Raw genomic sequence first — 57,671 nt, forward strand, 5'->3', positions numbered from 1 at the left:
GAGATCCTAAGATAGACATCAGAAAGCGACAGGGAAGGAATCCGACAGTGACGTACGTGCTTGTCGATGGCTGGCACGGGCAACCGTGTTACCTGGCCGGACAGCGCCCCATGTCCCTGGAGGCCCCTGGGTAGAGACGATGAGTCCTACTCCCAGAGGCCGCCGAGGAACATCCCCAGCGGCCTTTTCTTATGGGTGAGCCAGCGGATAGGCAGCCGGTCTCCAAAACCGGCAGGATGCGGGTTCGACTCCTGCCGCCCATGCCAGACCCCTTCTTATTGGCGGGGGCACGGAATCACTTGATAACTCCACAGCGGAAGACACCAAATAAGCAGGCGCAGTCCATGGCCGTCCACGGGAAGCCTTCGGCTTCGGCTGAGAGCAACCCCAGCGACGCCAAGGGCCGCACCTGCACACGTCACCGGCGAGCCGTCGCACCGCGACGGCTCGCCGACTGCGCCGACGGGAGTAACGACCCTCGGGCGGTCATCGTCAGTCCCGGCCGGACGGACACCACCGGCCGCCGGGAGAAGCCCACGATCAGCGGCCCGTACCGGGCCGCAACGGGATGTAGGTCAGTAGGGAGACTGCCGCTGGGGAGCGGTAGCGCGGCTCGTGCCGTGCTTGGGGTTCGAGTCCCTCGATTTCCGCACCTGGAAGGTTGGCAGAGTCCGGTATTGCGCCCGCCTCGAAAGCGGTGGCCAGGGTCATACCTGCGGGGGTTCGAATCCCTCACCTTCCGCCAGATCGGCATCGGCCGCCTCGCCGCAGCGCTCCGGCGGTGTCGCACTCACGTGGCACGACGCCGCGTGGCTATCACCCCTGCTTGTGTAGCTCAGCGGCCAGAGCATCTCGTTGTCAGCGAGGGAGACGCCGGTTCGAGTCCGGTCACAAGCGCCATGCCCGGTTGGTTCAGCAGCGGTGCAGGACCTGCACCGGGTACCACGCCCTCATAGCTCAGTGGACAGAGCGCCGGCTTGCGGAGCCGGGAGCGCAGGTTCGACTCCTGCTGGGGGTACCCTGCGGAAGTTCAGGAATTCTGGGGCCTGACGGCTGTGAACTTCCGCCCTCGTTGCAGCCAGAACGCCAGACCAGTTGGCGGTTCGACTGCAACCTAGGCCCTCCCCTCGGGTCCGTGTCACCAGCCGTAAAGTAGCTGAGAGTAGTTCCTTGGGCTGTGACAGCGACGTTAGGTAGTCGCGGTTCGGTGGAGGCCAGGGTGTCCCGTGTCCGCGGATGTCCTTTTCAGGTGGTGAGGATCAGGCCTCGATCGCTCGCAGCCACCGGATCTGAGTCCTCTCGTCCAGCGCGCGGGGTGCGGTACGGGGCAGGTCGTCTCGGCCGATGTTGGCCTTGCCGAGGCCGAGGCGGGTGTGGAAGTCGTCCAGCGCGGCGAGGGCGTTGTTGCTGTAGCGCACCGACTTCTTGGGTACGGCGTCGCGGAGCAGGTAGAGGCGGTAGTCGCGCACAGCCCAGTCGCGGGCGCGCGCATTGGTGAGCGGGTCGCCCTTGGAGCGCCGGTTGGCGTCGGGGTCGGCCAGCCATGCCAGATACATGCGCACCCGCGACAGGTACGTCCGTTTGGTGTCGGCGGCCAATGGGACCTGTTCCAGCGCGGCGGCGTAGGCGTCGAGGAATTCGGCGTACGCCGTGGGCAGCGCGGTCGGCCGGGCCCTTCGCCGCCGCGGTAATGCCTCGTCGCGGAGGTCGCTCGTGTTCTCGGAAGTCGTGGCGGGGGTTTGTGATCTGCCTGGGACCGTGGTCTCGGAAGCGTGGTCATCCCCGGAGCACGGCGCTTGCCCTGCTGGCTGCTCGCCGGGACATCGTGGTTGTCGCCGTGCCCAATCCTGCCAGCGCCGCGGCCACGATCATGGCTCCGCGATAGCCGGAGGCGACCGCGGAGGCAGTGGGGTACCCGCCGGTCGCGGTGAACGCTGCCGAGGCCACTGCGACGCCGAACGCCGCGCCCACCTGTCGGACGGTGCTGAACAGACCCGACGCGGTGCCGATGTCGGCGGGCTTGACCGAGCCGACGACCGACTTGGTCAGTGCGGGCACGGCGAACGTGAAGCCGACGGCTACGACCGCCATGGCCACCGCCAGTACCGGGTACCACAGCCCGGGACGCGAGAACACCGCCGGGATGGTCGTGCCTGCCGTCTGCAGCGTCATGCCGATCACGATCATCGGCCGGGTGCCCACACGGTCGGTGGATGTGCCGGACCAGGACCCGAGGGCAAGGGGTACCAGTCCGAGCGGCAGCAGGCGGAGCCCGGCTACCAGCGGACTGTCGCCCTGAGCGTTCTGGAAGAACTGCGCGGTGAAGAACACCAGGGCTGTCAACGACGCCGACTGGAGGAAGATGCCAGCGATGCCGGACGCGAAGGCGGTGTCGGTGAACAACCGCAGCGGAATGAGAGGCTGGCTCGCTCGACGCTGCCAAGCGAGCAGGGCGACCAGGGCCACGCCGCCGAGTACGAGTGAGCCGATCACCGCCCGGTCGCCCCAGCCGTCTGTGGCAGCGCGAACCACACCCCATACCAACGCCAGCACGAACGCACCGCCGAGGACCAGTCCGAGCAGGTCCAGCGAACGCTGCCTGCCCGGCCCACCGCCCTGAACGTCACGGATGCGCAGCAGGACGGCTACCGCGGCCGCTACACCGATGGGTACGTTGACCCAGAAGATGTACGACCAGGAGAGCATCTGGGTGATGACCCCGCCGAAGACGGGTCCGAGCACGGTGGCGAGGCCGGTGACCGCGCCGAACACCCCCTGCGCCCATCCTCGTCGTTCGGTTGGGAAGGCGGCGTTGATCAGGGCGAGCGCCGTGGGCATCGTCACGGCGGCGCCGAACCCCTGCACCGCTCTGGCTCCGATGAGCACTGCGCCGTTCGGCGCGAGCGCGCAGGCCACCGACGCTACGGCGAACAGCAGCAGACCGCTCGCGTACACCCGTCGCCGGCCCCAGCGGTCTCCGAGTGCCGCCGCGGTCATCAGCAGTACGGCGAAGGTGAGTGTGTAGGCGTTGATCGTCCAGTCCAGTGTGGCGATGGAGGCATGCAGCGCGACCCGTAGTGTCGGCAGGGCCGTCGTCACCGCGAACAGGTCCAGGATCACCAGGAATGAACCGACACTCGCCAGCGCGAGCGTCCACCGCTGATCGGCGGTCAGTTGATTCGAGGGCGGTGCGGTGAGTGTCGATCGGGATGACATCGGTCTCCTCGGGTTGGCCGGCAGTGACACTGCTGGGTAGACCCGCTGGACGCCGAAAACCGGGCGCGCCCGGTTTTCGGCGCGGCCGGTGTCATCACAACTGGACGATTATGCGAGTTCGGACGCAGCGAGGACGGGGTCATGGACGAGGTGTTGCTGTCGGGAGCACGCGAGGGCGACGCGGAAGCGTTCGGCAAGCTCACCGAGCCGTACCGGAGGGAGCTTCAGGTGCACTGCTATCGGCTGGTGGGTTCGGTTGCCGAAGCCGAGGATCTGGTCCAGGAGACGCTGCTGGCGGCCTGGCGCGGAATCGGCGGTTTCGCGGGGCGTTCCTCGATACGCACCTGGTTGTACCGGATCGCGACCAACCGCTGCCTGAACGCGTTGCGTGATCGCAGCCACCGGCCGTCTCCGGTCGCCGCCCCGCCTCCGGTTCCGCTGCCTGAGCCGAACCGGCTCAGCGAGGTTCCGTGGCTCGAGCCCTACCCCGACACGCTGACCGGGTTCGGCGAGCCGGTCCCCGGCCCAGAAGCACGTGTGGAGAGCCGCGAGGCCGTATCACTCGCGTTCGTCGCCGCCGTACAGACCATGCCGCCCCGCCAGCGGGCCATCCTCGTGCTACGCGACGTGCTCGGATTCCGAGGCGCCGAAGTCGCGGAGATGCTCGACACAACCGTGGACGCCGTCGCGAGCGGCCTCAAGAGGGCACGCAGCGCACTGGCGAATCGCGAGCAGTCAGCAGACTCGCCGCTGCCGAACTCCCCGACCGAACGTCGCGTCATGGACGCGTTCGTCGCCGCCTTTGAGCAGTGCGACGTGCCCGCGCTGGTCGAGCTGCTCACCGACGACGCTTGGTTCACCATGCCACCACTGCCGCAGGAATACCAAGGCCACGACGCCATCGCTGACTTCTTCGCCGAAATCGGCTTTGTGCGCGGCACTCGGCGGTTCCGCCTCATTCCGACCAGAGCCAACGGCCAGCCCGCATTCGGCCGCTATCTGCGCGACCCCTACGCCGGCATCGCCCGCGCGCACGGACTGACCGTGCTCACTCTCGACGGCGACCACATAAGCCAAATCACAGCCTTCCTCGACACCGGCACGCTCCCGCGATTCGGCCTGCCCCGCATCCTGGCCGACAACGGTTGAGGTAGCCGATCGCGACTCCACCGATCACGGGGCAGACCAGAGCCTCCACCGAACCCGGGGCGGTTCAGTCACGAACCCGGTTGGCTCAATGGGAGAGCGACGCACGCTTCGTAAGGGACTAACCGACCAGCAACGGCGGGAGATCGCACGCCGCCTCGACGCAGGCGAACGTGCTGCCGACCTTGCCCAGGAGTTCATCATCGCCCGGGAGTATGTCTACCGGGCAGCACGACGTGGCCGTTCGACGTAGTCCGGTCGGTCACCCCGCGCGAGCTGGGCATGTGGTGAGCCCACCCCGCTGTAAACGGGACGTTTCGGCTGTGGCGGTTCGACTCCGTCCTCGCGCACAATGCCGGTGGGCCGGCCGCTCTCGAAGCCGGCCGGGGCCGGCCGAGGTGTCTTCCGCTGTGGAGGCCTGCGGTCCGCGCGCGAGGCGTGCCGGGATGCGGCGGCGTGCGAATACCACGAGGCGTTGGCCGCTGACCTCTGCAAAGCCAACCGTTCAAGTCGTCAGAGCACGGCAAAATCGATCGGCCCTTCTGGCTGATCAGCCTTCTTGAATCAGGTCGGACAGAGACATCTTCGACGCCCTGGACGCGGGTGTGCAGACACGGCACCGGGCACTGGTCCGGCTGGAGGACGTCAACCCCACCATCGATCCCGCCGACATTCGCGCGATCACGGACTACCTGTCCGGTCAGCACGTGCCGTTCGCCCCGGCGTCTTCCCGGTCTTCCGCGACCCCAATGGCGCGAGCGACGACGACGCGGGTGGTGTGACCGACGTTACGGATCGTGTGGTGACGACGAGCCTCTAGGATCAACTACGAGAGGTAGTACTACGAGTCGTAGTACTTCGTAGTAGTTGACGGGAGGCGCGGGGATGAACCCGCTCGACATCGCCCGGTGGCAGTTCGGGATCACCACGATCTACCACTTCTTCTTCGTTCCCCTGACGATCGGGCTTTCCGCGCTCGTCGCGGGCTTGCAGACGGCATGGGTACGGACGGGCGCCACGCGGTACCTGCGCGCGACGAAGTTCTGGGGGAAGCTCCTCCTGATCAACTTCGCGATGGGGATCGTCACCGGGATCGTGCAGGAGTTCCAGTTCGGGATGAACTGGAGCGCCTACTCCCGGTTCGTCGGTGACGTCTTCGGCGCTCCGCTGGCGATGGAGGGCCTGCTCGCGTTCTTCCTCGAGTCGACCTTCCTGGGACTGTGGATCTTCGGCTGGGACAAGCTGCCGAAGAAGCTCCACCTGGCCTGCATCTGGATCGTCGCCGTCGGGACGCTGCTGTCGGCGTACTTCATCCTCGCCGCCAACTCCTGGATGCAGCACCCGGTCGGCTACCACATCGATCCGGCCACCGGGCGAGCCCGGCTCACCGACTTCTGGGCCGTGCTCACCAACTCCACGATGCTCGTCGCCTTCCCGCACACGATCACCGCGGCGTTCGTCACGGGGGGACTGTTCATGGTCGGCGTCAGCGCGTGGCACCTGGCCCGGCGGCGGCACGTCGAGGTCTTCCGGCCGTCGCTGAAAATCGCCCTGGTCGTCACGCTGATCGCCTCGCTCGGCGTGGCCGTCACGGGCGACCTGCAGGGCAAGGTCATGACCAGGCAGCAGCCGATGAAGATGGCCGCGGCCGAGGCCCTGTACAAGACGGAGCAGCCCGCGGCGTTCTCGCTGTTCACCGTGGGCACCCTCGACGGCCGCAAGGAGGTCTTCAGCGTCAAGGTCCCACGGCTCCTGTCGTTCCTGGCCACCGGGAGCTTCAGCGGCAGGGTCGACGGCATCAATGACGTGCAGGCAGCCGAACGGGCCAAGTACGGCCCGGGGAACTACCGCCCGGTCGTCCCGGTGACCTACTGGAACTTCCGGATCATGGCCGGCATCGGATTCCTCACCGCGCTCATCGCCCTGCTCGGCCTGTGGCTCATGCGGCGCGGACGCCTTCCCAAGAACCGCTGGATCTGGCGGGCGGCGTGCTGTCGCTCATCCTGCCGTTCGTCGCGAACTCCGCTGGCTGGATCTTCACCGAGATGGGCCGCCAGCCCTGGTCGGTGTACGGGGTCCTCAAGACCTCGGCGAGCGTCTCGCCGGGTGTCTCGGCCACGTCGATGCTCATCTCCGTCCTCGCGCTGACCACGCTCTACGGCGTCCTCATCGTCATCGAGACCGGGCTGATGGCCCGGTACGTCAAGGCCGGCCCGCCCTCGGAGGAGGACGTCGCGCCGCCTCCGCCCGGCGACGAGTCCGCCGAACAACCGCTCACCTTCGCCTACTGACAAGGGGTCTGCGCCATGGAGACCACCACCGTCTGGTTCGTCATCATCGCCTTCATGTGGACCGGCTACTTCTTCCTGGAGGGCTTCGACTTCGGCGTCGGCGCTCTGCTGCCGGTGCTCGGCCGGGACGACACCGAGCGCCGCGTCCTGCTGAACGCCATCGGGCCGGTCTGGGACGGCAACGAGGTCTGGTTCATCGTCGCGGGCGCCGGGACGTTCGCCGCCTTCCCGGAGTGGTACGCCAGCCTGTTCAGTGGGTTCTACCTGCCCCTCCTGATGGTGCTGCTCGCGCTGATCGTGCGCGGCGTGGCGTTCGAGTACCGCGGCAAGCGCGAGGAGCCGCACTGGCGGCGCCGCTGGGATCGCGCGATCTTCTGGGGCAGCGTCGTCCCCGCGTTCATGTGGGGCGTGATCTTCGCGAACCTCACCCGGGGCGTGCGGCTGGACGCCCGGCACGAGTACGTCGGCACGCTGACCGACCTGCTGAACCCCTACGCCCTGCTCGGCGGGCTCACCACGCTCACGCTGTTCGTCCTGCACGGCGCGGTCTTCCTGACGCTCAAGACGGCGGGGGACGTCCGTGCGCGGGCCGCCCGGGTCGCGAAGGTCGCCGTGGCGGCCGCGATCGCGGTGGGCGGGCTGTTCCTGCTGATCACGCAGCTTCAGCACGGCAAGCCGGTGACCTGGGTCACCGTGGCGGCGGCCGCCGCGGGCCTGGTCGGCGCGGCCGTCGCGATCGTCCGTGGACGCGACGGCTGGGCGTTCGTCGGCACCGGCCTGGCCATCGTGTGCGCGGTCGTGACGCTATTCACGGCGCTGTTCCCGGACGTCATGCCCTCGACGATCGCCGCCGCCAACAGTCTCACCACGACCAACGCCGCGTCCTCCCCGTACACGCTGAAGATCATGACGATCGCCGCGGTCGCGTTCACCCCGCTGGTCGTGCTCTACCAGGGCTGGACGTACTGGGTGTTCCGCCGGCGCATCGACGCCGCGCACATCCGCCCGGCGCGACGCGTCCCGGAGCCGACGAGATGAGACCCTTCGACCCGCGGCTCCTGAGGTACGCCCGGACGACGCGGGCGTACCTCGCCGGGTCGGTGATCCTCGGCACCGCCACGGCCGGGCTGGTCATCGCGCAGGCGACCCTGCTCGCGGCCCTGATCAGCGATGCCTTCCTCGGCGGCGCCTCGCTCGCCGCGTCCCGTACGCCGCTGCTGCTCCTCCTGGCCGTCGTCGCGGGCCGGGCGCTGGTCGCCTGGCTGCAGGAGGTCGCCGCGCACCGCTCGTCCGCGGCGGTGAAGTCGCAGTTGCGCGGGCTCCTGCTCGAACGGGCGATGGCGCTCGGCCCGCGGTGGCTGTCCGGCGAGCGCAGTGGCGAGCTCGCCACCCTCGCCACGCGCGGAATCGACGCGCTGGACGGCTACTTCTCGCGGTACCTCCCGCAACTCGTGCTGGCCGGGCTCGTGCCGGCGGCGGTGGGCGCGCGGATCCTGTTCGGCGACTGGTCGTCGGCGCTGATCATCGCGCTGACGCTGCCGCTGATCCCGGTCTTCGCGATCCTGGTCGGGCTGGCCGCGCAGCGGAAGATGGACCGGCAGTGGCGCACGCTCTCCCTGCTGTCCGGGCACTTCCTCGACGTCGTCGAGGGCCTGCCGACCCTGAAGGTCTTCGGCCGGGCGAAGGCACAGGCGCGCGCCGTCCGGGAGGTCACCGAGCGGTACCGCGCCGAGACCATGGCGAGCCTGCGGGTGGCGTTCCTGTCCGCGCTGGCGCTGGAGCTGCTCTCGACGATCTCCGTGGCCCTCGTCGCGGTGTCGATCGGACTGCGGCTCGTCGACGGAGAGGTCGGCCTGCGGACGGCGCTGCTCGTCCTGATCCTCGCGCCGGAGGCGTATCTTCCGCTGCGCCAGGTCGGCGCGCAGTACCACGCGAGCGTCGAGGGGATCACCGCCGCCCAGCGGATCTTCGAGGTGATCGAGACGCCGCTCCCGCGCCACGGCACGCGGACCGACGTGCCCGACCCGGCGCTCGCGACGATCAGGCTGGAGGACGTGACGGTGGCGTACGAGGAGCGGGAGGCCCCGGCACTCGACGGGTTCTCACTCGTCGTACGCCCGGGGGAGACCGTCGCGCTCACCGGGCCGAGCGGGTCCGGCAAGTCGACGCTGCTCGCCGTGCTCCTCGGGTTCGTCCGCCCGGACGCGGGGCGTGTCCTCGTGGACGGAGTCGACCTCGGAGCGTTCGACCCGGACGCCTGGCGGGCGCGGGTCGCCTGGGTTCCCCAGCGGCCGTACCTGTTCGCCGGCACCGTCGCCGACAACATCCGCCTGGGCCGCCCGGACGCCTCCGACGAGGACGTACGGCGAGCCGCACGCGACGCCTTCGCCGAGGAGTTCGTCGACGCGCTGCCGCAGGGCTTCGCCACCCCGCTCGGCGAGCGCGGCACCGGCCTGTCCGCCGGGCAGCGCCGGCGGATCGCGCTCGCCCGCGCGTTCCTGCGTGACGCCCCGCTGCTGCTGCTCGACGAGCCGACGGCAAGCCTCGACACCGAGAGCGAGGCCGCGGTGATCGAGGCCGTACGGCGCCTGGCGGCCGGGCGCACGGTCGTCCTCGTCGCGCACCGGCCGGCCCTGGCCGCGTTCGCCGACCGGGTCGTACACGTCGGAGCGATGGAGGCGGTGGCATGAGAGCGAGAATCGCCACGTCGGCCGGGCGAACCGGCGGGCCGGTCCTCCGGCTGATCGCGGCGGCCCGGCCGGCGGGCGGCCGGATGGCGCTCGCCGCGCTGTGCGGCACGCTGGCGCTCGGCAGTGGCGTCGGGTTGATGGCGACGTCCGCCTGGCTCATCTCCCGGGCCGCGCAGCACCCGCCGGTGCTCATGCTCATGGTCGCGATCGTGGCGGTGCGGGCGTTCGGGATCGGCCGGGGCGTGTTCCGCTACGCCGAACGACTGATCGGCCACGACGCGACGTTCCGTGTCCTCGCCGACCTGCGGGCACGGGTGTACGAGCGGCTGGAACGGCTCGTCCCGGCCGGGCTCCCCAGAGCGCGCGGCGGCGACCTGCTCGGCCGGCTCGTCGCCGACGTCGACGCCGTCCAGGACCTCTACCTCCGCGTGTTGCTGCCCTCCGTGGCCGCCGTCCTCGTCGGCGGCGCGTCGGTGGGCCTGGCGTGGGCCCTGCTGCCGTCCGCGGGTGTGCTCCTGCTGGCCGGCCTGCTCGTCGCGGGCGTCTGTGCCCCGTGGCTGTCGGCCACCGTGGCCCGGCGCGCGGAACACCGGACGGCCGATCTGCGCGGCGAACTGACCGCACAGGTCGTCGACTCGCTGCGCGGGGCTCCCGAGCTGGTGGCCTACGGCGCCGCCGCCGACCGGCTCGCCACGGCCGAACACCTGGATCGCGAACTCACTCGGGCGTCGGCCCGCTCGGCCGGCACCGCGGGGGCCGGTGCGGCCATCACGGCGCTGGCCGGCGGCCTCGCGGTCTGGGGCGCCCTCGTGGCCGGCGTGCCGGCCGTGCGGTCCGGGCGGCTCGACGGCACGCTGCTCGCCGTGGTCGCGCTGCTCCCGCTGGCGGCGTTCGAGGTGGTGGCCGGGCTGCCACTCGCGGCGCAGCACCTGCAGCGGGTACGCCGCTCGGCCGCCCGCGTCTTCGCCGTGCTGGACCGGGACGAGCCGGTGCGCGACCCGGAGGCCCCGGCGGCGCTGCCGCCGGCCCCGTACACCCTGCGGGTCGAGGACCTGCGGGCCCGGTGGACGCCCGACGGGCCGTACGTCCTCGACGGCGTCTCCCTCGACCTCACGCCGGGCCGCAGGTGCGCCGTCGTCGGGCCGAGCGGGTCGGGCAAGACGACGCTGACCGCCGTCCTGCTGCGCTTCCTCCCGTCCGCGTCGGGACTCGTGTCGCTGAACGGCGTCGAGCTGCGGGAGCTCGCCGGCGACGACGTGCGCCGCGTGGTCGGGCTGTGCGCGCAGGACGCCCACCTGTTCGACACGACGATCGGGGAGAACATCCGGCTCGCCCGGCGGTCCGCCACCGAGGAGGAGATCCGCGACGCCCTGAGCCGGGCCCGGCTGCTGGACTGGGTCGACGGGCTCCCGCGGGGACTGGACACCCGGGTCGGCGAAGAGGGCGCCCAGGTCTCCGGCGGCCAGCGCCAGCGCATCGCGCTGGCCCGCGCCCTACTGGCCGACTTCCCGGTGCTGTTGCTCGACGAGCCCGCCGAACACCTCGACACCGCGACCGCCGACGAACTCACCGCCGACCTGCTCGCGGCCACCGAGGGGCGGACCACTCTGCTCGTCACCCACCGCCTGGCCGCGCTGGGCGCCGTCGACGAGATCATCGTGCTCGACGCCGGCCGCGTGGTGCAGCGCGGCCGCCACGGGGACCTGCTGGCCCGACCCGGGCCGTACCGGACGATGTGGCGACGCGAGCGCGAGGGCGACCGGCGATCGAGGGCGGCGTAGCGGTCCAGGGCGCTTCCGCTACGTGGAGGGGGTAACCCGTCAGGCTCTTGTAGCATTAATGGTCTGGTTTCCGAGGACGATGCCCAGTTGAGGAGTGTTCCGTCGGCCATGTCGCGTGACGAGAGCACGACCACGCCGTCCTATACCCGTCGCCGGCAGAGCGGTTCGGGCAGCGCCCGGTCGTTGCTGCTGACCGTGTTCGGCGAGTACGTGCTGCCGCAGGGCCGGCCGGTGTGGACGTCGACGCTGCTGCAGGTGCTGGGCGGCCTGGAGATCGAGGAGAAGTCGGCCCGGCAGGCGCTGAACCGGATGGCGGCCGACGGCTGGATCATGGCGGACCGTGCGGGGCGGCGAGTCCGCTGGGAGTTGACCGAGCATGGCCGCGCGCTGCTGAGCGAGGGCGCGGAGCGGATCTACTCGTTCGGCCGCGAGCGTGACTCATGGGACGGGCGCTGGCTCCTGCTGCTGGTCAGCGTGCCGGAGTCGAGACGCGATCTGCGCCATCAGCTGCGGACGAGGCTGACGTGGGCGGGCCTGGGCAGTCCGATGCCGGGGGTGTGGATCAGCCCGCACGGCTCGCGGGAGGCCGAGGCCAAGCAGGTGATGGACGGCCTCGGCCTGGACGTCACGGTCTTCTCCGTCTGCGGCCCGTTCTCGGGCATCGGCTCGGAGCGCACCATGGTGGAGCAGGCCTGGCATCTGGGCGACCTGGCCGCCGCCTATGAGGGTTTCGTCCGGGAGTTCGCCGGGCTGCGGCCCGCGCCCGACGACGAGGTGCTGCTCGCCCAGATCCGCCTGGTGGACGCGTGGCGGCGGTTCCCCGGGCTGGACCCGCAGCTGCCGCTGGAGCTGCTGCCGCCGCACTGGATCGGGGTGCGTGCCGCGAACATCTTCACGGACCTGCATCAGGCGTGGCATGAGGCCGCCCAGCGGCGCTGGGCGGCGCTGTCCGCCGAGGACTGAGTCAGACCGGTCCGGCCACGCGGGTCACCGCTTTCGCCGCTCCAGGAACGCCGTCATCCGGGCGTGCTTGTCGTCGCTCTCGAACAGCAGGGCCTGCGCGGCCAGGTCAAAGCCGGTGGTCGTGGGCTGCCTGCTGCGCAGGGCGAGTTTGGTCAGCTCCAGCGCACGCCAGGACCGCTCGGCGATGGTGTTCGCCAGCACCCGGCCGCGCTCGGGCAGTTCGGCGCCGTCGTCGGTCACCTCGTCGACCAGACCGGCGGTGAGCGCCTGGTGTGCGTCGAGCCGCGCTCCGGCGTACAGCATGCGGCGGGCGATGGGCAGGCCGACCAACTGCGGCAGCCGCCAGTTCGCGCCGGCGCCCGCGATGATGCCCAGCGACAGCTCCGGCTGGGCGAACCGGGCGTTGCCCGAGGCGATCCGGAAGTCGCAGGCCAGCGCCAGCTCACAGCCGCCGCCGAGGGCAGGGCCGTCGATGAGCGCGATGGTCGGCCAGCGGTGGGCCTCCAGCCGCTCGAACAGTCCGGCGTTGATGGCGAGCAGCGCCGCGTCGGCGTCGCGGTCGCGCAACTCGGCGATGTCGGCGCCGGCGGCGAACATGCCGGGCGTGGTGGAGTGCACGATCAGGACGCACGGGCTGCGGCGGGCCTCGTCCAGCACCGTCTCCAGCTCGGCGACCATCGCCTGGTCCAGCGCGTTGTGCTTGGCCGGCCGGTCGAGGCCGACCCACCACAGATGGTCCTCGCGGCGGACCTGGACCAGTGTCATGAGGTTCGCTCTAGCAGGTCGTCGATGACGAACGGGCAGGTCATGTCAGAGCCGTTCCGGACAGGGCGCGGCGGCGCAGCAGCGGACTCGGGCGGTAGCGGGGGTCGCCGTAGGCGTCCTGGAGGGCGGTCAGGACGGTGTGCACCGTCGCGGCGCCCCACCGGTCGCCCCAGGCGATCGGGCCGAGCGGGTGGCCGGCGCCCAGCCGCATGGCCGTGTCGAGGTCGGCGGCGTCGGCGACGCCCTGCTGCAGGGCGTCGACGGCGAGGTTGACCAGCATCGCGACCGTACGGGTGACGATGAGGCCGGGCGTGTCGTCGATGACGTGCACGGCCAGGCCGCCGGCCTGCAGCAGGCCGGTCGCCTCGGCCAGCACGTCGGCGGGGCAGGACTCGCAGGGCGCGATGGCGATCGCCGTGGCGGTGGCGTCGTCCAGCGTCCGGTCGACGACGATCACCGGAGCGCCGTGCCGGGCGGCGAGTTCGGTGGCCGTGGTGCCGGTGCTGCGGAGCAGGAGCCCGCCGCTGGGCAGCGCGAGGGTGCCGTCGTCCCGCTCGCCGCCGAGGACGGCGACGCCGGAGCGGGTCAGCGGGCCGCGCAGGGCGTCCGCGCCGTGGTCGACGACCTCCAGCGGTGCCGGATGCGGCGGGGCGGCGGCCGCGACGGGCGTCCCGGAGCCGGGGCCGTGGCGGTAGACGCCCTGCCCGGTCTTGCGGCCGAGCCGGCCTCCACCAGCGCCCGCTGCGCGAGGGACGGCGCGAAGCGCGGGTCATGGGCGAACGCCGTCCACACCGAGCGGGTGACGGCCTCGTTGACATCGTGGCCGATCAGGTCCATCAGCGCGAACGGTCCCATCGGGAAGCCGCCGGCGCCGGTCAGGACGGCGTCGATGATCTCCGGCGCGGCGGCGCGCTCCTCATACAGGCGCCACGCTTCGGCGTAGTAGGGGCGGGCGATCCGGTTGACGATGAACCCGGGCGTCGCGGCGGCCCGTACGACCGTCTTGCTCCATCCCGTGACCAGCCCGGCCGTACGGTCGGCGACCTCGGCCGAGGTGTCGGCGCCGCTGATCAGCTCGACCAGGCGCATGCGGGGCACGGGATTGAAGAAGTGAAGTCCGAGGACCCGCTTGGGGTGCGTCAGGCCCGCGCCGATCGCGGTGGGGGACAGGGCGGAGGTGTTGCTGGCGAGCACGCAGTCCGGCGCCACCGCCTGCTCCAGGTCGGCGAACAGCCGCCGCTTGACTCCCAGGTCTTCCACGATCGCCTCGATGACCAGCCGGGCGGGCGCGAGCGCGCCGACCGCGTCGACGGCGGTCAGATCCAGGGCGTCGGGATCGGCGTCGATCTTGCCACGGGCCACCAGGGTCTTGACCCGCTCACGGATCCCGGAGACCGCGCGGTCGGCGGCTCCGGGCGCGGTGTCCAACAGCAGGACCGGGTGCCCGGCGAGGGCGGCGACCTGGGCGATGCCGGTGCCCATGGTGCCCGCCCCGACCACAGCGATGATGTCGTGCATGGTGTCCCTTTTTACGGCATCAGGCACTGGTTCGCAGCCCCACCCGACCGGCCCCGGATGAGCAGTTCGATGACGCTCATGACAGGGCGGCCTCCTGCTGCGGGCCGGACAGCACCCCGGCGGCGTGGGCGCGCAGTTCGACGCGCCGTACCTTGCCGGTGGGAGTGGTCGGCAGCGCCTCGGCGAACACCACCCGGCGCGGGCGTTTGAACGAGGGCAGCCCGGCCCGGCAGAACTCGATGAGCTCCGCCTCGGTGACCTCGGCCCCGGTGTCGGTCACGACATAGGCGACCGGCTTCTCCAGGCCTTCGGCGTCGGTGGCGGACACCACCACGGCCTGGACGACCGCCGGATGCGCCAGCAGCCGGGTCTCCACCTCGGCCGGCGACACCCAGATGCCCCCGGCCTTCAGCAGGTCGCCGGTACGGCCCTGGCAGCTGTAGTAGCCGTCGTCGTCCCGCACGTAGGTGTCGCCGGTGCACAGCCACTCGCCCTGGAACACCCGGCGGGACGCCGCATACCGGGACCAGTACCCGATCGCGGTGGACTCGCCCCGCACGTACAGGGTTCCGGGAGTACCGGGGGAGACCTCGCGGCCTTCTCCATCCAGGATGCGCAGCTCGTAGCCGGGCACCGGGAATCCGGTGGTGCCGGGCCGTACGGCGCCCTCCTTGTTGGACAGGAAGATGTGCAGCATCTCGGTCATGCCGATGCCGTCGAGGATCTCGATCCCGAAATGGCCGGTCCACCGGTGATAGAGGGCGGCCGGCAGCGGTTCGCCGGCCGACGCCGTCAGCCGTACTCCTTCAAGGGCCCGGCGGGGCAGCTCGGCGCGGAGCATGCCGGCGAAGAACGTCGGCCCGGCGAAGAACAGCGTCGCGCCGAACGTCCGGGCGCGTTCGGTCATCAGCTCCGGCCGGGACGGCGCGGGTTCCAGGATCGTCGCCGCACCGGCCCACAACGGGAACAGCACCGAGTTGCCGAGGCCGTAGGCGAAGAACGCCTTGGACGCCGACAGGCACCGGTCGCCGGGCCGGATGCCCAGAACCCGGTCGCCGTAGGTCTCGCACACCACGCGGACCGCGCCGTGGCGGTGCATCGCGGCCTTGGGCGTTCCGGTGGTGCCCGAGGTGTAGAGCCAGAAGGCCGGAGAGTCGGCCGTGGTGGCGTACGGCGCGCCGTCCGGTTCCGCCGCGGCCAGGTCGACCAGCGCGTGCACCGGCACGGGAGCCGTGAGCGTGGCGCCCGCACCGACCAGGACGCCGGCCAGCTCGGGTGCCGCGGCGGCGGCCTCGGCCGCGGTCGCGGCGAAGTCCGGGGTCACCGCCAGCAGCCTCGCCCGTGAGTCGCGCAGCAGTTCGGCCAGGCCGTCCGCCTGCAGCATCGTGGACACCGGGACCGGGATGGCGCCGATCCGCAGCGCGGCGAGGAACACCGTGACGAAGTCCGGTGAGTCGGCCATGAACATCATCAGCCGCTGCTCGGGCAGCAGGCCGATCGCGCGCAGTCCGGCGGCGGTACGCCGGACGCGCTCGTGCAACTCCGTGTAGGTGACGTCCCCGTCGGCGCCGGTCAGTGCCAGGCGGTCGCCGTCGCCCCGCTCGAGGTGGCGGTCGAGCAGGTAGAGGCAGGCGTTGAAGGGTTCGCTCATGTGCCGCCGTCCGATGTCAGGCGAGGTGGACGTAGTCATAGTCGACGGGCTTGCCGTTGATGCCCTGGCGGGGCGGGGCGATCCAGGAGGCGATCTTGCCGCGCTCGTACACCGGTCGCATGAGGGACCGGATGTAGGTCTTGTCCACCTCGGTGGGCAGCCACTCGCCCACGCGCCGCCGCCACTCGTCCGGCGAGACGACCTCGCCGGCCGGGGTGGCCTCGATGCCGGCGAACGCGCCGACCTGCCGGTTGAAGGCGACGCTCGGCAGGCGCAGCCGCTGCGGCAGGCCGGCCTCCTCCAGGATGCGGTTCCACCGGTTCACGCCGTTCTGGCAGTCGCCGATGTACTCGCGGCGCAGGTCGGTGTTGAGGCCCACCAGCGCGGCGACCTCGGTCTGTCCGATCCGGCCGTCGACGATCGCGTCGACCATGATCGAGTCGTCGGTGAGGCAGTGGTCGTCCTTGCGGCGCTCTTCCGACCAGCGGCCCTTGAGCCCGGCGGTGAAGTAGTTGGCGACGTTGGTGGAGGTCTCCGAGCCGAACAGGTCCAGCGACACCGAGTAGTGGAAGTTCAGGTACTTCTGGAGGACCGTCAGCGGGATGCCGCCGTGGCCCACGACGTCATCGGTGTCGTGCTCCCGCATCAGCTCCACGGTCCGCTGCACCACCCGGTCGATGCCGGTGGTGCCCACGAACATGTGGTGGGCCTCTTCCTTCAGCATGAACTCACACGTGCGCGAGAGCGGGTCGAAGCCGCTCTCCTTCAGCGTGCCGAGCTGGTACTTGCCGTCCCGGTCGGTGAAGTAGGTGAACATGAAGAAGGACAGCCAGTCCGGGGTCTCCTCGTTGAAGGCGCCCAGGATGCGCGGGGAGTCCTCGCTGCCGGAGTTGCGGCGCAGCAGTTCCTCGGCTTCGGCCCGGCCTTCCCGGCCGAAGTGGGCGTGCAGGAGGTAGACCATGGCCCACAGGTGGCGGCCTTCCTCCACGTTCACCTGGAAGAGGTTGCGCAGGTCGTACAGGCTGGGGGCGGTCGCACCGAGATTGCGCTGCTGCTCGACGGACGCCGGCTCGGTGTCGCCCTGGATGACGATGAGCCGCTGCAGCTCGGCGCGGTACTCCCCGGGGACCTTCTGCCAGGCCGGCTCGCCCTTGTGCTCGCCGAACGCGATCCGTCGGTCGTGGCGCGGCTCGGCCAGGAAGATGCCCCACCGGTAGTCGCGCATCGCGACATGACCGAAGTGGGCCCAGCCCTCCCGGCCGACGTTGATCGCCGTGCGCAGGTAGACGTCCTCGGTGGGCAACGTCGGCCCCATCGACTCCCACCAGGTGAGGAAGTTCGGCTGCCATGACTCCAGGGCCCGCTGCAGGCGCCGGTCGTCGCGCAGATCGACGTTGTTGGGAATCTTCTCGCCGTAGTCGGCGATCGTCATGGTCAGACTCGCTTCCGGTCGAAGTCGGCGCGCTGCCCGGTGCCGAACTTGCGCAGCGCGCCGTCGGGGCCGGAGGCGTTGGGGCGATAGAAGATCCAGTTCTGCCAGGCGGACAGCCGGCCGAAGATCTTGGTCTCGATCGTCTCGGGGCCCGCGAACCGGTAGTTGGCCTCCAGGCCGGTCAGCGCGTCGGGGCTGAGCGACGCCCGCTCCTCGACGGCGATGCGCACCTCCTCCTCCCAGTCGAGGTCGTCGGGGATGAAGGTGACCAGGCCGAGCCGCTCGGCGTCCTCGGCCCGCAGCGCCGTGCCCTCGGCCGCCTCGGCGGCGGCCGACCCTTCGGGGTCGCCGTGGAAACGGGTGGCCAGGCGGCTCAGCCCGTTGCCCATCGGCAACGGGTCCAGATTCATCGGGCCGACCGTGATCGCGGCCGGCTCGGCGTCGGGGTCGACGTCCTCGAACACGCCCGCCAGCTGGAAGGACCGGTCGGCGGCCAGCGCGAGCTCCAGCAGCGAGCCGGCGAAGCAGCTGCCGGGCTCGATCAGGGCGATGAGGCTGCGGCTGGTGACGTCCAGGCGCTTCAGCGTCCGCTTGAGATACAGGACGATCTCGCGGGCCGGCCAGTCGCCGGAGTGCTCCAGGAGCAGCGCGTCGTGGGACAGCACCCGGGCCGTGTCGCCCTTCGTGCGGAAGACCCAGGTGCCCAGCTCGGTCTCGTTGGTGCGCAGGTCCAGGATCAGGTCGTCCAGCTCGCGGGCGAACGCCAGGGGCCAGAAGTCGGCGCCCTGGTCGTGGATGCCGGCGACGTCGGCCGGAGCGTCGGTCTCCGGGCCGAGGACGGTGATCTCCACGACGCCCCGGTCGTGGTCCAGGGCCGCGCTGACGTACCGGTACGCGACGTGATCGTCGGTACGCGTCTTGGCCAGCGGGGTCAGCTCGATCCCGCGGGCGCCGGCGGGCCGGTCCGAGCGCTCGGCGAACGCGGCGGCGCGCTCGGCGACGGTCCGGTCCCAGGAGGTACGGGCCACGGCCTCATCGACCAGCCGCCACCGCACGGCCTTCTTCCCGCCGACGCCCTCGGACCTGGTGGAGAAGTAGTCCGCCAGATCGCGCCGCACGTGCCGCTTGTCGACCACCCGGGTGAGCCCTCCGGTGCCGGGCAGCACGCCGAGCAGTGGCAGCTCGGGCAGCGACACCGCCGAGGAGCGGTCGTCGATGAGCATGATGTGCTCGCAGGCCAGGGCCAGCTCGTAACCGCCGCCCGACGCCGTGCCGTTCAGCGCGGCCACGTACGTCTGGCCGGAGTGCGCGCTGGCGTCCTCGATGCCGTTGCGGGTCTCGTTGGTGAACTTGCAGAAGTTCACCTTCCACGAGTGCGTGGAGGCGGCCAGCATCCGGATGTTCGCCCCCGCGCAGAAGACCTTCTCCTTGCCGCCGGTGAGGACCACGGTGCGCACCTCGGGATGCTCGAACCGCAGCCGCTGCACCGCGTCGTACAGCTCGATGTCCACGCCCAGGTCGTAGGAGTTCAGCTTCAGCTCGTACCCCGGAACGAGACCGCCCTGTTCGTCGACATCCATGGTCAGAGTCGCGATGGATCCGTCGAGTGTCAGGCGCCAATGACGGTACCGCGACGGGGCGGTCCGGAACTCGACCCGCTCACGCCGGGCGGGCACGTCATCGCCCTCGGCGCTCGGACAGACGGCGGGTTCGCTCGCCACGCTGGTCATCGGCCATCCTCCTGTCGTACGAGGTAGGCCGATACTCTACAAAGACGCGATGTAGCGTCAAGAGTAAGTAGTATTTTACTCCGATCGGTTTCCCGAAGCGGGCGGGCCGATCTTCTGTGCCTGGCGGGCTGGATCAGCCGTTGTACGGAGCGGTGACGTCCAGGACCCAGGTCACGCCGAAGCGGTCGATGAGCATGCCGTACAGCGGCGCCCACTGCGCCGCCTCCAGGGGCCGCACCACCGTCGAGCCCTCCGCCAGCTTCTGCCACAAGGCGCTGATCTCGTCGGCGTCATCGCCGCGCACGGAGACGAAGAACGGGTTCTCACCCTGGTTCCAGGGCAGCTGGGAGGGCACGTCGTAGGCCATGACGTGGAAGCCGTTGTCGGCGACCACCTCGCCCCACATCACCCAGTCCGCCTCGTTCTCGTTCTGCACATCGCCGGCGTCCTTGTACGTGACGGCGACGACGCGTCCGCCGAAGACGGACTGGTAGAAGTCCAGCGCGTCACGCGCGGTGCCCCGGAAGTTCAGGTGAGTGGTGGTAGTGACGGACATGGCCTGCTCCTTGCCTTCGGTTCAACGGAGGTGCGCCGCTGCAACGACCGAGCCCACGGGCGCGGCGACCCGTGGCCAGGGGCGATGTCTCTTCGGCGACTCTGGTGTCCACCGTTCCACCGGTAGCGGACAGGTTGTGTCCTGTATCGCGCGCAGAATGGTGAGCGTGCAAAAAACGTCCTCGCGGCTGCTCGCGCTGCTCTCACTGCTTCAGACGCGCCGTGACTGGTCCGGTGAGGGCCTCGCCGAGCGCCTCGACGTCACCCCGCGCACGGTGCGCCGTGACATGGATCGCCTTCGGAACTCGGATACCCGATCACGGCTTTCAAGGGGCCCGCCGGCGGTTATCGCCTGGATGCCGGCTCGCAGCTGCCCCCGCTGCTGTTCGACGACGACCAAGCCGTCGCCTTGGCCGTCGCCCTCCAGACCGCGGCCACCAACACCACGATCGGTGAAGACGCCGAACGGGCCCTGTCCACCATCCGCCAGGTCATGCCGGCACGTCTGCGCCACCGCATCGACATGCTCCGGATCACTGCCGTCCGGCCACTCGAGGATGACAACGCCTCACCGGGCGATACGCAGCTCCTCATGGACCTGAGCAACGCCGTCCACGCCCACGCGGAGCTTCGCTTCGACTACGACCAAGACCACACCGTCCTCGCTGAGCGACCCCGCAGAACGCAGCCCCACCATCTGGTCACCTGGCAAGGCCGCTGGTACCTCCTTGCCTGGGACCTCGACCGCGACGACTGGCGTACCTTCCGCGTCGACCGCATACACCCCCGCACACTCAGCGGCCCGCGCTTCAGTCCGCGCGAGCTCCCCGGAGGCGACGTATCCGCCTTCATCATCGGCCGATTCCGAGGCACCGACGGCACCACCACCGACTGGCCCTGCCGCGGCGAAGTCGTCCTCAATCTCCCCACCACTGCCGTCGCCCCCTTCGCCCAGGACGGAATCGTCGAAGAACTCGGCCCCGACCGCTGTCGGCTCACCCTCGGCTCCTGGTCATGGACCGGCCTGGCTGCCGCGATCGGCCGCTTCGACACCGACATCGAAGTCATCGGCCCTCCGGAACTGACCACCGCGTTCGCACGCCTCGCCGCCCGCTACGCCAACGCCGCACGCATCACCCACCCGACTGACACGATGAGATAGATGTGGTTTCTCCAGCCAGCCGCGGTTTCCGCGCTCCCGCGGCTAAGTTGCGGACCCTTCGGCCGGCTCGGTGCGGTAGATGTCGGCCGCGTCGGGCACCGTGGACACGCCCAGCTCCTTCGCCACGCTCGACACCGCCTGGGCCGCGACGGACGGATCGTGGCGGCCGTCGGCGGTGAAGTACGGTGCGACGTAGCGTTCGTAGTGCCGGCGGGCCTCCGCCTCGGTGATGCTCGGGATGAGGGCGTTGACGTACCGGACGGCGAGGTCCGGCTCGTCGCGGATCGTGCGCAGGGCTCGGCGGACGGCCCGTACGAGGGCCAGGACCGCCGGATCGTCCGGCGCGATGTGGGTGGGGTCCACAGCGACGCCCACCGTGGGGATCCTGAAGTGGTCCCCGACGAAGGCCAGCAGCCGCAGGCCGTGCTCCTCGGCCGTGACCTCGGGCGCCAGGGTGCTGCCGACGAACGCCGCGTCCAGGGAGCCCTCGGCGAGCCGGCGAAGGTGACGGCCGTAGTCGCCCGGCGTCATGACGACCGACCGGACGTCATGGTCCGGATCGAGTCCGTGCCTCCGGAGTACGATGCGGGAGAAGCATCCGGGCGCGGTCCTGGGCGCGTGGATGCCGATCCTGCGGCCCTTCAGCTCCGCGACCGACGCGTAAGCGTCGCGGGCGAGCAGCCAGAACAGTGGCCGATCGGTGTTGACGCACAGAACGGTCCACGGGACGCCGTCGGTCACGCACGACAGCACCGCCCGGCCCAGCCCGATCGTGGCGGTCCGCCGGACCCGTTCGCCGTCCCAGGCGCATCCGTCGCGCAGCGCGACGTGGACTCCCTCCTGCTCGTAGTAGTCCTGCTGGTCGGCGACGTAGGCGACGAGTTCCTCGTGGATTCCGCGCCCGACGTAGGTCAGGTCGATGGTGTGCACTGCGAGGACTCCCTTCCGGGACGCGTCAGCCCATGGCCAGTCCGCCGTCGACCGGCGCGGTGGTGCCCGTGATGAATCCGCTGTCGTCACCCGCGTAGAAGGCGACGGCCCGGGCCACGTCGTCGGGGGAGGCCAGGCGGCCCAGCGCCGTCTGGGCCGCCTGGCGCTGCTTCTGCTCCTGATCGAGGACACCGGAGATGACGGTCTCGGCCACCGGCCCCGGGGACACCACGTTGACGGTGATCCCGCGAGGCCCCAGCTCCTGCGCGACGTAGCGGGCGAACTGGCTCAGGGCCGCCTTCGAGGTGCCGAGCGCGATCATGCCCTCACGCGGCCGCCGGCTCAGCACGGTGCCGAGGTAGACGATCCGGCCGTACCCGCGCGCGGTCATGCCGGGGACGACGGCCTTCGTCAGCAGGAAGGCCGCCCGCATCTCCTGCTCCAGTTTGCCGCCCAGTTCGTCCCACGAGATCTCGTCGAACGACTTGATGGCGTACGGGATCAGGGCGTTGTGGACCAGGACCTCTACTTCGCCCATGGCGGCCCGGACCTGCTCGACCATGCCGAGCACGGCGGACGCGTCGCGTACGTCGGCCCGCACGGCCATCGCCTGGCCGCCGGCGGACTCGATCGACGCGACCACGTCGTCCGCCTCGCCGCGGCTGCTGCGGAAGTTGACGACGACCCGCATGCCCCGGGATGCCAGCAACCGGGCCACGGCCGCGCCGATCCCCCTGCTCGCGCCCGTGATCAGGGCGACCCTGCCGCCCTGCTGAACGTTCGTCATGTCGGCCTCCAGGACCTGCCCGGCGCAGACGCTGATATCGACCTTACGCGCCTGGACGCGGCTGTCGCCGTTCAAGGCGGCCGGCTGCGGGCACCCCCGTGCTCGGGGCCCTCGGCGCACTTCTGACGGGTTCGGCAGCGGTATCCGGAATCATGCCTCGGCGGATCGCTCTAGAGTCGCATAGCGAAGCGGGCGAGAGTGAAGGGTGTGACATGGGGGGACTGCAGTCCGGCGGTGGAACGAGCGCCGTCGTCGCGTCGGCGCACGCGGGGTGCCAGCGGTTCCGGATGACCGATCCGTTCATCACCAGCAGAACGCGCAGGGCTCTGGCCACCCACATCGGCCACCCTGACGCCGGCGCCGGGATCCCCGAGGCTCGGTGGACGCGGGCGATGACCTTCGAGAGCCTCGTGCACTCCGAGGACTTCGTCTCCGAACTGCTCACCAAGACGGTCGGGCAACTCGGCCTCGCTCGCCCGAAGGCCGTCCGGCGGCGCGACTGCCACGGCATCGTCGCCGACACCGTCACCGAACTCGCCCTGGCCCACGTCGACGCGGAGTCCTCCGGCGAGGCGACCATGGTGACCGCGCTCGCCGTCCCGTACCTGAACCTCGAGAACGTCCCCGACACGACCCCCGTTCAGCCCGACTTCGCGATCGTCTGTCCCCGGGAGGAGGACGGCCGGACCGTCGGCTCCTGGCTGATCATGGGCGATGCCAAGGACTACGAACGCGTCCGCTCCCGCATCGACGACGGCCGGATGCTCAAGGGCTTCCTGCAGGTCGCGCTGGGCGCCGAGTCCGCGGCGGCCTGGAGCAGGCTGCCGGCCGGCATGCGCGTTCATCGCCAGGGAGCGCTGGCCGTACCGCGCAACGCGTTCCTGCAGCCCGAGGCCGTCGTGGAGTTGCTGGACGACCACCGGATCGAGGTCCGTACGAGGGCCGATGAGCGTTTGACGGCCAAGGCCGGACTCGACGACGGCTTCCCGGCGGATAAGGAACTCGTCCCGTACGTCGCCCATCTGACCGCGAACTTCGACCCGCGCAGCTGCGTGACCTGCAACCTCTTCTCGTACTGCCGGGCCGAACTGCGGAACGGTGACGACCCGCTCGCCGTCCTCACCGAGATCGGGATCGACCGTCTCAGGCGTCCTGCCGTGGCGGGGCTCGTGTCCGGTGAGAGCACCGACGGGCCCGCGCCGCGAAGCATCGTGAACCAGGTGCGCGCCACCGTCACCGGCCTCCCTTCCTGGACCGGGCGTCTGCGCACCGACCCGTGCGGGTCGCCGGGCACCGTCGACCTCGTCCTCGTGAAGTCGGACGCGTCGGCTCTCGGCATGCACGGCGTGGCCGTACGGAAGGCGGGGGCGGACGCATGGGTTCGGCGGGTGTTCGCCGATCCGCAGTCCCCGTTCACCCGCCGTGCGGTGCTGCGGATCCTCGGCGCGGCCATCCGCGAGATCCGGGAGGCGGACCTCGGACCGGTTCACCTGGTCGTTCCGGACCGGCCGACCGCCGACCTGCTGGCCACCGCCGCGGACTCCCTGGCCGGGGTCGAACTCAGCCGTCTGCGCTGGCAGCATGACCTGGACAGCGGCCGCCCGGCCCTGACCTTCGACGGGGAGCCGGCCACGCTGCCGGAGCCGCTGCACGACGACGAGCGGCTCGCGGTCAGCTTCCTCCTGGAGGAGGACAGGGCCCGGGCCATGAGCCTGCGCACGCCCATCGTCGACGTACGAGCCGTGCTCTCCACCCATGTGACGCCCGGCGGCCCGGCCGTCGACGCCGGCCGCCTGGACTACCTCCTCGCCTGGGCCGAGGCCACCGGCCCGCTGGACCATCGCGAGGTCTCCGACGCCATCGCACGGCAACCGGAGACCCCCGGCGCCCGGCTGTCCAACGTCGTCTCCGACGCGATCGACACGGCGCGCCGCGAGGAGGACACGGCCGCGTACCGGGCGCTCGTCGACGCGGCACTGGACTACCGCGTCGAGGTGCTCGAGAGGGCGCAGCGGGTCCTCGACGGGCTGGGGATCTCCCGGCTGCGTGACGTCCACCGCGTCCTGGAAGCCGACGCGCAGGAGATCTGGGGCCGCCGCGTCGCGCTGCAGGCCTCCGACCTCGTCCGCTTCTCCCGGATGCACTCGCGCTGGCGCAACGCCCACGTCGACCTGCTGGACGCCGACCGCAAGTGCTTCGACCAGCTCACCTGCCTGGCCGACACCTCGGCCGCACGGGACAAGGCGACCGACGCCGGGACCCGCGAACTGGCCCTCGCGACCGTGATCGGCCTTGACCCCGTCCGGCTCGACGTGAGGTCACGGCGTCTGGGCGACGGGTCGGAGGTCGTCGCGCTGCACGTGGGCGACCGCGCTCTCGTCGAGCACCCGGACACCGCCTTCAAGATCCAGAGAGGCTCTTTCAAGCTCGGGCAGCTGCCGATCGGGACTCTCAGGGGTCAGGACGGCGTCGAGGGACTCCTCTGGGACCCCCTGGTCGTTCCCGAGCTGAAGGTCGGCGACACCCTGATCCTGGCCGACGCCGGCTGGTTCACCCGGTTCAAGTCGGGTCATGAGATCGCGGTGAAGCGCCCGTCCCTGGACGACCGGTCCGCCCCGAGGGCCACCTGCACCCCGGACACCTACGCCGAGGACCCGGAAGAACACCAATGGTGCTGCCGGCCGCACACGGTCACCGAGGCCGAGTGGGCGGACACGCTCGCGGAGCGCCGGTCCCGCGGTGAGCTCAACCCGGAGATCTGGCCGCCGCTGGTCGACGAAGAGCGGTTCGACATCAGAACGCATGAGGTGGAAACGCTGATCGCGCCCACGCCCACCCCGGACGACCTGACCATCGACGACCTGGACTGAACCGCGATGACGATCACCTTCTCGGCCCCTGCCGCGCCGCCTGAGGACGCGCTCCATCACGAGTCCGCGGCCGAGGGGAACATCGAGGCCGCGCAGCGAGCCATCGCCGCACTCCTGTCGGCCCTCGAAGGCCTCGCCGACTACGAACGGATCCTGCTGCGCGCCGCCGCCGGCGCCGGAAAGTCCTACGCGCTCGTCCGCATGGTCAAGGAAGCCCTGGCCCATGAGAACTGCGCCCGGGTGGGCGTCACCGCCTTCGCGAACAAGCAGGTCTTCCCGCTCGCCGGCGAGCTGGGCAGAGAGCTGGGCGCCGCCCAGGTCTGCCTGTTCGTGGCCAAGGACAGGCTGCCCGACGTGCCGCAGGACGTGCTCGACCACGTCTCCATCGCGACCTCCGCCGGCGGAATCCCCGACACGTGTGTCGTGATCCTCGGGACCTCGCACAAGATTGGCGCGTGGGGGGAGCCACAGCGGTTGCTCGACCGCCTCGGCCCTGCCGTCAACGCCACGCTGCCGTTCGACGTGCTGTTCGTCGACGAGGCGTGGCAGCTTCCCCTCCACCGCTATGCGACGGTCGAGGGGCTGGCGCCGCTGTCCGTCGGCGTCGGCGACGTCGGCCAGCTGCCGCCGATCGACCCCGGCCAGAACCCCTGGCGCGGCGACCCCGGCTACAACCCCTACCGCGCCTGGCCGACCGCCTACGAGGACGACGAGAAGACCTTCGCCGTCGATCTCCCCGCGGTATGGCGCCCGACGGCCGCGCAGCTTCCCCTCTGGCGGGCCTTCTACGGCGACTGGGACCGGCTGGACTGCGTGGCGGCCGCGGGCGACCGGGCGATCGAGCTGCCGGCCATGACCGGGCCCGTCGCCGAGGTCTGGACGTCCGTCGCCACCGGTGCTCCCACCCTTCTCGAGGTCGACGGCCTCCCCGAACCCGAGGCGCCGGACATCGACCCGGACCTGCTCGGCGTGGTCGAGGACCTGCTCATGCCCCTTCTCGAGGGCGGGTTCGCGATCACCCGGCGACGGTACGACGGCGTCGGCAGGCCGCTGAACGAGGAACGGATCGCCTCCGACGTGCCGTCCGGGGACCCCCTGATCGTCGTCCTCGCCACGCGCAACCAGGCCGTGGACGACGCGACCGCGATGGTCGACCGCCTCACGGACAAGTACGGCCTGCCGGCGGGCGTGCTCCTCGCGTCGACCGTCGACTCCTGGCAGGGCCAGACCAACGCCATCACCGTCGCCGTCCACCCGCTCTCCGGAGCCGACCGGCTCGACGAGTTCAATTCGGCCTTCGGCCGGCTCGCCGTGACCTGTACTCGCGCCACGCATGGACTGCTGATGGTGGCCCGCGCCGGCCTCGACGACCTGCTGGGCGAAGCTCCGGCACGACCCGGCACGCCGCTCGGCGAGCCCGGCAGCCGATCCCTTCCCCGCCAGACCCACCAGCGGATCCTCACGACGTTCAGCCGTGCGACGTTGACACTCGGCCCCGATGGCGGTCGAAACACCCTCTAGCGGTTAGTGGCTGTGCGATTACTCAGTGTGATATTCGTTGGGACCGCACAGTTCCCAGACACCCGAAAGGGGATCCCGTGATCACGCGCGTTTCGCTGTCCGGCCTGACCCTGGCCGCCGCCATGGTGGGTGCCGGCGTCAGCCCGGCCTTCGCCGCCGCGGCTCAGTCTCCCGTCCCCGGCTACCACTGCCACATGCTGCACTCCCACGAAAACGGCGCCTGGATGGGCCAGGGCAACTGTTACCCGTTCCACGGCGCCGTGCACCGCGGTCCCATCCACGGTGTCTTCACCATCAGCGGCCGTACTCACGAGGGGGCCGAGAAGACCGTGACCTGCAGGGCACTGCAGGGGCAGCACTCCGGCTTCGCCGAGCTCCCGGTCTGGGTCCGCGGCTTCCACTGCGGCTAGTCCACGGCTGACCGGGCCCGGCTCCCCACTTCTACGGGTACGCCGACACAGGACCGGATCGCGAAGGTAGTCGGCCCGGCCGGGAGAAGCCCCGGCCGGGCCTTTATTCGTTCATCTCGTCTGGTCCGCGTTTGAACGCAGTGAGAGCCAGAGATCCTGCGCGCGGTGGTCCGACATCCCCTCCGGGCTGCGAAAGCCGTACCGGTACACGTGAAGGCCCGTCGTGAACGCCCAGTCGAGCCGCCACAGCGTGGGCCCGACCGAGGGCCAGGACGCCGGATAGAGCGAGCCGTCCGCGCGTACCGCGTCGCTCAGGTGGGACCGGAACCAGCCGACCTCTCCCATGGACGCGGTGGTGTTGAAGTCGCCGGCGATCAGCTTCGGGTTGTGGTTGGCCGCCACGTCGCGGCGCAGTGCGCTGTACTCGGCGGTGCGGTGCCGCACTCGGGTGTGCACGTCGCGGTAGAAGGAGGCGTGCAAGAGCCGCCGTTGGCCGAGCTGGACGGGGATGTGCACGTTGTAGACGGACAGCGTGCGGCCGCCGACGTCGAGGTCGGTGCGCAGCACCTTCCGCTTCTGGAACTGGGAGTACCAGGACGGGTCCTCGGGCCACGCCGTCGCTATGGGGGGAGTTGCGACGATCGGGTACCGGGAGAGCGTCACGAGCTCACCGCTGATCGCCATCTGGTAGCCGGGAAACGCCTGCCGAAGGCCGGCCACGTCGTCGACCGGCGCCGGCCCGTTGTTCACCCAGTGCAGGTACTCCTGCAGCACATAGACGTCGGCGTGCTGGGCGGTGAGGTAGCGGTAGAAGTGGGCGGGGTCATCGGTCTGGTCCCAGTACTCGGTGTTCCAGGACACGATGTGCAGCGCTCCGGCCGGCACCCGACCGGAGACCGTCAGTGCCCGTGGGTTCAGCCCGGCCTGGCCGAAACCGAGGATCAATGCCACCGCGGCGGCGCCGCCGGCGGCCATCGCCCACCGGCGCGGCCCGCGGAAGAGGCCCACCGCGGCCGCCGCGAGCAACGCGAGCGGCACCACCAGGTAGACCGGCGGAGGCACCAGGTCGGGCAGGACCCACAGCCAGAACCGTCCGCTGAACAGCCGGTGCAAGACGGCGATGGCAAGCCAGGCCACCGACATGGCGACCGCCAACCGTGCCGCCCAGCGCGGGAACAGTCCTGCGCGCTCCATCTGCACATTACCTCCACGAGCAAGTCGGCGTCCGGACTTGGCTTATTTATCACACATCAGTCAAAGAAAAGGTAAAACAAGGGTGGTAGGCATGCGTGCTCGGCGGTTCGCCATTCAATTCATGCATTTGCGGATGAGGCGGGTTCGTGCGGCTATTCTGGTACCTCGCCGGAAAGGTGCTCTCGGGTGCGCCCGGCGGAGGTTCGCAGCGGAACCTCCTTCAATACCCAGCCGATCACGAACACCAGTGCGGTGAACGGCAGGCCCCACCAGAAGATGTCTCGGATGGCGTCGGCGATGGCGGCGAGGACCGGGCCCTTTACCTGGGGCGCGACCTTCGCGAGCGCGTCCGGGTCGAGCTTCGCGCCGCCGCCCCGCAGCGCGCCGGCGTCCGGCATCCCGGACAGCGCGGCGGCCAGCCGGTTGTTGAAGATCGCGCCGAAGAGCGACACTCCGAACGCGCCGCCGATCAAGCGGAAGAAGTTCGACGTGCTGCTCGCCACGCCCATGTCGCGCTGCTCCGCGCTGTTCTGCGCGATCAGCATGGTCAGCTGCATCGACATCGCCATGCCGATGCCGAACACCACCATGTACGCCCCGGATGTGAGCTTCGTGGTGTGCACGTCGAGCCGGGTGAGCAGGTACATGCCGACGGTCAGCGCCGCCCCGCCCAGGATCTGGAAGATCTTGTACCGCCCGGTTCGGCTGATGATCTGGCCGACGAGCGGGCCGATGACGAACATCGGGAACATCATCGGAAGCAAGAGGATGCCGCTGTTCGTGGCGGACGCACCCTGGACGGTCTGCTGGTAGAGCGGCAGGAACGCCACGGTGCCGAACATCGCGAACCCGATGAGGAAGCCGTGCCACACGGCCACGCTGAAGTTCCGGTTCCGGAACAGCCGGAACGGCAGCATGGGCTCCGACGCGCGACGCTCGACGAGCACGAACAGCAGCGCCGCTACGACGCCGGTGACGGCAAGACCGATGATCTGCCAGGAGCCCCAGCCGTAGTGCGAACCGCCCCAGCTCCGCACCAGCATCAAGGCGGAGGCGGCGACGATCAGCAGGACCGCCCCCAGCCAGTCGATCTCGTGCTTGATCTTGTGGTGTGGCAGGTGCAGCGTGGTGGCGATCAGCGCGAGCGCGATGATCCCGGGCGGCAGGTTGATGTAGAAGATCCAGCGCCAGGAAAGGTGGTCGGTGAGGAACCCGCCGAGCAGTGGGCCGCCGATCGTGGCGACGCCGATGACCGGCGCGGCGAAGCCCATGAGCCTGCCGCGTTCACGCGGTGGAACCAGGTCACCGATGAGCGCCAGCACGCCGACGACGATGCCGCCGGCGCCGAGGCCCTGCAGGGCTCGGAACCCGATCAACTCAGCCATGTTCTGCGACAGACCGAGCAGCACGGACGCCACCAGGAAGATGACGATCGCCGACATGAAGATCTTCTTGCGTCCGTAGAGGTCCCCGAACTTGCCGTAGAACGGGCCGGACACGGTCATGGTCAGGAGGTACGCCGTGACGACCCACGAAAGGTGCTTGACGCCGTCGAGCTCGCCGACGATCCGGGGCATCGCGGTGCCGACGATCAGGTTGTCGAGCGATGCGAGCAGCATGGCGAGCAACAGCCCGGCCAGCACGAAATAGACGCGCCGGTCGGGCTTCGTGGACGCCGGGCCGACCGCCGCCTCCGTGGTGACCATCGTCGATCACCGCGTCCGGCGCAGGAGCAGCGGCACCGCTGTTCCGAGGCCGCTCTTGGCGTACTCCGCTCGGTCGTTCATTCGGGGGAACGGCTCCGCCGGCACCGGGACGTCGAGGAATTTGCAGAGCGGCTCCCATCCCGACTTGACGTCGAAGATCAGTAGCCGGCTGGCGGGAATGGTCTCGACGACGTCATTCGTGTGCGCCTTGAACAGCTCGATGGCGCGTTCCGGTGTCCGCTCGGCCGGTGATTTGAAGGTCTGCGATTCGATCGTCGTCTGAATGAGCTTGGCCATCGGAGCGTAATCCGTACCAAGCATCGACGACAGCAGGACGGCGGCCCGGCCCGGCAGCGAATTCATGCGCTGTCGCCGCGCGAACAGCGTCTCTTGGATGCTGCCCAGCCAGCGCTCCGGGTCGCGTATCGTGTGGATGACCTTCGCGTCTGGATAATACTCGGCGAGCTCCCGCCAGCGGGTGGAGACCGGACCGCCGACAAATGATTCATATCCGGCGAGCACCTCGTCCCAGTTCGCCGAGCCGGTTTCAACGGCTCCGAGCAACGGCCGGATCAGTTCGGGGTGCGCAAAAAGATCCACCGCGTGCAGGCACGGCCCGAAGCCGAGCCGCTCCAGCGCGGCCTTGATGGAGTTGGTCCCCGTTCGGCCGAGACCGGTACATACGACACGCACTATGGTCTACTCCTTGCTGGTGAATGGTCGCTCGGGTCATGGAAGCCGTACGGGCAAGGCCAGGGCGAGAGCGGCGAGTGCCATGGCCACGATGAGCAGGCGCGGCCGTATCGGTATGGGTGCTCGTATGGCACGTACAAGAGGTATGGCCACGAGCAGCATCACCGGTACGGCCACGTAGGCGAGAGGTGGCAGGAAGTCCAATGGCGTCGACGGCCACCAACGCCCGCTGAGGACGACGAGCAGCCAGACCGTCGCCGTACCGACGAGCACCCACGTCGCCCGGCACCATCGGCCGCGCGATGGCAGTGCGGTCCTCTGATCGGCCGCCGAGACATCGGCCTCGTCGATCTGACGTTCGATCTCCGATGACCGAGAATCGGCGGGCCGCGTCATGCCCCGGCCTCTTCCAGCGCGCCGCCGGGGGCGGGGTCGTAGAGCCGCCGGAAGGTGCCGGAGGTGAGCCACTGCAGTACGCCGGTCGCCGCCGCGGTCGCGATCGTCACGTTCACCAGAAAGTGGATCGCGACGAAGTATCCGAAGAAGGCGATCGACCGGCGGCGCGCCACGAAGGCGTACAGGCCCGCGTCGCACAGCACCGACGCGGCGAACAGCAGCGCCGGAACCGCCCACCAGACCGCGCCGAACACCACCGGGACCACCACCGACGCCAACGCGGCCAGCGCCGCCACGCTCCCGTACGCGCGCCACCGGGTCTCGAAGCCCTGCGCGAAGGCCTGCGCCCGCGCGTACAGCGGAATGCGCATCCGGCCTCGGTGGAAGAGCTTGCGCAGCAGTACGCGGAGGCTGTCGTCGTGATCGTGCCGGCCGCTGATGGCGGAGGTGAGCCGCAGGTCGTAGCGGCGGGACACGCGGTAGCCGTAGTCGACCTCCTCGGTGTGCCGCAGCCGGGTGTTGAACGGGCCGATCTCGTCGAAGACCTCCCTGCGCATCGCGCACATCGCGGGGAAGAGGAACGTGACGTTGCCTTCGCCGCTGATCGACCAGTAGTGGTACTGCAGCGCCCGGTACTCCTCGAGCAGGCTGTCGCGGATCAGCGGCTCCGGATCCTCGATCCCGCAGGTAACGCCGATCCGGGGATCGGAGCGCAGCTGCGCGACGGCGACCTCCACCGCGTCGGGCGCGATGGCCACGTCGGAGTCGATGAAGAACAACACCTCGCCGGCGGCGCGCGCCACGCCGAAATTACGTGCCGCCGCGCAACCCCCGTTGGCCGGCGTCGAGATCACAGAGACGCCGAGTCCCCGCGCGATCGCCACCGAGTCGTCCGTGCTGCCGTCGTCGACGACGAGGATCTCCAGCGGCTCGTACGTCTGGTTCTTCGCCGCGCGCAGGCACATGCCGAGCGTGCGGGCGTAGTTGTAGTTCGGAATGATGATCGACACCAGCGGCCGGTCGTCCGTGGTCATGCGCTTACACCACCTTGTCGAGGATCGTCTGCACGGTCGCCGGGCAGTGGATGCTCACCACAGCGACGTCACCTTCTCCTTGACGAACCGGGTGAGGAGCCGGGAGAGCCCGGTCTCGAGCACCTGGGCGAAGGCCTCCAGGAACTGCTCCACTTCGGCGGTCCCGCAGACCAGGGGCGGGGCCGCGACCAGCGGACTGCGGCCGTTGAGCGTGTAGTAGGTGTAGATGTCGTGGTCGCGGTAGAGCGCGTTGATGACCGCGCACGTGATCAACTTGGTGCGGAACAGCGGGTCACGGGCGATGCCCCCCGGCGCGAGCTTCGCCACCAGGTCGAGGACCTTCGGACCGCCGTCGAGGTGGATCCCGTACAGGGCGCCTGCTCCCTGCACGTCGGAGATGACGTCCGGGTGTTCCTTCCGGATGCGCTCCAGGCCGGGGGCGAGCACCTTCTCGATCGCCCGCGCGCGCTTCGGATAGTCGTCGTCGACCACGATGTTGATCGCCTCGATGGCGGTCGCGGTCTCTTCGCCGAAGCCGTAGTACGTGGTGCTGGTGCTCTGCAGCAGGGCGTCGGTGAGGCTGTCGTAGGCCTTGCGGAAGATCGGATCTCGGGCGATGAAGGCGGAGATCGACGATTTTCCGCCGCCGAAGCTCTTGGACGTCGTCACGATGTCGGGCAGCAGGCCCTCATACCGCATGAAGTAGAAGAGGCTGCCGGTCTTCCCCCACCCGGTGTAGATCTCATCGAAGATCAACACGATGTCCTCGGCCGTGCACAGCTCGCGCAGCCCCCGCAGGAACTCCTCGGAGCACCAGCGCATGGTGGAGGCGCTGAACGGTTCGATGAGAATCGCGTACACGTCGCAGCCGCCGCGTTCGGTCCGGGCCTCGGCGACGAGCCGCCGCACGGCGTCGAGATCGCCGTACGGGTAGGCGCGGACGCCGGGGATTCCGGGGAAGGCGAAATGGTTCTGCGCGCCGCCGGTGAGGCTGCCGCTGCCGAGCAGCTTTCCGTGGAAGCTGATGTCGGCGTGCAGGATCGTGTTCCGCTTGCCGTTGTGGTACTTGTAGGCCAGCTTGACCGCGCCCTCGACCGCCTCGGCCCCGGAGTTCGGGAAGAAGGACATGTCGAGGTCACCGGGCAACAGCTGCGCGAGATTGTGACTCAGCGCGGCGACATAGGGGGAGAAGTAGGTCTTGTGCACCTCCATTCGGTGACGTTCGGCGAACTTCTTCCTGGCGGCCAGGATGCGCGGGTGGTTGTGGCCGTGGTTGAGGACGCCGACCCCACCGGTGAAGTCCAGGATTCGGCGGCCGTCCCGGGTATATATCCACGGGCCTTCCGCACGCTCGACGAGTTCCTTGCCGAAGCCGAACGACGTCATGAGCGAGACCTGGCTTCGATTCACGAATTTCCGGTACAGCTTGTGCACCTCGGCGACGCTGAGTTGTTCGGTATCGTCGAGGGTGAGCAGCTCGCCCATTCGTTCTCCATCCCTGCATAGGCGTGTTCAGCTCTCGGAAAAACGGACCTCGTTAAAAAATGGCGTGGGCGAGGCCGGGATAATGGGTGTCGATCGTCGCCGTGCCGAGGAGGAGGGTCCAGAGCGCGAAGTCGGCGACGAGGACTCCGTCCCGCATCAGGGTCTCCACCGGTTCGCCGCCGCCCTGCCGCACGAGGATCAGTTGCAGGTAGCGCGAAACGGCGAAGAGCCCGACCGGGATCGACAGAAACGCGATGGCCTGCGCCTGCGTGCCGAATCGTGCGCCGGAGACGAGATAGAGGACGTACGCCATGAGCGTGAGCGCGGCGTTGAGGAGGATCAGCTGATCGACGAGTGCCACCGAGTAGCCCTGCAGCGATGGGCGGTGGCCGGCGCCGACGGTGACGAGTTCGTGTCTCCGCTTGCCGAGGCTCAACATCAGGCACAGGCAGAGGACACAGAGCAACAGCCAGCCGGAGACCGGTTCCCCGATGGCCAGGTATCCCTGGATCAGCCGCAGGAGGAACCCAACGGCGATCAAGAACACGTCCACCAGTGGCACGTGCTTGAGGCCGCGGCTGTAGACGGCGTTCATGCCGAGGTAGGCGAGGACCGGCCACCAGCCGATCTGCCGCCAGCCGATGAGTATCACGAAGAGCAGGCCCGCCAGCGCCGCGGCGTACAGCCAGGCTCCGTACACCGGAAACCGGCCGGCGGCGATGGGGCGCAGCCGTTTGACGGGATGCTGCCTGTCACGTTCCCGATCGGCGATGTCGTTCACGACATAGGTCACGCAGGACACGAGTGTGAAGACCGCGATCGCCAGGCAGACCCTTCGAACCTCCGAGGCCGACCAGCTTCGCGCCCAGAGCAGAGGAAGGGGAACGACCAACAGTGTCTTCGCCCACTGCCGCGGACGTGATACTGCGATCAGGTCTCGGACGAGTGAACGGGGGATGGGGTCCGGCGCGGGTGAGGCCCGACGTCCTTCGCGGACGGTCGGACCCGATTCGGCCGGGTCAACGGTATGCATCGCGGTCTCCGTGTGGTGGCAGGGCTGGAGGGCGTTGCTGAGAAGTCGCCGGGGAGAGGGCTCCGGGCCGGCAGGTCAGAAAAAGGCCTTGGTGAGCGCGAGCGCGCCTTGCCGCCATGCGTCCTTTGAGGTGGCGCCGGAGCTACGAGCCTGGTTCGCTTCACGCTCTTCTCTCCACCAGGCGAAGGTGCGCAGGATCGCGTCTTGGTTCGACCGCCGCGGCCGAAAGCCGAGTTGCTCCCGCGCGAGGTCGACGCTGACGTAGGAATCGGCGAGCAGCTTGTGAAGCAGCCGTCCGTACACCGGGGAAAGCCGTGCTCGCTCGAGCATGCGAAGTGCCGTCAGCGCCGGCTTGGCCGGGAGCGACACCACCCGTTTTCCGTGACCCGCGGCGTCGAGCACGGCTTGGAAGTCCTCGCGAAGTGTGCCGAATCGTTCGGCACCGATGTTGAACGTCCCCGCGACGCGGTGTTCGGGACCGCGCAGGGCGAGCACGACCGCGTCCACCAGATCCTCGATGTCCAGCATCTGGATGCGCACGTCACCGCGGCCGAGAACGGGGAAGTTGCGTCCTTCGTCGGCCCACTCGAACAGCATCGCGAACAATCCCATCCGGCCAGGGCCGAGAAAGGTCTTCGGACGCAGGATGGACAGGCATTGACCGCGGTCGCGGAACTGCTCAGCCACCTCCTCCGCGGAGGCCTTCGCGGTGCTGTAGACGTCCACTGGGCGGCGCGGATGGCTCTCCGGGGTCGGGACGAGTTTCGGTAGCCCGTAGACGGCAGTGGAGGAAATGTGGACCACTCGCGGAACGCCCGCCCGGTACGCCGCTTCCAGCATGTTTCGGGTGCCACCGACGATGACGCTTCTGATCTGCTCATCCGGATAGCTCGGCAGCGCCGCCGCAGTGTGCACCACGGCATCCGCACCCGCAACCGCCTTGGTCATCAGTGAGTCGTCGCGGACATCACCCGTAAAACATTCTCCCATTTCATGTGAACCGGGCGTCGCTTGCAAGTCCAGGCCGCGGACCTCATGGCCGTCGGCGGCCAATCGCCGCACGAGAGCGCCGCCGAGCATTCCGTTACTGCCCGTGACCAGGATTCGGTCCGTCATATCACACCACCTTCCTTTGTCGGTTCATGGCTCCGCTGGACGCCTTTGATGAGTTCACCCCGTGCTGCCTTATCGCCATCCGGAGCCGGTGTGCGATGCGCGCGCCCCCGGGCCGGCCGTGGCGGATTTCGGCTGACCCGCCGAGGCCTTGTTTCGGCTCACTCATAGCTGATGCCGTCGCTTGGCCAAATGCAATACCACTTTGGTGTAGTGTTCGTTCCTCTCTCTCATTTGCTGCGTCGTGTCAAGGGATACCTGGCTGTCTGACGGGTCACGACCCTTTCCTATCTCAGGGATTGTCCCGTATGAAGTGATGTGGACAATTGTGGTGACCGTTTTGTCCAGTTACAGTCAGTGGGGGAGTGACATGGGACGACGGATGCGATCGGTGGATCCAGAGTTGGGCCCGGTGGAGCGGTTCGCATGCGAGTTGCGAGCGTTGCGGGCTGAGGCGGGTGACCTGCCGTTCTGGAAGATGGCGCTCTCTTGCGAGGTGTCCAAGAGCGCACTCGCCGCCGCGACGGCCGGCTACCAGTTGCCGACCGAAAGGGTGGTGCGCGAGTTCGTACGGGTCTGTGGCGGCGACTGGACAAAATGGCGGGAACGGTGGCTGCAGACGGCCGCCGAGCTGGACGCGATCGCCGGCGATGGCGCTCCTGATCCCGTCGCGCCCGTCCAGTCGTCGCCGGAGACGGGCGGTGTCCCCGCACCTGCCACGGAGGGGGACCGGCCCGCCGGCCGGAGCCCACGGCGAGAGCCTCCGTGGCGGCGCGTCTGGCCCATCGGCGTGGCGGCGCTCGCCTTCGCGGGCGGATGGCTGCTGCGCACCCGGCTACGCAACCCGCCGGCGACCTTAAGGAGTGTCAACGCCCGGCGGTGAGGTCATGGCCGGCCATGACGGCGGCCCGGCCGGGAGACGTTCCCGGCCGGGCCGTATTCGTCGTCGGTGGTCAGCGCGCCGTCGCGCAGCCGTAGTGGAACAGCTGCGGTGCCGTCGAGGAACCGGCGGCGTTCGGCACCTCCATGCGCCCGGCCGCCCACACGTTCGTGGCGGAACCGGCGGAGACCGACGACAGGGTCGCGGAGTCGGCCGGGGAGCCGCCGGGTGCGGGCACCGCCGTCCACTTCTGCCCGTCCCAGTGCTCGATGAGGTTGGTGCCCCCGTTGCCCGGCGGTGTGGGCCCCTGCTTGTAGGAGCCGACCGCCCAGGCGTCCGAGGCGGAGATCGCGGCCACCGAGGAGAGCGTGCCGACCGGCGAGTCGCCCGGGACGGGCGCCGGAAGGACCGTCCACTTGGCGCCGTCCCAGTGCTCGGTCAGCGGCGCTATGCCGTTCGGGCCCTTCCAGGCACCGACCGCCCACAGGTCGTGGGCGGACGTCGCCGACAAGCTGGAGACGGTCCAGTTGCCGGCGCCGGTGGGCAGGGGCATCGGCACGACGGACCACTTGGCGCCGTCCCAGTGCATCGCGTCCTCGCCGCCCTGGACGCCGGCCGCGAGCCAGATGTCGTTCTTGGCCCGGCCGTACAGCGCGGTCACGACGGGGACGGCCGACGTCTGTGCGAGCGGATAGTCGACATACGTCCAGGACCTACCGTCCCAGTGCTCCACCAGGCTCGGGTGCAGGCCGTTGCCGCCGGTGGGCCGGGCGACACTGATCCAGGCGTCCGTGGCCGAGAACGCGGCGAGGCCGGTCACGGTCCCGCCCGGATCCTGCTGGGCCGGATAGCTCAGCGCCGGGCTGATCGTCCACCGGGTGCCGTCCCAGTGTTCGACCAGCGGGCTGAAGGACGCGCCCAGGTAGTACCCCGCGGCCCACCCGTCATCGGGCGAATCGAACTTCAGGCTGGTCAGCGTCGCCAGACCGGAGCCCGCGTCGATCGGGACGCTGGGGCTGTGGCTGCGCACCCATCTGGTGCCGTCATAGCGCTCAATGTCGGAGATGTTGTTGCCGGACGGATAGGGAGCCTGCGTCCAGGACCGGTCGGTGGCCGCGATCCAGACGCTGCGGCCGGAAAGGACGTCCACCGCGCCGATCGGGGCGCTGGTGTACGACTGACCGGAGTTCGACGAACTCAGGCTGAGCGCCTCGGCGTTGTTCGGCGCCTCGACGGCCGACCAGGTCGCATGGCACGAGCTCGCGGCACTCGCCGTTCGCGACGCGGTGGGCGTGTCCGCCGACACCGCGCCGGCCGGGACGGCGATCAGAGCGACGCCCAGCGACATCGCGGTGATGGCCGACCGCGCCGAGGCCCCGGGTTTCCGCCACGGAAGAATCCTCATGTTGAACATCTTTCGTTCGAGGCCTAGAAGGCGTCTGTGCCGTTGGGGGTGCCGAGTCCGGTCGGGCCGTCGTAGCCGCGTCCGGCCGTGCAGAGGTACGCCGGATAGCAGCCGGCGTTGGTGCCGCTCGTGACGTCGAAGAGCCGCGCGCGGTGGGCGTAGGGGTAGGCCGCGGCGTTCACCGTCGCGGCGTTTCCGGCGAGGGCGTAGACGGCGGCGATGATCGGTGACGACGCGCTCGTTCCGCCCACGGTGACCCACCCGCCGACGCCGTACGTGTCATGGACCGCGACGCCGGTGTAGGGGTCGGCCACGGCGGCCACGTCCGCCACCGTACGGTGCGTGCAGACCTTGTCGGTCTGCCAGGCGGGCTTGGCGATCTGGGTGGAACATCCGCTGCCGGCCCCCGCCCAAGCGGTCTCCTGCCAGCCCCGCGCGTTGTCCGCGGGCCACAGCGTCGTCCCGCCGACCGCGATCACGTGCGCGGACGCGGCCGGATAGCCCACGCCGAGCCCGGAGTCGCCCGATGACGCGGTGATGGCGACGCCCGGGTGGTCGAAGTGGCCCTCCATGTGGGCCACCCCCACGTACTCGGGTTCGCCGTAACTGTTGGAGATGGCGTTCGCGTGCAGCCTGGCGGCGGTGTCCACCGAGGCCCCCAGGCTCTCGTCCTGGTTGTCGTCCGCCTCGACCAGCAGGATGTGGCAGTTCGGGCAGACGGCCGAGGCCATCTGGACGTCCAGCGACTCCTCCAGGGCCCACCCGCTGTCGGGCGAGGGGAGCGGTGTGGCGGCGCCTCGCTGGTTGACCTTGTGGAAGCAGCCGTTGGCCTCCGTACACGGCGGGAGCCCGTACTGTCGGCGGTAGACCGCCAGGTCGGCCTCGGCGTTCGGGTCGTCGAACGCGTCGACGATCGCGATCGTCTGTCCGGCGCCGCCCTTCGCCGCCGACGTGAGACGGTACGCGGCCTGCAGATCAGCGGGCCCGTACCCGGCCGGGCTCGTCGCGGCCAGCGCCGGTCCGGCCGGTCCCGCGGTGCGCACCACCGCCATGCAGCTCGGGTGCCCGGGCGAGGGCGTGCCGCACGCGTTGCGTACGGACGGGGCCGCGGCGCTCGTGTCCGCGGGCCGGGGACCGGTGTCGGCGCGCGTGCTGCCGCCGGCGAGCAGGGCGGCCGCGCAGACGGCCGCGCCCAGCAGGACGCCGCGGCGTGGAGAATGACGTCGGTTCATCGGGGATCTCCTCACCGGCCGTGGGACCGGGCGGTGCCGGCGGACGTGGGCGGCAGCGCGTAGGCGCGGATGATCGTCTGGGACAGCGCACTTCCGGACGCGTCCGTCAACAGGGTGCGGAGTGAGACGTAGCCGGTGGAGGTCCCGCCCGCGGGTGGACCGGCGGGCATCGTCACCGCGAAGCCGCCGTGGTCTGCCCGTACGTCGCTGACCGCGGTCCAGGTCGCTCCGTCGTCGAAGGAGACCTCGACCGCCGCCTTCGTGACCGGCGAGGCGTTCGTCTCGTGCGCCTGGTGGTAGCCGGTGAGCCGGAACGTCTCCGGCCGGTCCGCCGGCGCCCGGCCCGACTGGTCGACGTCGAGGTCGTAGCCCGCGAAGACGAGCGGGAGCAGCGAACACCCGCGGGTGACGTCCGGACCGCAGTAGTCGAACGACGGGAGCCTGTCCGGCCGGTGAGCGCGCCGCGACGCGAACGTCCACACCGACTCCACCGTGGAATCCAGCGGCGACCCGGCCGGGGCGGGATGGGTGACCCAGTCGACCTTGTACGAGGCGCTGCCGGGGAGCATCGGGAAGATGCCGCCGGTGCGCGGCTGTTCCTGCGTCAGCACGCCGTCGCGGTAGAACTTCAGGTCCTCGCCCGCTCTCGGGAGATACGCCCAGTGGCCCGCCGCGTCGCCGTAGTCGGTGACGTCGAAGACCATGTTGTCGTCCTGCCGGCACACCGGGCACAGGAAGCCGTGCCCATCGGCGGCGGCGCTGGGAGCCACCAGCCCGGACTCGGCCGTGGGAGTGGGCACCAGCGGGCCGCGCAGCCAGCTCTCGCTCGTCTGGCGGCCGGGCTCGTACGCGCGGGCGGTGCCGACCACCGACGCCGCGGAGTCGTTGACGTCGTCGAAGACGGCGGGTTGCCAGACCGGAGAACCCGAGCCGCCGAAGTAGTTGGTGCGCGTCCCCGGAAGGGCGAAGTTGTACACGCTGAGGTAGGAGTCGTACGGGCTCCAGGCGTGGTGGGGCGCGAAGAACTCGGCCCCCTGGCCCGGCCGGTCGGCCGTGTAGTTCTCCTGGACCGTGGCGAGATCGCGGGCGCCGAGGTCGTGATCGAGCCGTTTCGGCACGCCGCCGTCGCTCGAGTAGTCCAGGTAGTAGGCGTAGGCGGGATTCGCGCCGAAGCCGCGACTGGGCGGCTCGAGCAGCCACGAATCCGCGAAGTGAAGAGTCCCGACGCCGTGCGCGCCGGTCGGTGTCGCGAAGGTGCGCAGATCCGGGTACTCCTGCCCGGGCCCGAACACCTGCAGCAGCTCGGACCGGCCGAACCCGAGGACGGTGCCCGCGAACTCCCGGCCGTCGGCCCCCTCGCGCGTGTAGCTGAGGCCGACCATCCCCGTCTCGGACGGCCGGGGCGTCTTGATCGTCATCGGTTCGGCGGTGCGCGCGTCGGCGGTCACCGACCGGTCCTTGCGGACATCGACGTCGGGCAGCGCCACGAACGTCGAGGTCTGGTACAGCGACGAGGCGACCGGCGTCCCGACGAACGCCTCGATGCTGTACCGGCCGGCCGGCACGCTCAAGGCGACCGGCTGGTCCGGGCCTGCCCAGCTGACGCTCCAGTAGTGCCGCAGGTCGTCCAGGTTCTGGACGTCGATCCGCGCGTATCCCGGCTGACCGTCCCGCTCGATGGCGTCGATCGTCAGCGTGTACAGCCGGACCCCGCTCGTCGCGGTCTCACCGCCGTCCGGCGTGCCGCCCACCGTCGCCCGTGGTGCGGCCTGGCCGCCCGCCGGCCGCGCGGCGTCACCGGATGCCGGGAGGAACGGTTCCGGCCCGGTCGGCACGGCGAGCGAGACGGCGTTCACGTCGTCCAGGCCACCGGCCTTCCCGGTGACTCTGGCCGGTACGCGTCCTGCGGGGACATGCCGGTCGGCGGCGAACCTGGATGCCAGCGCGGCGCCGAACGCCGTGGCCCGCGACTTGTCGACGCTGCCCGAGGTCGTCCTCCCCTTGATAGGGGTGGCGACTCCCGGCGCGGCGACCGGGTGCCGATCCGCCTTCCAGCCGACCGTGACCGGAATGGCCTTCTGGCGGGCGTCGTCGAAGCCGAGGCGGGTCAGCAGGCTGACGTCGAACAACCGCCGATCGAGCAGCGTTCCCAGGTACGGGCCCGCGTCACGCGGCACCACGTACAGGTCGCCGCTCACGGTGAACGTGTCGACCAGGGGCACGTCGCCCGACGCGCTCGGGCTGACGGAGACCTGCTGCCGACCGGCGGAGCCGCTGACGTGAACGCGTTCACCGGTGATCAGTGTCACGGTCGTTCCGCCGTGCGCGCCCGGGGCTGCGGCGACCTGGGCCGCGGACGCCGGCGGCAGCGCGCTCAGCGGGCCGGCCGGGTCGGCGGGCGCGGTCTTCTTGCCGGAGAGGGCCGCCGCGGAACCACCCCCACATGCCAGGAGCGCCGCCGCGAGCGTGGCGGAGAGCAACCAGCCCCTCTTCCGGCGTCTCGTCGGCCTCGGCGCCGTGCGCCCAGGAGGTTCTGACCAGTGCATGAACGGTGACTCCTTACCGCGCCCGATCGGTGCCCCCGCCCGTCCGGTGGAAAATGATCATCCGCAGCATGTACCGGAGATCCGGCAATTGGAAGATCTTGGTGTGGCGTGGATCTGCCGACGTCGTCTTTCCGCCAAGCGAACAGCGACGTCGCCCCGAGCAGGGCCGACCACCCGCCGGCGAGGCGCGCGCCGGCCCGTGGCCCGGGTCGCAGCCGGGGCACGGGCCGGTGGAGAACGGAGATCAGCAGGTGATGGAGGCGTTGCCCCAGTCGGCGTGGTCGTAGTCGATGCCGTCGCGGGCGTCGGTCACGCGCAGTTCCAGCGTGCGGGTGCCACCGACCGGAGCCGTGAGGCCCGTGGCCGCGCCGTACGACTTGACGTCGGTGTAGGTGATCAGCCGGCCGTCACCGTACACCGCGAAGCGGACGCTGCCCTTGCCGGAGCCGACCTCGGAGTCGATCCCGACGTCCGCCGTGAACCGGCTGCAGGAGCCGCCGAGCCACACATGCACGGCCGAGTCGGCGTGGGCCCCCAGGCCCTTGGCGTACGTCGTCGTGCCGATGGTCAGCGTGTGCCCGTCGCCCGCGGCCTGCTCGCCGTTCGACCGGTCGCGCTCCACCGGGCCCCAGCCATTGCTGCCGGCGAGCCAGGTGAGGTCGCTGACCTGGTACGTGCCGGCGGCGCGCGGGGCCGCCAGGGTCCCGGCCCGGGTGACGCGGTACATCACCACGCCGTGGCTCGGCACGCTCGACGAGATCGTTCCCGACGTGGTCGAGGTGCTTCCACTCCAGAGGTCCTTGAGACCGTACGAGCTGGACCCGCCCAGCCCGAGCTCGGCGGCGCTGGTCGTGATGGTGGCGGCCGATCCGGACCGGTTGAGGAGCACGGTGGTCACCGAGCCGTCCGACATCGGCTTGGCCCATACCTGCAGGCCGCCGCCCAGGTCGCGCATGCGGCGGCCCTGGGAGCCGCCCCAGTCCTGGTCGACGGCGACGACGTCGGGGTTGGTGATGATGGTCTTGGTGGCGGTGCTCATCGAGCGCAGGTCGTTGCCGAGGATCAGCGGGGCGTTGAGCAGCGCCCAGAGGGAGAAATGCGCGCGGTACTCGGTGTCGGTCATGCCGCCGTTGCCGACCTCGAGCATGTCCGGGTCGTTCCAGGCGCTGGGGTGCGAGAAGAGCTCCAGCCCGGCCTGCTGGTCCAGCAGGGAGGTCACGCTGGACCACGAGTCGCTGATGTCGCCGGTCGTCCGCCACAGGCTGCCGCCGCTGTCCGGGCCGAACACCCAGGGCGACTCCTCTCCCCAGTCGCACAGGCTGTAGACGATCGGCCGGCCGGTGGCCTTCAGCGCGTCGCCCATCGTCTTGTAGCGCTGGGCGGCGGGCCGGCCCTGGTTGTTGCAGTTGTCGTACTTGAGATAGTCGACGCCCCAGGCGGCGAAGCTGTTCGCGTCGGTCGTCTCGTGGTCGAGGCTTCCCGGCCGGCGCAGGTGGCCGTGCCGGCGGACTCGTAGACGCCGAGCTTGAGGCCCTTGCCGTGGACGTAGTCGGCGACGGCCTTGATCCCGGACGGGAAGCGGGTCGGGTCGGCCTGGAGATGCCCACTGGAGTCGCGGCTCGAGGCCATCCAGCAGTCGTCGATGTTGACGTACTTGTAGCCGACCTTGTCCAGGCCGTTCGCGACCATGGCGTCGGCGACGCCCTTGATCAGGGACTCGCTGATGTTGCAGCCGAAGTGGTTCCAGCTGTTCCAGCCCATCGGCGGCGTGAGGGTGGGCGTCACGGGAGTGGCCGCCCGGGCGGGAGGACCGAACAGGCAGGCCGCGGCGACGGCCGGCACGACGAGGGCATGAAGAATCCGACGCATGGCAGGGGCTCCAGGGGGTGGCGAGGGAATCGGGGCTAGCTGATCGAGAGGTTGTCGAACTGGTCGGTCTGGTAGCCCGCGACGCCGAAGCCGACCTGCCCGGAGGCGTACGTGCCGTCGGTGACGGTCCCCAGGGTGGCGCCGTCCAGCTTCGCGGTGATGGTGCTGCCCTGCATGCTGAGCGCCAGCGTGTGCCAGCGGCCGAGGCCGAGGGCGGTGGTCGTACCGTTCGCCAGGGTCGTGAGGGTGCCGCCGGTGTCGCGCTTGCCGAGCGTCCACGAGCCGCCGTCGCCCACGCGGAACTCGTATCCGGACTGCCGATCCTGGGGACGGGACTGGGCGCCCGCCCGGCCGACCAGCTTGACCGTTCCGGCCTGTTGCAGGTCGACGTCGACCGAGGCCGTGTAGTTCGTCCAGGCGGTGTCACCGACGAGGGCGTACGCGTCACTGTCCCCCTGCCACTCGATGGGCTTGACCGGGGCGACCTGTTGCAGGCAGTTGCCGCCGCGTCCGTTCAGGCAGGCGCGTACCTCGAACGCGCCCTGCATGTCGGACACGTACTTGGCCTCGGAACCGGACCCGTACGTGTCGAAGCCGTCGCGGTAGGGGAGGGCGAGGCCGTGCTGGGCGGGGCCCGCGGCGGTGCCCTTGGCCTGTCCGGTCGTGGTGGTGAGCGAGTAGATGGAACCGGGCTGCAGGGTGAGCTTGTAGCCGCCGCCGGACGGCGTGATGTCGGGCTGCCTGATGAAGTAGTCGCCCGAGTTCAGGTTCGTCGCCCACACGTGGACGGTGCCGGTGGACAGGCCGCCCGTGACGTTGACGTTGAGGGTGTGGGCGGTGCCCGCGCCGGCCGTCTCGACGATCGTGCTGTAGTCGGTGCCGTTCTTCAGCGTGACGTAACTGCCGTTGGAGCGGGCGCCGCCGAGGTATCCGCTCGCGGAGTCGATGAACCGCCAGCCGGGTTTGACGAACTGGGTGACCTGCGCCATCGCCCAGGTCTCCTTGCCGAGCCGGTAGGAGCCGGACCAGGGGGACGGCGCGACCGCGAGTCCGACGGTCGCGTAGGGCAGGTTGGGCGTGAGGGCGGCGATCACCGGCCAGTTGAGGTAGGCGGTCATCCTGCCGTCGATGTAGCCCCTGGTGATGGAGCGGATCAGCGCGGCGGCGCCGCCGTCGATGTCGAGGGAGCCGTTCTCGCTCGCCCACAACTGCTTGCCGGTGGCGAGCGCGTTCGCGGTCGAGTTGCAGGTCGTCGAGTCGGAGAGGTAGCCGCACGGATAGTGGACGCCCACGATGTCGACGGCGGCGTTGAACGCCGGGTCCTTCACCATGTCGTCGGCGACGCTCCAGCCGGTGTCGTCACCGACGACCTTGACGTTGCCGTATCCGCGGGCGGCGAGGGCCTGGTGGAGGTTCTCGTACCAGGTCTTGTCGTGGCCCTTCTCGTTGCGGCCGCCGAGGTAGTCGACGGTGAGGCCGTGGCTCTTCGCGCAGTCCAGCCAGGAGATCAGGTAGTCGATCGCGTCCTGCGACCACCAGTTGCCGCCGCCGATCCAGCCCGGCCCGGCCCACGCCAGCCCGTACAGCTTGATGTCGGGATTACGGGCCTTGGCCTGCTCACCCAGCCAGAACTCGTACCCGGCGTTGCAGTTCACCGTCCCGCGGGTGTGCTCGATGCTGGGCTCCGCGCCGTCGGTGGAGTTGGCGTCGCCGCCCACCTCCAGCTTGAGCAGCTGGACGTTCGCGCCGTAGTCGGGCTTGAACAGGTAGTCCAGGATCTGGGAGCGCTGCGGCTCCGGATAGTCGATCAGCAGCCGGCTGTTGCCGCCTCCGCCGCTGATCGCGCCGACGCCGTCGAAGACCCTTCCGTCACCGGTGCCGTTGATCGTGAGGCTGGTCGACGTGCTCGGCGGAATCCATCGCTGGTTGTTGTCACCGGGCGTCTTGCACGTCCAGAGCTGGACGATCGTGCCGTCCGCCGTGCCGTCCGCGTCGGCGTCCAGGCACTTGCCCGACTGGGTGCCGACGACGGTCTGGTCTGCGCCGAGGTTCCACTTCTGGTTCGTGCCGCCGTCGCACGTCCAGATGACGGCCTTCGTGCCGTCGGAGGTGCCCTGCCCGGACGCGTCGAGGCACTTGGTCGCCCCGCCGATCGTCACGCGCAGTTCGTTCGCGGACGTCGACGTCCACTGCTGGTTGGCGCCTCCGTTGCAGGTCCAGAGCTCCACCTGCGTCCCGTCGGTACTGGTGTTACCGGTAACATCCAGGCACTTTCCCGAGACCGGATTCAGCAGCTGGCTGTTCGTGACGGCCGCCTCGGCGCGCCCCACGCCGAGGAGAAGCACGCCGATCAGCACGAGAACGGTGGACAGGGCGAGAGAGGGACGGCTCCCTTTTCCTAACACGGCGCGCGGGGGAGCGGGCCGGCGCTTGCGGCCGACAGGGCGGAGGTGCGAAGAATTCGACGCATGGCGGGGCTCCAGGAGGTGAGCGAACGCGTTCGAATTTCGTGGCTGTCCTGGTTGTACCTGTTTGGCTGTGTTCGGACAAGGTGGAATTTGTGGCCGATTGCGGCCCGGTGCCGCGAACGTGCCGCGTCTCCACGCGGTGACGCGGCACGTCGGAAGCGGAGAGGTCAGGAGGTGCCGGGGACGGTGTCGGTGAAGGTCGTCCCGGCCGAGCGCAGGCCGGAGACCTGTGCGTCCACCTGCGCGGGCGTGAGGGCCTTGCCGCCGGCGAAGTAGACCCAGTCCATCTGCTCGCGCCACGTACGCGGCGTGCTGCTGCCGAGCAGCTCGCCGCTGATGAACCACTGGTTGAAGTCGATGGTCATGGCCTTGCGCGGGTAGTACTTGCCGCTGGTGGAGTAGTAGGGCGCGCCGTCGATGTAGTAGGTGACCGTGCCGCCCGCGACCGTCATGACCAGCGTGTGCCAGCCCTGAAGGCTGCGCAGCTCGCTGTGGTAGTCGTTGTCCTTGGACCAGGGGTCGTTGGTGTAGGTGTACCAGGTCGTGGCGTACATGCGGGGGCCGTCGTCGCCCCACCCGCCGTTGGGCAGGTACTCGAAGTCCAGTTCGCTGTAGGTGGGATCGTTGTCGCGGTCGAGCGGCGAGATCGTGTAGTAGGTCTGCACGACGTGATCGCCGTCAGGCCCGGAGACCGGGGCGTCCGTGAGGTAGACGCGGGCCGCGTAGGTGCCTTCGAAGAACTTGCGCTGGGTGGTGTCGACCTCGGCCTGGACGGTGCCCCCGGCGGTGCCGTCCGTCCTGGCGTCCAGCTGCATGAGCCTGTTGCCGGACGCGGCGGGGTCCGCGGGGAAGCTGACGGCGCCGGCCGACCAGGTGGCTCCGGGGACGCCGGGGCCGCCCGACGAGGTGCGGACCGACCAGCCGTGCGCGCCCAGCGCCGGGTCGGACGGTCCGCTGTAGTCGAAATCGTCGAAGAGCACGCCGCTGCCGCTCGGCGGGTTCGTCGGAGGGGTCGTGGGCGGGGTGTCGCCGGACGGCGGGACGCCCCACACGAGGGTCGCGTCCTGGTAGGCGGCGACCTTGTTCCAGGTGGTGTAGGCGCTCTGCGGGGCGAACGAGTAGTCGTCGCCCTGGTCGACCGGCTGCCAGTCGGACCGCCACAGCCGTAGCTGGATGTCGCCGGTGTCGGCGCCGGGCGCCAGGGTGCCGCCGGTGAAGGAGATCTGCAGGTAGCGGTCGGCCGTCGCGCTGGGCGCGGCCAGTTGGCCGACCGTGCCGTTGATCTTTCCGCAGCCGAGCACGGCCCAGGCGCACGCGAACCGGTAGGAGGCGCCGTCGGCCGTGAAGTAGTAGCGCAGCGTGACATGCGACAGGTCCACGGCCGAGGACGAGGTGTTGGTGATCTTGAACCAGGGCTCTGCCTCGTCCGCGGTCGTACCGGTGGTCCCGGCGCGGTACTGCACGGACAGGGCGGCGGACTCGGCGCGGCCGGCGCCCATCACGGCCAGCGCCGCGCCGCTGCAGCCGAGTGCCGTGGCGGCGGCGGCCAGGCCGCGCCACAGCGTACGGCGAGGTCCGGGGCGGGGGTGGGACATCGCGTTTCCCTTCAGGACGGGGACTGATCCCGAAACGGTCACTCAGCCTTACCAGTGGTCAGTTCCAGGCGGTTGTCCGACAAGGTGAACCGCTCTGAAGCTGGTGTCAAGTCCCAATATCCATCATCGCTGTCGGCCGTCTTGGCGATGGATATTGACTTACCAGTGGTCAGGTGTAACGGTCTGCGCAACGCCCTGTGAGGGGCTCGGGGGTGCGACGCGGGAGGAAGACCATGCGGACAACGCGGTTGGCCGTCGCCCTGGCCATGGTGGCGTTCATCGGAACGGCGTGTGGCGGAGGCGGCGGTAACGACGAGGCGCGGCGGCACTCCGGGGACCGGACGCTGACGGTCTGGCTGATGGACGGCGATCTGACCGACGCGACCGTCGCCGCCATCGGCCGCCGGTTCGAGCAGGCCACAGGCGCCAAGGTCCGGGTGCAGATCCAGCAGTGGGACAACATCAACACCAAGATCAGTACGGCGCTGTCCCAGGACGACCCGCCGGACGTGCTCGACCTCGGCAACACCGATGTGCCGCTGTTCGCCGCCAACGGCGGCCTCGCCGACCTGACCGCGCACCGGAGCGAACTGTCGGGTGGGCTGCACTGGCTGCCGGGCCTGGCGGGCCCCGCCACGATCGACGGCAGGCTGTACGCGGCGCCGCTGTTCGCGGGCAACCGTGCGGTCGTCTACAACAAGAGGCTGTGGGCCAAGGCGGGCATCACCCGGCCGCCGGCGTCGTTCCCCGAGCTCACCGCCGACCTCGACAGGCTGCGCAAGGCCCACCCCGCCCCCGACTTCTCGCCCTTCTACCTGCCGGGCCGCTACTGGCACGCCGCCCTGCAGTTCGTGTGGGACGCCGGCGGACAGATCGCCGACAAGAACGGCGGCAAATGGGCCGGGACCCTGGAGTCACCGCAGGCGCAACAGGGGCTGCAGACCTGGAAGAGCTTCCAGAACACCTACTCGGCCCCCGCGTCGCGCAACGTCGACAACCTCGAACCCGACCAGCGGGCGGTGTTCGCCGATGGGAAGGCGGGCGCGATCCTCGACACGACCATCGCGCAGATCGAGAAGGTCAAGCCGTCCATCAAGGGTGACATCGGCACCTTCCCCTTCCCGAGCCGGATCGCGGGCCGTACCCAGCCGGTCTTCCTCGGCGGGTCCGACCTGGCCGTCGCCGCCCGAAGCCGGCACCGCGACCTCGCCGTGGCCTACCTGAAGACCGCCGCCGGCCAGGACGTGCAGAAGAACCAGATCGTCGGGGTGGACGGCTGGACGCCGGTCTCCACCGAGCTGATCGACCAGACGCTGCCGACCCGGCCTCCGACGGCGGCGGCCTTCCTCACCGCCGCCCGGACGAGCGTCGCGACCCCGGCGACACCGGGATGGACGACCGTGGAGTCGGACAAGTCCATCAACGCCTTCTTCGCCGACATCGCCACCGGCCGCAGGACCGTGCCCGACGCCGCGAGAACGTTCGACGCCCACCTGAGCCAGGCCCTGGGCGGCCGGTGATCGCGGAATGAACGCCGTGAGAACCCGTGCCGGGCGGGCGGCCCTGCCCGCCGAGCCGGTCTCGGCAGGGCCGCGCCCCGCGCGGCGGCGGAGTCTTCGCCGCGGCGACGCGGCGCTCCCGTACGCGCTGCTGGCGCCAGCCGCGCTGCTGTTCGCCGCCATCCTCGGCTACCCCCTGGTCCGGCTGCTGGTCATCTCCGGACAGGAGTACGGGCTGCGGTCGTTGTTCACCGGCCGCACCCGGTGGATCGGATGGGCCAACTACGCGTCCATCCTGCGTGACGACCGGCTGCCGGCCGTGCTGGGCCGCACGCTGGCGCTGTGCGGGGCGCTCGTGGCCGGCACCCTGGTGATCGGTCTTCTGGTGGCGCTGCTGATGACCCGGCTGGGCCCGCGCATGCGCACCACGGTGACCCTGGTCCTGATCACCGCCTGGGCGATGCCCGCGGTCGCGGCCACCCTGGTCTGGCAGTGGCTGTTCCAGCCGCTGTACGGGGTGGTGAACTGGTCGATCACCCGCCTCGGCGCCGGCGACATGACGCAGTACGACTGGACGGGCCGCCCGTGGTCCGCGTGGGTGCTGGTGTGGACGCTCGTGGTCTGGCAGTCGGTGCCGTTCGTCGCGTTGACGATGTACGCCGGGCTCAGCCAGATCCCGGCCGATTACTACGAGGCCGCCGCGATCGACGGCGCGGGCCCGCTGGCCCGGTTCCGCGCGATCACGCTGCCGTTCCTGCGGCCGATCCTGCTGCTGGTGACGGTCCTGTCGATCGTCTGGGACTTCAACGTGTTCAACCAGATCTGGATCCTCACCCAGGGCGGCCCCGGCTCGTCGACCACGACCCTGGGCATCTGGGCGTTCGCTCGCGCGTTCAGCGCCGGGTCGTTCGGTGAGGGCGCCGCCATCGCCGTGGTCGCGGTGCTGGTGCTGATGCTCATCACCGCCGGACACGTTCGCCGGCTCGCGCGGAGCGGAGAAGCGACATGACCGGAGGACGCCCGTGAACCCTCCCCGTACGCGCGCCGCCCGGGCCGCGCTCAACGCCGCCGCGACGCTGTTCTGCCTGGTCTGGGCCTTCCCCGTCTACTGGATGGTGACCACGGCGTTCAAACCGGCCGGCGACATCCTCACCTCGCGGCCCACGTGGGCGCCGTGGCCGCCGACCCTGCACAACTTCGTCGACGCCGTCGGCCGCCCGCACTTCCTGGCCTACCTGAGCAACAGCCTCGCCGTCGCGGCGGCGGTGGTGGGGCTGTCGATCGTCGTGGCCTTCCTGGCGGCCGTCGCGCTGACCCGGTTCCGGTTCGCGGGTCGCCGCACGTTCCTGGTGACGGTGCTGGCGGTGACCATGGTGCCGCAGCCCGCGCTGCTGATCCCGCTGTTCCTGAGCCTGCGCAGCCTGGACATGCTCAACAGCCTGATCGGGCTCACCCTCACCTACGTGGCCTTCGTGCTGCCGTTCACGATCTGGACGCTGCGCGGCTTCCTGCTCGGCGTCCCGGTCGAACTCGAGGAGGCCGCGTTGGTCGACGGCGCGAACCGGGCCACCGTGATCCGCCGCGTCCTGCTGCCGCTGGTGCTGCCCGGCGTGATCGCCACCAGCGTGTTCGCGTTCATCACCGCGTGGAACGACTACATCTTCGCCTACGTGCTGATGAAGGACCAGGCCAAGTACACCCTGCCGGTCTGGCTCGTGTCGTTCAGCACCCACACCGGCACCGACTACGGCGGGCTGATCGCCGGCTCGACCCTGTTCGCGCTGCCGGTCGTGGCCTTCTTCATGGTGCTGCAGCGCCGGCTGGTCGCCGGCATGACCTCGGGCGCGGTGAAGGGATGACCCGGCCGAGACACCGGCCCGGGAACCTCCACACGGAAGGGCTCACCGTGATCATCCCCCGTCCCACCCGGTTCGCCCGCCGTCCCGGCTGGTTCACGCTGCCCGCCGTGCCGCACGTGTCGGCCGGTCCCGGGGCCGAGCCCGCCGCCGAACTGCTCACCGGGTACCTGGGCCCGGACCGTCCGCGCGGCGGCGAGGGGCCGGTCATCCGGCTGGAGCTGGATCCGGGCGCGGCGGAGTCCGCGCCCGAAGGCTACGACCTGACGATCACGCCTGAGCGCGTGGACCTGCGCGCGCCGGCGCTCGCGGGCCTGCGCCACGGGGTGCAGACGCTGCGGCAGCTGCTGCCTCCGGAGACGATGGACCCGGCGACCGCCCCCGCCGACGCCTGGCGCTGGCCGTGCGTGACGGTCACCGACCGGCCCCGGCTGCCCTGGCGCGGCATGATGCTCGACGTCGCCCGGCACTACCTGCCCACCGGATACCTGTTCGACTTCGTCGACCAGCTCGCGCTGCACAAACTGAACGTGCTGCACCTGCACCTGACCGACGACCAGGGCTGGCGGATGGAGATCGGCGGACTGCCCCGGCTGACCGAGATCGGGGCATGGCGCGCCGAGTCGATGGTGGGTCCCGCGGGCGGCGACCGGTTCGACGGCCGTCCGCACGGCGGCTTCTACTCCCGGCGCGACCTGCGCCGGCTCGTCGCGTACGCGGCGGCGCGCGGCGTCACGGTCGTCCCGGAGATCGAGATGCCGGGGCACGCCCGGGCGGCCCTGGCCGCCTATCCCGAGCTGGGCAACCTGCCCGGGCGTACGCTGCCGGTCTGGACGAGCTGGGGCGTCAGCGAGGACATCCTCGGCGTGCACGACGCCGCGTTGGAGTTCTGCCGCCGCGTGCTGGCCGAGGTGACCGACGTGTTCCCCTCGCCGTACGTCCATGTCGGCGGTGACGAGTGCCCGACGGTGCAGTGGGAGCGAAGCCCCGCAGCCCGTCGGCGGGCCGCGGAGGAGGGCCTGGCCGGCCCGCGCGAACTGCGCGCCTGGTTCCTCGGCCGGATGCGCGACTTCCTGGCCGGCCGCGGGCGGGTCGCGGTGTGCTGGGACGAGAACGGCCGGTCGGCCGGGGAACCGCCGCCCGGCATGGTGCTGACCGCCTGGCGCGAACCGGTGCACGGCGCGGAGGCGGTCGAGCGCGGCCACCAGGTCGTGATGGGCCCCCACCAGGCGACCTACTTCGACTACCCCCAGAGCGACCGGCCGGACGAGCCGCAGGGGCAGCCCGGCCGGATCGTCACCCTCGCCGACGTGTACCACTACGACCCCCTGGCAGGGGGACTGCCGGTCGCCGATCCGGACCGGCCGGGCACACCAGGGGTGCTGGGCACGCAGGGGCACGTGTGGACCGAGTTCGCCCCGACCCCCGGGCATGTGGCCTACCTGGCCTATCCGCGCATGTGCGCGCTGGCCGAGGTCGCGTGGTGCGCCGGGCCGCGCGATTTCGCCGACTTCCGCCGACGGCTGGCCGCGCACACCCGGCGCCTGGCCGCCCCCGGCACACCCGCGGACGGCCGGTCCCCGACGCCGCGCGCCACCACTGGGACCATAGACGGGTGAGCGCACGCACCCCCAGTACCGCCGGGCGGGTCGGCACGGCCAAGCGCGATCGGGTCCGCCGCCACCTGCTCGACCTCATCGAGAACTCCGGCCCGGGCACCGGCCTGCCGTCCGAACGCGACCTGGCCGAGCAACTGGGGGTGTCCCGGCCCACCGTGCGCGCGGCGATCGAGGAGCTCACCCGCACCGGCCTGCTGACACGCCAGCACGGCCGGGGCACCTTCACCAGCCCGCACAAGGTCACCCAGGAGCTGTCCGGCTCGACCAACGCCTTCGGTGTGCCGCCCGCCGAAGGGCAGTGGACCAGCCGGGTGACCGAGTTCGCCACCGCGCCGGCGGGCGTGCCACGCGCCGGCTGGAGATCGACGCCCACGCCTCGGTCCTGCGCATCACCCGGATCCGCCTCGTGGACGGCGATCCCATCGCCATCGAGCGGCTGGAACTGCCCGCCGCGCTGGTGCCCGGCCTGACCCCGGCCGACATGGAGTCCGGCAACTTCTACCGGCTGCTTCGCGAAAGGTATGAGATCGCCGTCGTGGAGGCGGTGCAGACCATCGAGCCGACCGTGACCAACCCCGAGCAGGCGGACCTGCTGGACGTCCCGGTCTACGCGCCGGCCCTGCAGTTCGAGCGCACCACCCGGGACCACACCGGCCGGGTGGTGGAGTTCGCCCGCTCGGTGTACCGGGGCGACCGCTACCGCATCACGTCCAAGCTGCGCTTCGACCCCAGCTCCGGCTGAGGTGGCCTCCGCGCCGGTCTCATCAGGTGGGGCAGGGGCGGGCCTTTCCGTTCGCCGAGGCCGGCACCCGCGGCCCGGTGAACGCCTCGTGGAGGCGGAGCCAGGCGGAGTCCGGGGCGTGCGCCTCCGTCAGCGCCTCGCGGACCGCGCCGGCCACCGGCGGCACGTCGAGCACGTGCGGCCGGGCAAGCGGGGCGACCTCGTGGAGCCGCCGGCGAATGTGGTCGTGCAGGAGGACCTGGTCGTTCTGCAGCGTTCCGCCGCCGAGCACCACCGGTGTCGGGGTGCTCAGCAGGTCGAGCCGGCGCAGCAGCGCGGTCACCATCGTGACGATCTCGTCGCCGAGACGCGTCACGATCCCCCGCGCCACCGCGTCGCCGCCGTCGGCGGCGGCGGCGAACACCAGCGGCGCGAGGGCGAGCAGTTCCATGGCGGAGATCTTTCCGGCGGTGACGGCCAGGGCGACGGCCTCCACGGTCGGCAGCCCGAAACGGCCCGGAAGGACCTCCCGGAGCGCGGTCGCGGGACCGCGCCCGTCACCGGCGCGCACCGCCGCGCCCAAGGCCGCTCGCGCGACGCCCATGCCGCCGCCCCAGTCGCCGGTGATGTCGCCGAGCGACAGGAAGCGGGCCGACCGTCCGTCCGGGTGGACCCCGACGGCGTTGATGCCGGCGCCGGACACCACGGCCACGCCCCAGCCCTCCGGCGCACCGGCCCGAAGGATGGCGAGCGTGTCGTTCCGGACGAGGATCCGCTCGGCCACGCCCAGCTGTGACAACTGCCGCAGCGCCTCCTGCTCGTCGTCCGGAACGTCCACATTGGCCAGGAAGTACGCGCCGACCGTGACGGCAGCGGTTTCCGGCAGACCGGCCTCGGACAGTCCCCGGCGCGTCAGGTCGGCGAGCTGTCCGCCGGTGACCGCCATGCCGTCGGTGTGCGGGCGCGTGCCGGTCCCGCGCACCCAGGCCAGCAGCCGCCCGTCGGTGTCCGCGAGCACGAGGTCGGTCTTGGAGTTCCCGCCGTCGACGCCGACCACGAGGTCAGCCATTGACAGACTCCTCGGGGAAGAACCGTGGCAGGTACGAACGGTTGGCGTCCAGGATCGCGTCCGACATCGGCGCCGCGAGGTCCCACTGACGGACCAGCGGGTTGGCGAGCAGCGCCCGCCGGGCCACCGACCGGTCGCCGGTCAGCGCGGCCTCGATCGTGAGGGTCTCGTACGCCGTGACGGCCTGGACGAGTCCGAGCATCTCGGGCGGCAGCGGTGGCACCGCGACCGGGCGTGGACCGGCGGTGTCGACGTGCGCGGGCACCTCGACGACGGCCTCGTCGGGCAGGCCCTCCAGCACTCCGTCGTTGCGCACGTCCACGTAGTGGTGCGCGCCGTCGCCGGTGAGCAGGCTGGTCACCAGGGCCGCCGCGGCCTCGCTGTAGTACGCGCCGCCCCGGCGTTCGAGGATCTCGGGCTTGTGGTCCAGCTCCGGGTCCTCGTAGAGGGCGAGCAGCTCCCGCTCGATGGCCTGGACCTGCTCGGCCCGGTGCGACCCCGCCCGTTGCCCGGCCAGCTCGTGGTCGGTGCAGTAGAAGTAGTGCAGGTAATAGGACGGGATCGCCTTCAGGTCGCGCAGCAGCCCGGCGGGCAGGCGCACCTCCTCGGCGATCTCTGCGAGCGCGTCGCCGGACAGCAGCCCGGGCAGCCGGTCCTCGCCGTCCACGGTGATCGAGCGGATCCACGACAGGTGGTTGAGACCGGCGTGGCCGAGCCGGACCCGGTCGGCGTCGACGCCGAACCGGTCCGCCATGCTCCGCTGGAACTTGATCGCCACGTTGCACAGGCCGACCGCCCGGTGCCCGGCGTCCAGCAGCGCCCTGGTGACGATGCCGACCGGGTTGGTGAAGTCGACAATCCACGCGTCCGGCTCGGCCCGGTGGCGCACCTCCGTCGCGATGTCGAGCACGAGCGGCACCGTGCGCAGCGCCTTGGCGAAGCCGCCCGGGCCCGTGGTCTCCTGGCCGATCAGACCGAACTTGTTCGGCAGCGTCTCGTCCGTCAGCCTGGCCGCCTGGCCGCCGACGCGCAGCTGGATCAGCACCGCGGCCGCCCCGTCCACGGCCTGGGCGAGGTCGGTCGTGGTGGTCAGCCGGCCGGGGAAGGCGTGCCGGGCGAGGATCCGCCCCGCCAGGCCGCCGACGACGCGGAGCCGCTCGGGGTCGACGTCGTGCAGGACCAGCTCGTCGACCGCGAGCACGCCGGCGCGCCGGGCGAAGCCCTCCACGAGCTCGGGCGTGTACGTGCTGCCACCGCCGACAACGGTGATCTTCACTCTTACTCCAAAAAGTTCGCTCGGGACGGTCCGCCGTGGCGGCGGCCGTCACCTCTCAATGCCGGGTCAGCCCTTGATGCCGGTCAGCGCGATGCCCTCGACGAACACCTTCTGCGCCAGGAAGAACAGCACCAGGACGGGCAGCAGGAACATCAGCGACGCCGCCATCTGCAGCTGGTACGCGTTCTGGTGCCCGCTCTTGGCGAGCTGGGTGAGGGCGACCGCGAGGGTCTGGCCGCTCTGGCTGTTACCGGTGTAGAGCAGGGGGTTGTAGAAGTCGTTCCAGGCGTACAGGAACGAGAAGAGCCCCACGGCGGCGATCGCCGGCTTGGTCATGGGGATCATCACCCGCAGGAGGATGCGCAGCTCGCCCGCGCCGTCGACCCGCGCCGCCTCGGTCAGCTCGCCGGGGATCGTGCGGAAGAACTGGCGCAGCAGGAAGATGCTGAACGCGTCGCCGAAGAACGACGGGACGATCAGCGGCTTGAGCGTGCCCACCCATCCGATGTGCGAGTAGAAGACGTACAGCGGCAGGCTGGTCACCTGCGCGGGCAGCATCATCGCGGCCAGCACCACCAGGAAGAACGCCTCCCGGCCCCGCCAGCGCAGCCGGGCCAGCGCGTACGCCACGGGCACCGATGAGACGACCGTGCCGACCGTGGACAGCCCGGCGTACAGGATCGTGTTGAGCAGGTCGCGGCCGAACGGCATGGCGCTGAAGACCCGCCGGAAGTTGCCGAAGTCCCAGGGCGACGGCCACAGCGACCCGGTGCCCGCCTGGTCCTGCGTCATGAACGCGGTGAGCATGCTGATCATCAACGGCAGCAGGAAGCAGAGCGCGACCGCGACGGCCGGCGCGTGCTCGGCCAGCCGGTACAGCAGGCGACGCCCGATCGGTGGCCTGGGGCGGCCGAGCGCGGCCCGGCGCCCCGTCATGCCCGCGGCGGTCACCGGTCACCGCCCGAGTAGTGCACGAAGCGGCGGGAGGCTCGGATGAACACCACGGTGGCGGCGAAGATGGCCAGGAAGAGCAGCCATGCCATCGCCGACGCGTACCCGGTCTTGAAGTACGAGAAGCCCTGCTGGTAGAGCTCCGTGGAGTAGAACAGCAGCGACCTGGCCGGGTAGCCGATCAGCTCGTTGCTGGACGCCTCGACGTTCGCGGAGCCGGAGACGACGAACGCCTCGGTGAAGTACTGGAACGCGTAGATCATCCCGGTGAGCAGTGAGAAGTAGATCACCGGGGAGAGCGCCGGCAGCGTGATGCTGCGGAACTTCCGGATCGGGCCCGCGCCGTCCAGGTCGGCCGCCTCGTACAGCTCGCGCGGCACGTCCAGCATGGCGGCCGAGAAGATCACCATCGTGTTGCCGGCCGCCCAGAGCGCCATCAGCACGAGACTCGGCTTGGACCAGGCGGGGTCGGAGAACCACCCGGGCTCGCCGATGCCGAGCAGGCCCAGCAGCTTGTTGAGCGGCCCGACCGGGTTGAGCAGCACGATGAACGACAGCGCGGCGGCCACCGGCGGCACCATGTGGGGCAGGAAGAAGACCGTGCGGTAGACGT

Annotated in this window: 45 protein-coding genes, 5 tRNA genes and 3 pseudogenes (1 of these 53 only partly in view); 23 read left to right on the top strand and 30 right to left on the bottom strand. The window is 70.4% G+C overall.

Annotated elements, in window-relative coordinates; genetic code table 11:
* Positions 1–191 precede the first annotated feature (191 nt).
* The 4 genes from ACYVF7_RS25795 (at position 192) to ACYVF7_RS25810 (ending at position 1,018) form a co-directional block, all read left to right on the top strand.
* A tRNA-Trp gene (locus ACYVF7_RS25795) sits at positions 192–266 on the top strand.
* Between the two features lie 389 nt (positions 267–655).
* Positions 656–745 (top strand) — tRNA-Ser (locus ACYVF7_RS25800).
* A 79-nt stretch (positions 746–824) separates the two neighbouring features.
* Positions 825–900, top strand: a tRNA-Asp gene (locus tag ACYVF7_RS25805).
* A gap of 46 nt (positions 901–946) precedes the next feature.
* Positions 947–1,018, top strand: a tRNA-Arg gene (locus ACYVF7_RS25810).
* A gap of 241 nt (positions 1,019–1,259) precedes the next feature.
* On the opposite strand, the gene ACYVF7_RS25815 is transcribed toward ACYVF7_RS25810, so the two are convergent.
* Together ACYVF7_RS25815 and ACYVF7_RS25820 are read right to left on the bottom strand one after the other, a co-directional pair.
* Positions 1,260–1,598 carry a hypothetical protein gene (locus ACYVF7_RS25815; RefSeq protein ID WP_460345669.1) on the bottom strand — a complete coding sequence of 113 codons (339 nt, stop codon included), beginning with the start codon at positions 1,596–1,598 and terminating at the stop codon, positions 1,260–1,262.
* Between the two features lie 178 nt (positions 1,599–1,776).
* The gene (locus ACYVF7_RS25820; protein WP_460345672.1) at positions 1,777–3,216 is read right to left on the bottom strand and encodes an MFS transporter; all 1,440 of its coding nucleotides are present in this window, start codon (positions 3,214–3,216) and stop codon (positions 1,777–1,779) included.
* A 141-nt stretch (positions 3,217–3,357) separates the two neighbouring features.
* On the opposite strand from ACYVF7_RS25820, the gene ACYVF7_RS25825 reads away from it, so the two are divergent.
* From ACYVF7_RS25825 to ACYVF7_RS25860, 8 genes and pseudogenes are all read left to right on the top strand, one after another.
* The gene (locus ACYVF7_RS25825; protein WP_460345675.1) at positions 3,358–4,365 is read left to right on the top strand and encodes a sigma-70 family RNA polymerase sigma factor; all 1,008 of its coding nucleotides are present in this window, start codon (positions 3,358–3,360) and stop codon (positions 4,363–4,365) included.
* 266 nt (positions 4,366–4,631) lie between these two features.
* Positions 4,632–4,712: transfer RNA gene (locus ACYVF7_RS25830), tRNA-Tyr, on the top strand.
* Positions 4,713–4,967: 255 nt separating this feature from the next.
* The gene (locus ACYVF7_RS25835) at positions 4,968–5,144 is read left to right on the top strand and encodes a DUF2334 domain-containing protein (RefSeq protein ID WP_460345678.1); all 177 of its coding nucleotides are present in this window, start codon (positions 4,968–4,970) and stop codon (positions 5,142–5,144) included.
* Between the two features lie 103 nt (positions 5,145–5,247).
* Positions 5,248–6,653: pseudogene (locus ACYVF7_RS25840) on the top strand (cytochrome ubiquinol oxidase subunit I).
* Between the two features lie 15 nt (positions 6,654–6,668).
* Entirely contained in the window at positions 6,669–7,691 is a 1,023-nt protein-coding gene (cydB, locus tag ACYVF7_RS25845; RefSeq protein ID WP_460345681.1) for a cytochrome d ubiquinol oxidase subunit II, read from the top strand.
* Positions 7,688–9,343, top strand: a complete 1,656-nt coding sequence (gene cydD / locus ACYVF7_RS25850; protein WP_460345684.1) for a thiol reductant ABC exporter subunit CydD — start codon at positions 7,688–7,690, stop codon at positions 9,341–9,343. The genes cydB and cydD overlap by 4 nt, the downstream gene beginning before the upstream one ends.
* On the top strand, positions 9,340–11,124 hold the full coding sequence (gene cydC / locus ACYVF7_RS25855; RefSeq protein WP_460345687.1) for a thiol reductant ABC exporter subunit CydC: 1,785 nt from the start codon (positions 9,340–9,342) through the stop codon (positions 11,122–11,124). Before cydD ends, cydC begins: the two co-directional genes overlap by 4 nt.
* A gap of 108 nt (positions 11,125–11,232) precedes the next feature.
* Positions 11,233–12,087: a PaaX family transcriptional regulator gene (locus ACYVF7_RS25860; protein ID WP_460345690.1), complete on the top strand. Its 855-nt coding sequence runs from the start codon at positions 11,233–11,235 to the stop codon at positions 12,085–12,087.
* A gap of 24 nt (positions 12,088–12,111) precedes the next feature.
* Here ACYVF7_RS25860 and ACYVF7_RS25865 read toward each other — a convergent pair whose 3' ends face one another.
* From ACYVF7_RS25865 to ACYVF7_RS25895, 7 genes are all read right to left on the bottom strand, one after another.
* Positions 12,112–12,852 carry an enoyl-CoA hydratase/isomerase family protein gene (locus ACYVF7_RS25865; RefSeq protein ID WP_460345693.1) on the bottom strand — a complete coding sequence of 247 codons (741 nt, stop codon included), beginning with the start codon at positions 12,850–12,852 and terminating at the stop codon, positions 12,112–12,114.
* A gap of 40 nt (positions 12,853–12,892) precedes the next feature.
* Positions 12,893–13,483 (bottom strand): 3-hydroxyacyl-CoA dehydrogenase family protein, encoded by a 591-nt coding sequence (locus ACYVF7_RS25870; RefSeq protein ID WP_460358119.1) that lies wholly within the window; start codon positions 13,481–13,483, stop codon positions 12,893–12,895.
* Complete coding sequence (locus ACYVF7_RS25875; protein ID WP_460345695.1) at positions 13,438–14,370, bottom strand: 3-hydroxyacyl-CoA dehydrogenase NAD-binding domain-containing protein; 933 nt, start codon at positions 14,368–14,370, stop codon at positions 13,438–13,440. The genes ACYVF7_RS25870 and ACYVF7_RS25875 overlap by 46 nt, the downstream gene beginning before the upstream one ends.
* Positions 14,371–14,446: 76 nt before the next feature.
* Complete coding sequence (locus tag ACYVF7_RS25880) at positions 14,447–16,021, bottom strand: benzoate-CoA ligase family protein (RefSeq protein ID WP_460345698.1); 1,575 nt, start codon at positions 16,019–16,021, stop codon at positions 14,447–14,449.
* A 16-nt stretch (positions 16,022–16,037) separates the two neighbouring features.
* On the bottom strand, positions 16,038–17,453 hold the full coding sequence (boxB, locus tag ACYVF7_RS25885) for a benzoyl-CoA 2,3-epoxidase subunit BoxB (RefSeq protein ID WP_460345701.1): 1,416 nt from the start codon (positions 17,451–17,453) through the stop codon (positions 16,038–16,040).
* 2 nt (positions 17,454–17,455) lie between these two features.
* Complete coding sequence (gene boxC, locus ACYVF7_RS25890; RefSeq protein ID WP_460345704.1) at positions 17,456–19,183, bottom strand: 2,3-epoxybenzoyl-CoA dihydrolase; 1,728 nt, start codon at positions 19,181–19,183, stop codon at positions 17,456–17,458.
* 133 nt (positions 19,184–19,316) lie between these two features.
* Complete coding sequence (locus ACYVF7_RS25895; protein WP_460345707.1) at positions 19,317–19,739, bottom strand: VOC family protein; 423 nt, start codon at positions 19,737–19,739, stop codon at positions 19,317–19,319.
* Between the two features lie 157 nt (positions 19,740–19,896).
* Between ACYVF7_RS25895 and ACYVF7_RS25900 the strand changes: the two are divergent.
* Positions 19,897–20,900: pseudogene (locus ACYVF7_RS25900) on the top strand (helix-turn-helix transcriptional regulator).
* A 42-nt stretch (positions 20,901–20,942) separates the two neighbouring features.
* Here ACYVF7_RS25900 and ACYVF7_RS25905 read toward each other — a convergent pair.
* Positions 20,943–21,830 (bottom strand): ABC transporter substrate-binding protein, encoded by an 888-nt coding sequence (locus ACYVF7_RS25905; RefSeq protein WP_460345710.1) that lies wholly within the window; start codon positions 21,828–21,830, stop codon positions 20,943–20,945.
* 25 nt (positions 21,831–21,855) lie between these two features.
* Positions 21,856–22,692, bottom strand: coding sequence for an SDR family NAD(P)-dependent oxidoreductase (locus ACYVF7_RS25910; protein WP_460345713.1), 837 nt, complete (start codon positions 22,690–22,692; stop codon positions 21,856–21,858).
* A 137-nt stretch (positions 22,693–22,829) separates the two neighbouring features.
* Between ACYVF7_RS25910 and ACYVF7_RS25915 the strand changes: the two genes are divergently transcribed.
* From ACYVF7_RS25915 to ACYVF7_RS25925, 3 genes are all read left to right on the top strand, one after another.
* Entirely contained in the window at positions 22,830–25,487 is a 2,658-nt protein-coding gene (locus ACYVF7_RS25915; RefSeq protein ID WP_460345716.1) for a hypothetical protein, read from the top strand.
* Positions 25,488–25,493: 6 nt separating this feature from the next.
* Positions 25,494–27,008, top strand: a complete 1,515-nt coding sequence (locus tag ACYVF7_RS25920) for a hypothetical protein (RefSeq protein WP_460345719.1) — start codon at positions 25,494–25,496, stop codon at positions 27,006–27,008.
* Positions 27,009–27,085: 77 nt separating this feature from the next.
* Complete coding sequence (locus ACYVF7_RS25925) at positions 27,086–27,418, top strand: hypothetical protein (RefSeq protein ID WP_460345722.1); 333 nt, start codon at positions 27,086–27,088, stop codon at positions 27,416–27,418.
* A gap of 111 nt (positions 27,419–27,529) precedes the next feature.
* On the opposite strand, the gene ACYVF7_RS25930 is transcribed toward ACYVF7_RS25925, so the two are convergent.
* The 8 genes from ACYVF7_RS25930 to ACYVF7_RS25965 all read right to left on the bottom strand — a co-directional run bounded on the left by ACYVF7_RS25930 (position 27,530) and on the right by ACYVF7_RS25965 (position 36,075).
* Positions 27,530–28,612 carry an endonuclease/exonuclease/phosphatase family protein gene (locus ACYVF7_RS25930; RefSeq protein ID WP_460345725.1) on the bottom strand — a complete coding sequence of 361 codons (1,083 nt, stop codon included), beginning with the start codon at positions 28,610–28,612 and terminating at the stop codon, positions 27,530–27,532.
* A gap of 152 nt (positions 28,613–28,764) precedes the next feature.
* Positions 28,765–30,318, bottom strand: coding sequence for an MDR family MFS transporter (locus ACYVF7_RS25935; protein WP_460345728.1), 1,554 nt, complete (start codon positions 30,316–30,318; stop codon positions 28,765–28,767).
* A gap of 6 nt (positions 30,319–30,324) precedes the next feature.
* The gene (locus ACYVF7_RS25940; RefSeq protein ID WP_460345731.1) at positions 30,325–31,011 is read right to left on the bottom strand and encodes a sulfotransferase family protein; all 687 of its coding nucleotides are present in this window, start codon (positions 31,009–31,011) and stop codon (positions 30,325–30,327) included.
* A 36-nt stretch (positions 31,012–31,047) separates the two neighbouring features.
* A complete protein-coding gene (locus tag ACYVF7_RS25945) occupies positions 31,048–31,407 on the bottom strand; it encodes a hypothetical protein (protein ID WP_460345733.1) in 360 nt (119 codons plus the stop codon).
* A complete protein-coding gene (locus tag ACYVF7_RS25950) occupies positions 31,404–32,441 on the bottom strand; it encodes a glycosyltransferase family 2 protein (RefSeq protein WP_460345736.1) in 1,038 nt (345 codons plus the stop codon). The genes ACYVF7_RS25945 and ACYVF7_RS25950 overlap by 4 nt, the downstream gene beginning before the upstream one ends.
* Positions 32,442–32,495: 54 nt before the next feature.
* Positions 32,496–33,926 carry an aspartate aminotransferase family protein gene (locus tag ACYVF7_RS25955; protein ID WP_460345739.1) on the bottom strand — a complete coding sequence of 477 codons (1,431 nt, stop codon included), beginning with the start codon at positions 33,924–33,926 and terminating at the stop codon, positions 32,496–32,498.
* 52 nt (positions 33,927–33,978) lie between these two features.
* Positions 33,979–34,959, bottom strand: coding sequence for a UbiA prenyltransferase family protein (locus ACYVF7_RS25960; protein ID WP_460345742.1), 981 nt, complete (start codon positions 34,957–34,959; stop codon positions 33,979–33,981).
* Positions 34,960–35,034: 75 nt separating this feature from the next.
* Complete coding sequence (locus tag ACYVF7_RS25965) at positions 35,035–36,075, bottom strand: NAD-dependent epimerase/dehydratase family protein (RefSeq protein ID WP_460345745.1); 1,041 nt, start codon at positions 36,073–36,075, stop codon at positions 35,035–35,037.
* A 388-nt stretch (positions 36,076–36,463) separates the two neighbouring features.
* On the opposite strand from ACYVF7_RS25965, the gene ACYVF7_RS25970 reads away from it, so the two are divergent.
* On the top strand, positions 36,464–36,955 hold the full coding sequence (locus ACYVF7_RS25970; protein ID WP_460345748.1) for a hypothetical protein: 492 nt from the start codon (positions 36,464–36,466) through the stop codon (positions 36,953–36,955).
* Positions 36,956–37,025: 70 nt separating this feature from the next.
* On the opposite strand, the gene ACYVF7_RS25975 is transcribed toward ACYVF7_RS25970, so the two are convergent.
* The 7 genes and pseudogenes from ACYVF7_RS25975 to ACYVF7_RS26005 all read right to left on the bottom strand — a co-directional run bounded on the left by ACYVF7_RS25975 (position 37,026) and on the right by ACYVF7_RS26005 (position 48,067).
* A complete protein-coding gene (locus tag ACYVF7_RS25975; protein ID WP_460345751.1) occupies positions 37,026–38,357 on the bottom strand; it encodes a hypothetical protein in 1,332 nt (443 codons plus the stop codon).
* A 23-nt stretch (positions 38,358–38,380) separates the two neighbouring features.
* A complete protein-coding gene (locus tag ACYVF7_RS25980; protein ID WP_460345754.1) occupies positions 38,381–39,589 on the bottom strand; it encodes a S53 family peptidase in 1,209 nt (402 codons plus the stop codon).
* A gap of 11 nt (positions 39,590–39,600) precedes the next feature.
* Positions 39,601–42,069, bottom strand: coding sequence for a hypothetical protein (locus ACYVF7_RS25985; protein WP_460345757.1), 2,469 nt, complete (start codon positions 42,067–42,069; stop codon positions 39,601–39,603).
* Between the two features lie 310 nt (positions 42,070–42,379).
* A complete protein-coding gene (locus tag ACYVF7_RS25990; protein ID WP_460358122.1) occupies positions 42,380–43,174 on the bottom strand; it encodes an NPCBM/NEW2 domain-containing protein in 795 nt (264 codons plus the stop codon).
* Positions 43,175–44,004 (bottom strand): annotated as a pseudogene (locus ACYVF7_RS25995) (glycoside hydrolase family 27 protein); the annotation flags it as partial. It lies immediately after the preceding gene.
* A 35-nt stretch (positions 44,005–44,039) separates the two neighbouring features.
* Positions 44,040–46,361, bottom strand: a complete 2,322-nt coding sequence (locus ACYVF7_RS26000; RefSeq protein ID WP_460345760.1) for a ricin-type beta-trefoil lectin domain protein — start codon at positions 46,359–46,361, stop codon at positions 44,040–44,042.
* 278 nt (positions 46,362–46,639) lie between these two features.
* A complete protein-coding gene (locus tag ACYVF7_RS26005; protein ID WP_460345763.1) occupies positions 46,640–48,067 on the bottom strand; it encodes a cellulose binding domain-containing protein in 1,428 nt (475 codons plus the stop codon).
* A gap of 233 nt (positions 48,068–48,300) precedes the next feature.
* Between ACYVF7_RS26005 and ACYVF7_RS26010 the strand changes: the two genes are divergently transcribed.
* From ACYVF7_RS26010 to ACYVF7_RS26035, 6 genes are read left to right on the top strand one after another with little or no spacing between them, the layout of a single operon-like run.
* Positions 48,301–49,587 carry an extracellular solute-binding protein gene (locus tag ACYVF7_RS26010; RefSeq protein WP_460345766.1) on the top strand — a complete coding sequence of 429 codons (1,287 nt, stop codon included), beginning with the start codon at positions 48,301–48,303 and terminating at the stop codon, positions 49,585–49,587.
* A 7-nt stretch (positions 49,588–49,594) separates the two neighbouring features.
* Complete coding sequence (locus ACYVF7_RS26015) at positions 49,595–50,575, top strand: carbohydrate ABC transporter permease (RefSeq protein ID WP_460345769.1); 981 nt, start codon at positions 49,595–49,597, stop codon at positions 50,573–50,575.
* 13 nt (positions 50,576–50,588) lie between these two features.
* Positions 50,589–51,425 (top strand): carbohydrate ABC transporter permease, encoded by an 837-nt coding sequence (locus tag ACYVF7_RS26020; RefSeq protein ID WP_460345772.1) that lies wholly within the window; start codon positions 50,589–50,591, stop codon positions 51,423–51,425.
* Positions 51,422–53,041, top strand: coding sequence for a beta-N-acetylhexosaminidase (locus tag ACYVF7_RS26025; RefSeq protein ID WP_460345775.1), 1,620 nt, complete (start codon positions 51,422–51,424; stop codon positions 53,039–53,041). The genes ACYVF7_RS26020 and ACYVF7_RS26025 overlap by 4 nt, the downstream gene beginning before the upstream one ends.
* The gene (locus ACYVF7_RS26030; RefSeq protein WP_460345778.1) at positions 53,038–53,511 is read left to right on the top strand and encodes a GntR family transcriptional regulator; all 474 of its coding nucleotides are present in this window, start codon (positions 53,038–53,040) and stop codon (positions 53,509–53,511) included. Before ACYVF7_RS26025 ends, ACYVF7_RS26030 begins: the two co-directional genes overlap by 4 nt.
* Positions 53,430–53,783 (top strand): GntR family transcriptional regulator, encoded by a 354-nt coding sequence (locus ACYVF7_RS26035; RefSeq protein WP_460358125.1) that lies wholly within the window; start codon positions 53,430–53,432, stop codon positions 53,781–53,783. The genes ACYVF7_RS26030 and ACYVF7_RS26035 overlap by 82 nt, the downstream gene beginning before the upstream one ends.
* A 22-nt stretch (positions 53,784–53,805) precedes the next feature.
* Here ACYVF7_RS26035 and ACYVF7_RS26040 read toward each other — a convergent pair whose 3' ends face one another.
* The 4 genes from ACYVF7_RS26040 to ACYVF7_RS26055 all read right to left on the bottom strand — a co-directional run.
* A complete protein-coding gene (locus ACYVF7_RS26040; protein ID WP_460345781.1) occupies positions 53,806–54,831 on the bottom strand; it encodes an N-acetylglucosamine kinase in 1,026 nt (341 codons plus the stop codon).
* Positions 54,824–56,107: a 6-phospho-beta-glucosidase gene (locus tag ACYVF7_RS26045; RefSeq protein ID WP_460345784.1), complete on the bottom strand. Its 1,284-nt coding sequence runs from the start codon at positions 56,105–56,107 to the stop codon at positions 54,824–54,826. Before ACYVF7_RS26045 ends, ACYVF7_RS26040 begins: the two co-directional genes overlap by 8 nt.
* A 66-nt stretch (positions 56,108–56,173) precedes the next feature.
* Complete coding sequence (locus tag ACYVF7_RS26050) at positions 56,174–57,043, bottom strand: carbohydrate ABC transporter permease (RefSeq protein WP_460345786.1); 870 nt, start codon at positions 57,041–57,043, stop codon at positions 56,174–56,176.
* 11 nt (positions 57,044–57,054) lie between these two features.
* Positions 57,055–57,671, bottom strand: partial view of a carbohydrate ABC transporter permease gene (locus ACYVF7_RS26055; protein ID WP_460345789.1) — the 3' portion only. The gene runs 385 nt beyond the window's last position; 617 of the gene's 1,002 nt are visible here — the last part of the coding sequence; the start codon falls outside the window, past its right edge; its stop codon occupies positions 57,055–57,057.

Source organism: Actinoallomurus acanthiterrae (assembly GCF_054775715.1).

Bases quoted from the DNA above. Each gene is read 5' to 3' on its own strand.
- ACYVF7_RS25865 (WP_460345693.1), bottom strand. From the start codon at position 12,852: ATGACACTGGTCCAGGTCCGCCGCGAGGACCATCTGTGGTGGGTCGGC.
- ACYVF7_RS25945 (WP_460345733.1), bottom strand. From the start codon at position 31,407: ATGACGCGGCCCGCCGATTCTCGGTCATCGGAGATCGAACGTCAGATC.
- cydB (WP_460345681.1), top strand. From the start codon at position 6,669: ATGGAGACCACCACCGTCTGGTTCGTCATCATCGCCTTCATGTGGACC.
- ACYVF7_RS25880 (WP_460345698.1), bottom strand. From the start codon at position 16,021: ATGAGCGAACCCTTCAACGCCTGCCTCTACCTGCTCGACCGCCACCTC.
- ACYVF7_RS26005 (WP_460345763.1), bottom strand. From the start codon at position 48,067: ATGTCCCACCCCCGCCCCGGACCTCGCCGTACGCTGTGGCGCGGCCTG.
- cydC (WP_460345687.1), top strand. From the start codon at position 9,340: ATGAGAGCGAGAATCGCCACGTCGGCCGGGCGAACCGGCGGGCCGGTC.
- ACYVF7_RS25980 (WP_460345754.1), bottom strand. From the start codon at position 39,589: ATGAACCGACGTCATTCTCCACGCCGCGGCGTCCTGCTGGGCGCGGCC.
- ACYVF7_RS26040 (WP_460345781.1), bottom strand. From the start codon at position 54,831: ATGGCTGACCTCGTGGTCGGCGTCGACGGCGGGAACTCCAAGACCGAC.
- ACYVF7_RS25860 (WP_460345690.1), top strand. From the start codon at position 11,233: ATGTCGCGTGACGAGAGCACGACCACGCCGTCCTATACCCGTCGCCGG.
- ACYVF7_RS25825 (WP_460345675.1), top strand. From the start codon at position 3,358: ATGGACGAGGTGTTGCTGTCGGGAGCACGCGAGGGCGACGCGGAAGCG.
- ACYVF7_RS25895 (WP_460345707.1), bottom strand. From the start codon at position 19,739: ATGTCCGTCACTACCACCACTCACCTGAACTTCCGGGGCACCGCGCGT.
- ACYVF7_RS26010 (WP_460345766.1), top strand. From the start codon at position 48,301: ATGCGGACAACGCGGTTGGCCGTCGCCCTGGCCATGGTGGCGTTCATC.
- ACYVF7_RS25930 (WP_460345725.1), bottom strand. From the start codon at position 28,612: ATGGAGCGCGCAGGACTGTTCCCGCGCTGGGCGGCACGGTTGGCGGTC.
- ACYVF7_RS25935 (WP_460345728.1), bottom strand. From the start codon at position 30,318: ATGGTCACCACGGAGGCGGCGGTCGGCCCGGCGTCCACGAAGCCCGAC.
- ACYVF7_RS25920 (WP_460345719.1), top strand. From the start codon at position 25,494: ATGACGATCACCTTCTCGGCCCCTGCCGCGCCGCCTGAGGACGCGCTC.
- cydD (WP_460345684.1), top strand. From the start codon at position 7,688: ATGAGACCCTTCGACCCGCGGCTCCTGAGGTACGCCCGGACGACGCGG.
- ACYVF7_RS25960 (WP_460345742.1), bottom strand. From the start codon at position 34,959: ATGCATACCGTTGACCCGGCCGAATCGGGTCCGACCGTCCGCGAAGGA.
- boxC (WP_460345704.1), bottom strand. From the start codon at position 19,183: ATGACCAGCGTGGCGAGCGAACCCGCCGTCTGTCCGAGCGCCGAGGGC.
- ACYVF7_RS25975 (WP_460345751.1), bottom strand. From the start codon at position 38,357: ATGAGGATTCTTCCGTGGCGGAAACCCGGGGCCTCGGCGCGGTCGGCC.
- ACYVF7_RS25820 (WP_460345672.1), bottom strand. From the start codon at position 3,216: ATGTCATCCCGATCGACACTCACCGCACCGCCCTCGAATCAACTGACC.
- ACYVF7_RS26015 (WP_460345769.1), top strand. From the start codon at position 49,595: ATGAACGCCGTGAGAACCCGTGCCGGGCGGGCGGCCCTGCCCGCCGAG.
- ACYVF7_RS25950 (WP_460345736.1), bottom strand. From the start codon at position 32,441: ATGACCACGGACGACCGGCCGCTGGTGTCGATCATCATTCCGAACTAC.
- ACYVF7_RS25875 (WP_460345695.1), bottom strand. From the start codon at position 14,370: ATGCACGACATCATCGCTGTGGTCGGGGCGGGCACCATGGGCACCGGC.
- boxB (WP_460345701.1), bottom strand. From the start codon at position 17,453: ATGACGATCGCCGACTACGGCGAGAAGATTCCCAACAACGTCGATCTG.
- ACYVF7_RS25915 (WP_460345716.1), top strand. From the start codon at position 22,830: ATGGGGGGACTGCAGTCCGGCGGTGGAACGAGCGCCGTCGTCGCGTCG.
- ACYVF7_RS26025 (WP_460345775.1), top strand. From the start codon at position 51,422: ATGACCCGGCCGAGACACCGGCCCGGGAACCTCCACACGGAAGGGCTC.
- ACYVF7_RS25955 (WP_460345739.1), bottom strand. From the start codon at position 33,926: ATGGGCGAGCTGCTCACCCTCGACGATACCGAACAACTCAGCGTCGCC.
- ACYVF7_RS25990 (WP_460358122.1), bottom strand. From the start codon at position 43,174: ATGAGCACCGCCACCAAGACCATCATCACCAACCCCGACGTCGTCGCC.
- ACYVF7_RS26050 (WP_460345786.1), bottom strand. From the start codon at position 57,043: ATGACGGGGCGCCGGGCCGCGCTCGGCCGCCCCAGGCCACCGATCGGG.
- ACYVF7_RS25965 (WP_460345745.1), bottom strand. From the start codon at position 36,075: ATGACGGACCGAATCCTGGTCACGGGCAGTAACGGAATGCTCGGCGGC.